Origin of the sequence: Rhizobium sp. Leaf321 (genome assembly GCF_001423215.1) — a bacterium.
GTDB classification, from domain to species: domain Bacteria; phylum Pseudomonadota; class Alphaproteobacteria; order Rhizobiales; family Rhizobiaceae; genus Neorhizobium; species Neorhizobium soli.
The window spans coordinates 620,686-678,356 of sequence record NZ_LMOF01000006.1 but is presented as its reverse complement, the minus strand read 5'-3'; the positions used below and the strand labels follow the sequence as shown (position 1 = coordinate 678,356).

Annotated in this window: 48 protein-coding genes, 1 tRNA gene and 3 pseudogenes (1 of these 52 running past the window's edge); 29 read left to right on the top strand and 23 right to left on the bottom strand. The window is 58.7% G+C overall.

The genetic code is table 11. The features are described 5' to 3' along the window. The 3 genes from hisG to hisS form a co-directional block, all read right to left on the bottom strand. Nucleotides 1-647 carry the 5' portion of an ATP phosphoribosyltransferase gene (gene hisG, locus ASF70_RS09590; protein ID WP_062579299.1) on the bottom strand. It extends 49 nt beyond the left edge of the window, so 647 of the gene's 696 nt are visible here — the first part of the coding sequence; its start codon is at nucleotides 645-647; the stop codon falls past the left edge of the window. After that, nucleotides 647-1,762 (bottom strand): ATP phosphoribosyltransferase regulatory subunit, encoded by a 1,116-nt coding sequence (locus ASF70_RS09585; RefSeq protein ID WP_062579297.1) that lies wholly within the window; start codon nucleotides 1,760-1,762, stop codon nucleotides 647-649. The genes hisG and ASF70_RS09585 overlap by 1 nt, the downstream gene beginning before the upstream one ends. Before the next feature lie 199 nt (nucleotides 1,763-1,961). Beyond that, complete coding sequence (gene hisS / locus ASF70_RS09580) at nucleotides 1,962-3,482, bottom strand: histidine--tRNA ligase (RefSeq protein WP_062579295.1); 1,521 nt, start codon at nucleotides 3,480-3,482, stop codon at nucleotides 1,962-1,964. A 147-nt stretch (nucleotides 3,483-3,629) separates the two neighbouring features. Here hisS and ASF70_RS24600 point away from each other — a divergent pair, with 147 nt between their 5' ends. Genes ASF70_RS24600 through ASF70_RS09555 form a run of 5 tightly spaced genes read left to right on the top strand, consistent with a single transcriptional unit; the run spans nucleotide 3,630 to nucleotide 6,048 of the window. Continuing rightward, a complete protein-coding gene (locus ASF70_RS24600) occupies nucleotides 3,630-3,860 on the top strand; it encodes a DUF6290 family protein (RefSeq protein WP_062579291.1) in 231 nt (76 codons plus the stop codon). Further along, complete coding sequence (locus tag ASF70_RS09570; RefSeq protein ID WP_062579289.1) at nucleotides 3,844-4,113, top strand: type II toxin-antitoxin system RelE/ParE family toxin; 270 nt, start codon at nucleotides 3,844-3,846, stop codon at nucleotides 4,111-4,113. The genes ASF70_RS24600 and ASF70_RS09570 overlap by 17 nt, the downstream gene beginning before the upstream one ends. 3 nt (nucleotides 4,114-4,116) lie before the next feature. Beyond that, a complete protein-coding gene (locus tag ASF70_RS09565; RefSeq protein ID WP_062579287.1) occupies nucleotides 4,117-4,869 on the top strand; it encodes a hypothetical protein in 753 nt (250 codons plus the stop codon). A gap of 36 nt (nucleotides 4,870-4,905) precedes the next feature. Then, nucleotides 4,906-5,283, top strand: a complete 378-nt coding sequence (locus ASF70_RS09560; RefSeq protein WP_174195687.1) for a DUF305 domain-containing protein — start codon at nucleotides 4,906-4,908, stop codon at nucleotides 5,281-5,283. Nucleotides 5,284-5,343: 60 nt separating this feature from the next. Beyond that, entirely contained in the window at nucleotides 5,344-6,048 is a 705-nt protein-coding gene (locus tag ASF70_RS09555; protein WP_062453728.1) for an HAD family hydrolase, read from the top strand. Here the strand turns inward: ASF70_RS09555 and ASF70_RS09550 are convergent. Next, nucleotides 6,035-6,658, bottom strand: coding sequence for a DNA-3-methyladenine glycosylase I (locus tag ASF70_RS09550; RefSeq protein WP_244473999.1), 624 nt, complete (start codon nucleotides 6,656-6,658; stop codon nucleotides 6,035-6,037). The genes ASF70_RS09555 and ASF70_RS09550 overlap by 14 nt on opposite strands. A 206-nt stretch (nucleotides 6,659-6,864) precedes the next feature. Here ASF70_RS09550 and ASF70_RS09545 point away from each other — a divergent pair, with 206 nt between their 5' ends. Both ASF70_RS09545 and ASF70_RS09540 read left to right on the top strand, forming a co-directional pair. Further along, complete coding sequence (locus ASF70_RS09545) at nucleotides 6,865-7,659, top strand: L,D-transpeptidase (RefSeq protein ID WP_062579285.1); 795 nt, start codon at nucleotides 6,865-6,867, stop codon at nucleotides 7,657-7,659. Nucleotides 7,660-7,808: 149 nt separating this feature from the next. Beyond that, the gene (locus tag ASF70_RS09540; RefSeq protein WP_244473998.1) at nucleotides 7,809-8,510 is read left to right on the top strand and encodes a L,D-transpeptidase; all 702 of its coding nucleotides are present in this window, start codon (nucleotides 7,809-7,811) and stop codon (nucleotides 8,508-8,510) included. A 205-nt stretch (nucleotides 8,511-8,715) separates the two neighbouring features. Here ASF70_RS09540 and glcF read toward each other — a convergent pair whose 3' ends face one another. From glcF to ASF70_RS09525, 3 genes are all read right to left on the bottom strand, one after another. Continuing rightward, entirely contained in the window at nucleotides 8,716-10,032 is a 1,317-nt protein-coding gene (gene glcF / locus ASF70_RS09535) for a glycolate oxidase subunit GlcF (protein WP_062579280.1), read from the bottom strand. 79 nt (nucleotides 10,033-10,111) lie between these two features. Further along, nucleotides 10,112-11,308, bottom strand: coding sequence for an FAD-binding protein (locus ASF70_RS09530; protein ID WP_062579278.1), 1,197 nt, complete (start codon nucleotides 11,306-11,308; stop codon nucleotides 10,112-10,114). 40 nt (nucleotides 11,309-11,348) lie between these two features. Continuing rightward, complete coding sequence (locus ASF70_RS09525; protein WP_062579275.1) at nucleotides 11,349-12,782, bottom strand: FAD-linked oxidase C-terminal domain-containing protein; 1,434 nt, start codon at nucleotides 12,780-12,782, stop codon at nucleotides 11,349-11,351. Between the two features lie 292 nt (nucleotides 12,783-13,074). Here ASF70_RS09525 and ASF70_RS09520 point away from each other — a divergent pair, with 292 nt between their 5' ends. The 5 genes from ASF70_RS09520 to ASF70_RS09500 all read left to right on the top strand — a co-directional run bounded on the left by ASF70_RS09520 (nucleotide 13,075) and on the right by ASF70_RS09500 (nucleotide 18,292). Further along, complete coding sequence (locus tag ASF70_RS09520; RefSeq protein ID WP_174195683.1) at nucleotides 13,075-13,581, top strand: NUDIX hydrolase; 507 nt, start codon at nucleotides 13,075-13,077, stop codon at nucleotides 13,579-13,581. A 41-nt stretch (nucleotides 13,582-13,622) separates the two neighbouring features. Continuing rightward, on the top strand, nucleotides 13,623-15,131 hold the full coding sequence (locus tag ASF70_RS09515) for an inorganic phosphate transporter (protein ID WP_062579273.1): 1,509 nt from the start codon (nucleotides 13,623-13,625) through the stop codon (nucleotides 15,129-15,131). Nucleotides 15,132-15,148: 17 nt separating this feature from the next. Then, nucleotides 15,149-15,886 carry a 16S rRNA (uracil(1498)-N(3))-methyltransferase gene (locus tag ASF70_RS09510; protein ID WP_062579271.1) on the top strand — a complete coding sequence of 246 codons (738 nt, stop codon included), beginning with the start codon at nucleotides 15,149-15,151 and terminating at the stop codon, nucleotides 15,884-15,886. A 152-nt stretch (nucleotides 15,887-16,038) separates the two neighbouring features. After that, a complete protein-coding gene (locus ASF70_RS09505; protein ID WP_062579269.1) occupies nucleotides 16,039-17,412 on the top strand; it encodes a glutamate--cysteine ligase in 1,374 nt (457 codons plus the stop codon). 88 nt (nucleotides 17,413-17,500) lie between these two features. Then, on the top strand, nucleotides 17,501-18,292 hold the full coding sequence (locus tag ASF70_RS09500; RefSeq protein ID WP_062579267.1) for a DUF937 domain-containing protein: 792 nt from the start codon (nucleotides 17,501-17,503) through the stop codon (nucleotides 18,290-18,292). 98 nt (nucleotides 18,293-18,390) lie between these two features. On the opposite strand, the gene ASF70_RS09495 is transcribed toward ASF70_RS09500, so the two are convergent. Further along, nucleotides 18,391-18,678: a DUF1127 domain-containing protein gene (locus ASF70_RS09495; RefSeq protein WP_062579265.1), complete on the bottom strand. Its 288-nt coding sequence runs from the start codon at nucleotides 18,676-18,678 to the stop codon at nucleotides 18,391-18,393. Nucleotides 18,679-18,890: 212 nt separating this feature from the next. On the opposite strand from ASF70_RS09495, the gene ASF70_RS09490 reads away from it, so the two are divergent. Then, a complete protein-coding gene (locus ASF70_RS09490) occupies nucleotides 18,891-19,838 on the top strand; it encodes a LysR substrate-binding domain-containing protein (RefSeq protein WP_062580164.1) in 948 nt (315 codons plus the stop codon). A gap of 24 nt (nucleotides 19,839-19,862) precedes the next feature. Here ASF70_RS09490 and ASF70_RS09485 read toward each other — a convergent pair whose 3' ends face one another. From ASF70_RS09485 to ASF70_RS09470, 4 genes are all read right to left on the bottom strand, one after another. Continuing rightward, nucleotides 19,863-20,282 carry an MAPEG family protein gene (locus ASF70_RS09485; protein ID WP_062579263.1) on the bottom strand — a complete coding sequence of 140 codons (420 nt, stop codon included), beginning with the start codon at nucleotides 20,280-20,282 and terminating at the stop codon, nucleotides 19,863-19,865. Between the two features lie 84 nt (nucleotides 20,283-20,366). Further along, nucleotides 20,367-20,738 carry a hypothetical protein gene (locus tag ASF70_RS09480; protein ID WP_062453741.1) on the bottom strand — a complete coding sequence of 124 codons (372 nt, stop codon included), beginning with the start codon at nucleotides 20,736-20,738 and terminating at the stop codon, nucleotides 20,367-20,369. Between the two features lie 133 nt (nucleotides 20,739-20,871). Next, nucleotides 20,872-22,356: an IMP dehydrogenase gene (guaB, locus tag ASF70_RS09475; protein ID WP_062579261.1), complete on the bottom strand. Its 1,485-nt coding sequence runs from the start codon at nucleotides 22,354-22,356 to the stop codon at nucleotides 20,872-20,874. A 187-nt stretch (nucleotides 22,357-22,543) separates the two neighbouring features. After that, complete coding sequence (locus ASF70_RS09470) at nucleotides 22,544-23,533, bottom strand: MBL fold metallo-hydrolase (RefSeq protein WP_062580161.1); 990 nt, start codon at nucleotides 23,531-23,533, stop codon at nucleotides 22,544-22,546. 238 nt (nucleotides 23,534-23,771) lie between these two features. Between ASF70_RS09470 and ASF70_RS09465 the strand changes: the two genes are divergently transcribed. Further along, nucleotides 23,772-25,193, top strand: a complete 1,422-nt coding sequence (locus tag ASF70_RS09465; RefSeq protein WP_062579259.1) for an MFS transporter — start codon at nucleotides 23,772-23,774, stop codon at nucleotides 25,191-25,193. A 2-nt stretch (nucleotides 25,194-25,195) separates the two neighbouring features. Here ASF70_RS09465 and ASF70_RS09460 read toward each other — a convergent pair whose 3' ends face one another. Both ASF70_RS09460 and ASF70_RS09455 read right to left on the bottom strand, forming a co-directional pair. Further along, complete coding sequence (locus tag ASF70_RS09460; protein WP_062579257.1) at nucleotides 25,196-25,999, bottom strand: RlmE family RNA methyltransferase; 804 nt, start codon at nucleotides 25,997-25,999, stop codon at nucleotides 25,196-25,198. Next, on the bottom strand, nucleotides 25,996-27,696 hold the full coding sequence (locus tag ASF70_RS09455; RefSeq protein WP_082471842.1) for a Ppx/GppA phosphatase family protein: 1,701 nt from the start codon (nucleotides 27,694-27,696) through the stop codon (nucleotides 25,996-25,998). Before ASF70_RS09455 ends, ASF70_RS09460 begins: the two co-directional genes overlap by 4 nt. A 223-nt stretch (nucleotides 27,697-27,919) precedes the next feature. Between ASF70_RS09455 and ASF70_RS09450 the strand changes: the two genes are divergently transcribed. Beyond that, nucleotides 27,920-27,993: transfer RNA gene (locus ASF70_RS09450), tRNA-Gln, on the top strand. Nucleotides 27,994-28,205: 212 nt separating this feature from the next. Here the strand turns inward: ASF70_RS09450 and ASF70_RS09445 are convergent. Genes ASF70_RS09445 through ASF70_RS09435 form a run of 3 tightly spaced genes read right to left on the bottom strand, consistent with a single transcriptional unit; the run spans nucleotide 28,206 to nucleotide 30,762 of the window. Further along, complete coding sequence (locus ASF70_RS09445; protein ID WP_062579255.1) at nucleotides 28,206-29,957, bottom strand: recombinase family protein; 1,752 nt, start codon at nucleotides 29,955-29,957, stop codon at nucleotides 28,206-28,208. After that, nucleotides 29,954-30,424, bottom strand: coding sequence for a DUF2924 domain-containing protein (locus tag ASF70_RS09440; protein ID WP_062579253.1), 471 nt, complete (start codon nucleotides 30,422-30,424; stop codon nucleotides 29,954-29,956). The genes ASF70_RS09445 and ASF70_RS09440 overlap by 4 nt, the downstream gene beginning before the upstream one ends. After that, complete coding sequence (locus ASF70_RS09435; protein ID WP_062579251.1) at nucleotides 30,421-30,762, bottom strand: DUF3489 domain-containing protein; 342 nt, start codon at nucleotides 30,760-30,762, stop codon at nucleotides 30,421-30,423. The genes ASF70_RS09440 and ASF70_RS09435 overlap by 4 nt, the downstream gene beginning before the upstream one ends. 288 nt (nucleotides 30,763-31,050) lie before the next feature. Here ASF70_RS09435 and ASF70_RS09430 point away from each other — a divergent pair, with 288 nt between their 5' ends. From ASF70_RS09430 to ASF70_RS09420, 3 genes are all read left to right on the top strand, one after another. After that, nucleotides 31,051-31,401 carry an NUDIX domain-containing protein gene (locus ASF70_RS09430; RefSeq protein WP_062579249.1) on the top strand — a complete coding sequence of 117 codons (351 nt, stop codon included), beginning with the start codon at nucleotides 31,051-31,053 and terminating at the stop codon, nucleotides 31,399-31,401. Nucleotides 31,402-31,826: 425 nt separating this feature from the next. Next, nucleotides 31,827-33,845, top strand: coding sequence for an AAA family ATPase (locus ASF70_RS09425; RefSeq protein WP_062579247.1), 2,019 nt, complete (start codon nucleotides 31,827-31,829; stop codon nucleotides 33,843-33,845). After that, nucleotides 33,842-34,909: a hypothetical protein gene (locus tag ASF70_RS09420; protein ID WP_062579245.1), complete on the top strand. Its 1,068-nt coding sequence runs from the start codon at nucleotides 33,842-33,844 to the stop codon at nucleotides 34,907-34,909. The genes ASF70_RS09425 and ASF70_RS09420 overlap by 4 nt, the downstream gene beginning before the upstream one ends. Before the next feature lie 183 nt (nucleotides 34,910-35,092). On the opposite strand, the pseudogene ligD reads toward ASF70_RS09420, so the two are convergent. Continuing rightward, nucleotides 35,093-36,175 (bottom strand): annotated as a pseudogene (gene ligD / locus ASF70_RS09415) (non-homologous end-joining DNA ligase). Between the two features lie 141 nt (nucleotides 36,176-36,316). Here ligD and ASF70_RS09410 point away from each other — a divergent pair. The 8 genes from ASF70_RS09410 to ASF70_RS23940 all read left to right on the top strand — a co-directional run bounded on the left by ASF70_RS09410 (nucleotide 36,317) and on the right by ASF70_RS23940 (nucleotide 47,886). Beyond that, nucleotides 36,317-36,523, top strand: a complete 207-nt coding sequence (locus ASF70_RS09410) for a hypothetical protein (protein ID WP_062579243.1) — start codon at nucleotides 36,317-36,319, stop codon at nucleotides 36,521-36,523. Nucleotides 36,524-36,870: 347 nt separating this feature from the next. After that, a complete protein-coding gene (locus ASF70_RS09400; RefSeq protein WP_062579239.1) occupies nucleotides 36,871-37,524 on the top strand; it encodes an SOS response-associated peptidase in 654 nt (217 codons plus the stop codon). Between the two features lie 1,227 nt (nucleotides 37,525-38,751). Beyond that, nucleotides 38,752-41,514 (top strand): hypothetical protein, encoded by a 2,763-nt coding sequence (locus tag ASF70_RS09390; protein ID WP_062579235.1) that lies wholly within the window; start codon nucleotides 38,752-38,754, stop codon nucleotides 41,512-41,514. A gap of 11 nt (nucleotides 41,515-41,525) precedes the next feature. Beyond that, nucleotides 41,526-41,966, top strand: a complete 441-nt coding sequence (locus tag ASF70_RS09385; protein WP_156461804.1) for a hypothetical protein — start codon at nucleotides 41,526-41,528, stop codon at nucleotides 41,964-41,966. Next, complete coding sequence (locus ASF70_RS09380; protein ID WP_062579231.1) at nucleotides 41,966-43,330, top strand: hypothetical protein; 1,365 nt, start codon at nucleotides 41,966-41,968, stop codon at nucleotides 43,328-43,330. The genes ASF70_RS09385 and ASF70_RS09380 overlap by 1 nt, the downstream gene beginning before the upstream one ends. A 231-nt stretch (nucleotides 43,331-43,561) precedes the next feature. Beyond that, complete coding sequence (locus ASF70_RS09375) at nucleotides 43,562-46,069, top strand: sensor histidine kinase (protein WP_162237965.1); 2,508 nt, start codon at nucleotides 43,562-43,564, stop codon at nucleotides 46,067-46,069. A gap of 11 nt (nucleotides 46,070-46,080) precedes the next feature. After that, nucleotides 46,081-47,172 (top strand): hypothetical protein, encoded by a 1,092-nt coding sequence (locus ASF70_RS09370; protein ID WP_062579227.1) that lies wholly within the window; start codon nucleotides 46,081-46,083, stop codon nucleotides 47,170-47,172. An 18-nt stretch (nucleotides 47,173-47,190) separates the two neighbouring features. Next, nucleotides 47,191-47,886: a hypothetical protein gene (locus ASF70_RS23940; protein WP_156461803.1), complete on the top strand. Its 696-nt coding sequence runs from the start codon at nucleotides 47,191-47,193 to the stop codon at nucleotides 47,884-47,886. Here the strand turns inward: ASF70_RS23940 and ASF70_RS09365 are convergent. The 4 genes and pseudogenes from ASF70_RS09365 to ASF70_RS09345 form a co-directional block, all read right to left on the bottom strand. Continuing rightward, nucleotides 47,834-49,648: an N-6 DNA methylase gene (locus ASF70_RS09365; RefSeq protein ID WP_162237964.1), complete on the bottom strand. Its 1,815-nt coding sequence runs from the start codon at nucleotides 49,646-49,648 to the stop codon at nucleotides 47,834-47,836. The genes ASF70_RS23940 and ASF70_RS09365 overlap by 53 nt on opposite strands. 94 nt (nucleotides 49,649-49,742) lie before the next feature. After that, a pseudogene (locus ASF70_RS23585) lies at nucleotides 49,743-50,350 on the bottom strand (helix-turn-helix domain-containing protein). A 754-nt stretch (nucleotides 50,351-51,104) separates the two neighbouring features. Continuing rightward, nucleotides 51,105-51,995, bottom strand: coding sequence for a DUF5681 domain-containing protein (locus ASF70_RS09350; protein ID WP_062579220.1), 891 nt, complete (start codon nucleotides 51,993-51,995; stop codon nucleotides 51,105-51,107). Continuing rightward, nucleotides 51,995-53,371 (bottom strand): DNA methyltransferase, encoded by a 1,377-nt coding sequence (locus tag ASF70_RS09345; RefSeq protein WP_062579218.1) that lies wholly within the window; start codon nucleotides 53,369-53,371, stop codon nucleotides 51,995-51,997. Before ASF70_RS09345 ends, ASF70_RS09350 begins: the two co-directional genes overlap by 1 nt. A 1,636-nt stretch (nucleotides 53,372-55,007) precedes the next feature. On the opposite strand from ASF70_RS09345, the gene ASF70_RS09330 reads away from it, so the two are divergent. From ASF70_RS09330 to ASF70_RS09320, 3 genes and pseudogenes are all read left to right on the top strand, one after another. Then, complete coding sequence (locus ASF70_RS09330; protein WP_062579212.1) at nucleotides 55,008-55,535, top strand: Imm52 family immunity protein; 528 nt, start codon at nucleotides 55,008-55,010, stop codon at nucleotides 55,533-55,535. 19 nt (nucleotides 55,536-55,554) lie between these two features. Further along, nucleotides 55,555-56,091: pseudogene (locus ASF70_RS09325) on the top strand (integrase core domain-containing protein); the annotation flags it as partial. A 66-nt stretch (nucleotides 56,092-56,157) separates the two neighbouring features. Continuing rightward, nucleotides 56,158-56,514, top strand: a complete 357-nt coding sequence (locus ASF70_RS09320) for a hypothetical protein (RefSeq protein WP_062579210.1) — start codon at nucleotides 56,158-56,160, stop codon at nucleotides 56,512-56,514. Between the two features lie 760 nt (nucleotides 56,515-57,274). Here ASF70_RS09320 and ASF70_RS09305 read toward each other — a convergent pair. After that, nucleotides 57,275-57,544 carry a hypothetical protein gene (locus ASF70_RS09305; protein WP_062579203.1) on the bottom strand — a complete coding sequence of 90 codons (270 nt, stop codon included), beginning with the start codon at nucleotides 57,542-57,544 and terminating at the stop codon, nucleotides 57,275-57,277. Between the last annotated feature and the right edge of the window lie 127 nt (nucleotides 57,545-57,671).

The following is a 57,671-nucleotide window of genomic DNA, read 5'->3' as shown; positions in this document are numbered from 1 at the left end:
CTCTCATGCGCGGATTTGCGCGCTCTCACCAAGCAGGCCTGCGACTTCAGGATGACGCCATCCGACAGGATCTTCAGGTGGTTGGCGCGCAGTGTCGAGCCGGTCGAGGTGATATCGACGATGATATCGGCCTGGCCTGCCGCCGGTGCGCCTTCCGTGGCGCCGAGGCTTTCGACGATGCGGTAAAGCTGAATGCCGTGCTGCGACGAGAAATGCTGCTGGGTGAGCCGCCAGTATTTCGTGGCGATCTGCAACCGCCGACCGTGACGCGCGCGAAAATCGGCGGCGACATCGCCGAGATCGGCCATGGTATCGACGTCGAGCCAGATTTCCGGAACGGCGACGACCACATCCGCATGGCCGAAACCGAGGCGGGCGACGATCTCGACCTGCCGGTCCGCATCGACCAGTCCCTCGCGCACGAGATCCTCGCCGGTGACGCCGAAATCGACGGCGCCGGCGCCCAGTTCACGGGCGATCTCGGAGGCCGAGAGAAAGGCGATCTCGATATCCTCATGGCCTTCGACGCGACCGCGATAGGAGCGGTCATTGCCGACGGCGACGATGGGAAGGCCGGCGCGCTCGAAGATCGCCGAGGCGTCGTCCTTCATGCGGCCCTTGGAGGGCAAAGCGATGGTAATGGTCATCAGCGCGCCCTCGCCTGTTCGATCCGGTCGAGCCACAGCGAAAAGCCGACGGCCGGAATATCGTCGACGGCGCCGAGCAGCGTCAGCAGCCGATCGAAGCGACCGCCGCCGACCAGAACCGCATCCGACCCCTTTTGCGTGACCTCGAAAACGAGGCCAGTGTAATAATCGAGCGGACGACCGAAGGCGGCACGGTATGTGATGCGCGACGGGTCCATGCCGAGATCCTGAAGCGCTGCAACGCGGGCTTCGAATTCGCCAAGCGCATGGCCGAAGGACAGGCCTGCGGCATCGGCAAAACCGGCAAGAGCGGCGGCTGCCTCCGAAAGTGGCAGTTCCAGCGACAGGAACTCGCTTAAGAGAAGAAGTGCTGCGCCATCCAGCCGGGTTTCGGCGAGCGCCAGCTTTTCCGTCAACCGTGCGGCAATCTCGCGCGGCGAGCGGCTGGCATTGGTGGAATAGCCGGTGTCTTGCATGGTCCGGTCAATATGGTCGATCAGCGCCGCCTCGTCCTTGCGCAGGAGATCGGCAAGTTCTAGCGACAGGCCGGCGACCGGCTGCGGGGTCGCAAGCGTCAGCAGCAGTTGTTTCAGAAGCGCGGTATTGCCAAACGCCTGGATCAGCCGCTTCTGCCAGCCGAGCGGCAGGCCGAGCGAGCGCACGACCGCTTCGAACACGGTCTGATCGCCGAGCGTGATCGTGAGAGCGCGACCGGGAAGCAGGCTTGCGATGATTTCGACCGCATCGGTGACGGCCCGGGCATCGGCGCTTGCGACGTTCTTTTCGCCGAGATCCTCGATGCCGGCCTGATAGAACTCGTTGTCGCCGTCACGCCGCTGGCGAAACACTTCGCCGAGATAGCAATAGCGCCGCGGCGTGCCGGTGGCGGTCTCGATATGGCGCAGGCAGACGGGAATGGTGAATTCCGGCCGCAGACACAGGCTTTCGCCGCGCTCGCTTTCGGTGAGGAAGATGCGGCGGCGAAGATCCTCGCCGGCCATGTCGAGAAAGGGTGCTGCCGGCTGGATCACCGGCGTATCGATGCGGGCCGCACCGCGACCGGCAAATTCATCGAGCAGGCGGCCGGAGAATTCGGGCATGTTGATCAGCGGCATGGGACGGCTCCTGCGGTAGGGGAGAAAGTCCCCCTCTGGGCTGCCGCCCATCTCCCCCACGGGGGGGGAGAAGACCCGCGGCAATCGCCGATCTCACCAGCGAGGCGCAGCAGGAGATCCGACGCTGGCGTCACGCACCAACGCGCTCCCTCCCCCTTGTGGGGAGGGTTGGGGAGGGGAAAAGCCACCGGCACAGACATCATTCGCCCTTCGCCCGCCTGCGATCTTCGGCCTGGGCTGCCAGGATTTCCTGCACCTTGGCGACGAGATCGGCTTCTGCGACCGTATCCTGCGCGACGCGGGCTTCGCGCCATTCGGCATTGTCGGTGATCTCGCCGGAGAGGCGCTTGCCCTCGAACAGGTCCTTCAGCTGCACGACACCCTCGGCGCGCTCGTCGCCGCCCTGGATGATGGCGATCGGGCAGCCTCTGCGGTCGGCATATTTCAGCTGGTTGCCGAATTTCTTCCAGTTGCCCTGGTACATTTCAGCGCGAATGCCGGCTTGGCGGAGATCCTGCGTGAATTTCTGGTAGCGTCCCATGCTCTCGACATCACCATCCATGACGGTGACGAGGACGGGTGCGACCACCTCATCCTGGCCGAGCTTGCCAAGGTTCTTCAGCGCCGTCAGCAGCCGCGAGACGCCGATGGAGAAACCGGTGGCCGGCACCGGCTGGCCCATGAAGCGCGACACGAGACCATCGTAACGACCACCGCCGCCCACGGACCCGAACACGACCTTTTCGCCTTTATCATTTGTGACGTCGAAGGTGAGTTCGGCTTCGAAGACCGGGCCGGTGTAGTATTCGAGGCCGCGGACGACGGAGGGGTCGATCTTGATACGATCGGGGCCGTAACCGGCACCTGTTGCCAGCGCGCCGATGATGTTCAGTTCCTCAACGCCCTCGCTGCCCCTGGCTGTTCCAGCAACCAGTTCGCCGAGTTCAGCCGCGCTTTCCGCGTAATCCTTGATGCCAACGAAGAAGAGAACCTTTTCGATCTGTTCCTCGCCAAGTCCCGCACCCTTGGTGAAGTCGCCACTCTCATCCTTGCGGCCGGCACCCAGCAACAGAGCAACGCCCTCAGGGCCGAACTTGTCGAGCTTATCGATGGCGCGCAGCACGTTCAGCCGCTGGCCGGCCTTGTCGTCGCCACCGAGGCCGATCGCCTCCATGACGCCATCCAGAACCTTGCGGTTGTTTACCCGGATCACGTAATCGCCGCGCTTGATGCCCAGCGCTTCCATCGTGTCGGCCATCATCATGCACATTTCGGCATCGGCCTGGACGCCGGGTGCGCCGACCGTATCGGCGTCGAACTGCATGAACTGGCGGAAGCGGCCGGGGCCTGGCTTTTCATTGCGGAAGACGTAGCCGGCGCGGTAGGTGCGGAAAGGCAGCTGGATCTCGTTGAAGTTTTCCGCGACGTGGCGGGCGAGCGGCGCGGTCAGATCGTAGCGCAGCGACATCCACTGTTCGTCGTCGTCCTGCAGCGAGAAGACGCCCTCGTTGGGGCGGTCGCTGTCGGGCAGGAACTTGCCGAGCGCATCGGTATATTCGAACAGCGGCGTCTCGAGCGGATCGAAACCGTAGCGCTCGTAGACTTCGCGGATTTTTCCGACCATTTCGTTGGTGGCGTGGATATCGGCGCTCGAACGATCGACAAAGCCGCGCGGCAGGCGGGCCTTCAGTTTCTGGGGCTTCTTTTGTTTGTCGCTCATGATCGATATTCCATTGCCTTCGGGCCTTCGGGAAAGGCCGGATTAGTGTGCGGTTTCTTAGAGGATGACAGCCGGAGCGGCAAGGGCGGCCGCTGGCGAACAGGCCAGAGCGGTGGTATATATTGCGCCACCACAAGGGTTACGGCCATGAACAAGCGCGTCACGATCGAAATGCCGGATGAAATGCTGAAGCTTGTCGAAGACTACGCCGCAGAGGCCGGCTCCGCGCCGGACGTCTATATGCGAGATGTCATCGAGCAGCATCTCGAGAATATGTACGATATCGCGGCCGGGGAAGCGGCCATGGAACGTCTCCAAGCCGGTGAGAAAACCTACACCTGGGACGAGATGGAGCGCGAGCTTGGCCTGGAAAATTGACTTTCAGGCAACCGCAATCAAACAGCTCAGCAAGATGGGCTCTACAGAGTCCTCCCGCATACGGGAATTTCTCCACACGCGGGTCAAGCCGCTGGATAACCCACGCAAGCTTGGCGAAGCCCTGCAGGGGTCAAGGTTCAAGCACCTTTGGCGATACAAGGTCGGTGACTACCGCATCATCTGTGATATTCAGGACCAGAAACTCGTCGTGCTCGTGATGGAAGTCGGCCATCGCCGGAAAGTCTATCGCTAAGCCATGATCCTCGAAGCGCTTCACTACACCGCGACCTTGCCGGTCACGCCAGCTGAATTCCGGCCGTTTATCCGGTCCTCGGTCAATCTATGGTCGCGGGCCAATCGATGCGCCGATGCCTGGGCGCCGCATGAGGAAAATTGCAAGGCTTTCATTCGTGAAACGATTGTCGGGATGAAGCAGCGGCGGACCGTCGTCGTGCTTGGCTCGGGGCTGTTGCGCGACGTGCCGATCGAGGATCTGGCGAAGGCGTTCGATACGGTCGTGCTGGTCGATCTGGTGCATCTCGCCTCCGTGCGGCTGCGGATGCTTGCGGGCAGATACCGGAATGTGCGGCTGATTTCGCGCAATCTCTCGGGTCTCGACGCGGCACTTGCGGGCGACGTGCCGGAGCCTTTGGCGTTTCTGCGGCAGGTGCCGTATCTCGATCTGGTCGTGTCGGCCAATATCCTGTCTCAGATCGGCGTCGGCGCACGGCGGCAGCTCGAGAAGACCGGGCATGCGGAACCGGATGCCATCGTCGCCAAGCTCGTAAACGCGCATCTGGACGGCATCTCCGCCCTGCCCTGCCGGCAGATCCTTTTGACCGATACCGCCTACAGGATTGTCGATCGGCAGGGAGAGGTTCTGGAGACAACGGATCTTCTGGCCGGCCTTACGCCGCCGCAGGCGGTCCGAGCCTGGTGCTGGCCGGTCGCGCCCTATGGCGAACTTGGCCGTGAGTATCAGGCTGTCCATGATGTGATCGCGCGGTAGCTTGATTTGCGCGAAGCTGCGTTTTAGCTTTGGTGCATGATGACACGCACGCTCCCCATCGCCGCCGCCGTTCTTGCCCTTTCCTTCAGCCTGGCCGTTGCGCAGGACATGAAGGGGCATGACCATTCCTCGACAAAGCCGCAGGGACAGACGGACACAAGCCCGTCTACGAAGGCCTACAAGGATGCGGCTGCAAAAATGCACAGCGACATGTCGCTGAACTATTCCGGCGATGCAGATGTCGATTTCGCGCGCGGCATGATCGCTCACCACCAAGGCGCGATCGATATGGCCAAGGTCGAGCTGGAACACGGCAAGGACCCTGACCTGCGCAAGCTGGCTGAAGAGATCATCAAGGCGCAGGAAAAGGAAATTGCCGAGATGCAGGCATGGCTGAAGGCGAAGGGACAGTAAGCTTCGAAGCTTGTCCAACGTCGCATCCTTCCGTATCTTGACGGTCTGGAGGCTGGTGACATGCGCCCGATTACCGCAATCGGTTTTGATGCCGACGACACGCTCTGGCAGAACGAACAATACTACCGCCTGACGGAACGGCACTTCCAAAAGCTGCTTGGTGATTTTGGCGATGGCGCCGATATTTCCGCGCGACTGCTGGAGGCCGAGAAGCGCAATCTCGGATATTATGGTTTCGGCATAAAGGGCTTTACCCTGTCGATGATCGAAACCGCGATCGAAGTGACGGACGGCAACGTACCATCCCGCACCATCGGCGAAATCCTCGATATCGGCCGGGAGCTGCTGCGCCACCCGGTCGAGGCGCTGCCGCATGTGGAAGAAACGCTAAGATCGCTGAACGGCCATTATCTGCTGGTGCTGATTACCAAGGGCGACCTGTTCGACCAGGAACGCAAGCTGGCGCAATCGGGCCTCGGCGATTTCTTCGATGCGGTGGAGATCGTTTCGGACAAGACGGCCACCACCTATCGGCGCATTTTCCAAAAACTGGCCGACGGGCCGGAACGGGCGATGATGGTGGGCAACTCGCTGAAGTCAGATATCGTGCCGGCCATCGCCGCGGGATCCTGGGGCGTTTACGTGCCGCATGCCCTGACCTGGGTCCTGGAACATGTGGACGCGCCGACCGAAGCGCCGCGTTTCCGCAAGATCGAGAACCTTGGCGAGTTGCAGCGGGTCCTTACCGAAGTCATGGCCGTTTGAAATTCAGCCGTGCCTGCGCGACCTCCGGCTGGCAGAAACAGCCCTCGAAATGATCGTTGACGAGGCCCATGGCCTGCATGAAGGCATAGACGGTTGTCGGGCCAACGAAGGTCCAGCCGCGCTTCTTGAGCACCTTGGACAGTGTGACGGAGACTGGCGTCGTGGGGTTGGCGCACAGCGTGGCGAGATCCATGATCGCGGGTCGGTCTTCCTCGCGAGGTTCGAAACTCCAGAAGAATTTGGCGAGGGTGCCAAACTCATCGCGCATCTCGACGGCGCGCTTGGCATTGTTGATGGTGGACACGATCTTGCCGCGATGGCGGATGATGCCCGCATCGAGCACCAGTCGTTCGACATCGTCTGGACCGAACTGCGCCACGGTGTCGAAATCGAAGCCTGCGAAGGCTGCGCGGAAATTCTCGCGCTTGCGCAGGATCGTCAGCCACGAGAGACCGGACTGGAAGCCTTCGAGGCAGATCTTTTCGAACAGCCTGATATCGTCGGCCATCGGCCGGCCCCATTCCTCGTCATGATAGCGGCGGTAGTCTTCGAGACCGCCGTGCCAGAAGCAGCGGCCCTTCCCATCTTCGCTCGTGATGATGCCGGCCACTTGCTTCTCCCAAACCATGACAATCCAATCCTTAACGTCAGTCTGACAGGTCTTCAGCTTGCGGCAACCATGTTTACACACGGGCCGGTAACCCTGCCTAAAGCTTTATGCGAATTCCAGCGCCGAACACCCCACCCGTTTACCAAACGCTTTGACGTGCCATTCACCATGGCCGCCAGATCCGTAAACGAGTGGACGTGGAACCGATGACGACGAAGACCCTGCTTCTGGCCCTAGGCCTGACGACCGCGCTTTGCAACACAGCTTTGGCAAACGACCGCTACGGCGACCGCCCGCCGGTCATCGTCAGCCCGGATCTTGCCGCCCCGTGGGTGATGCAGCTTGCCGGACCGAATGGACGATCGGCAGCAACCGTGCGCCAATATCGCCAGCCGCAGAACGACCGGCAGCAGACCGCACAGCCGCGGGTGATATACCGCGAGCAGGCCCAGCCGCGGCCGGTGCGCCGTGGCATATTCGATCGCGGTCAGCCGAGAGCGCAACAGGTCGCCATGAGGCCCAACGCGCCGGTCCGCAGCCGCATCGATCCGCAGTTCCTGCCGCAGATGGTGGCCTATGACACCAAGGAAAAGCCGGGCACGCTCGTCATCGATACGAACAGCCGCTTCCTCTATCTCGTGATGGCGGACGGCCAGGCCCGGCGCTACGGCGTCGGCGTCGGCAAGCCGGGCTTCGAATGGGCCGGCGAACACAAGGTGACCCGCAAGGCCGAATGGCCGAGCTGGATCCCGCCGCAGGAAATGATCAGCCGCGAGGCCGCCAAGGGCCACTACCTTCCCGCCCGCATGGATGGCGGACCGGAAAACCCGCTCGGCGCCCGCGCCATGTATCTCGGCTCGACGCTCTACCGTATCCACGGCACGAATGCGCCCTGGACGATCGGCAGCGCCGTCTCCTCCGGCTGTATCCGCATGCGCAACGAGGACGTGACAGACCTCTACGGTCGTGTTGATGTCGGCACCAAAGTCATCGTGATGTAAGCGCCATCGCGGCTGCTGTGGCCATATGGCCACGGTGGCTTCGGCGATCGTTGAGCGCCCGTGTATATTCACCTCGTCTCATCTTGCCGCGGGCGATGGGTCGGGACATGTTTTCCTGCAGTTCAAGACGAAAATACCAGGGGGTAAGGATGAAATCGGGTAAAATGCTGTTTGCCGTGGCCGGCATGATGGTTTCGATTCTGGCAGTGGATGCTTCGACCCACGCAGCCTCAGCGCAGAGCTCCAGTTCGGCGCGGCCGCAGACGACCGCCAGCGACGTGGCGCCTTCGGTGCGCAACCGCACGGTGCCGGAGAAATTCCAGCGCCGGAAGGTTCGGTTCGCCACCAATGAAGCGCCGGGCACGATCATCGTCGATACGAACAACAAGTTTCTCTACTACGTCGAGGGCAACAACCGCGCTACCCGCTACGGGATCGGCGTCGGTCGCGAAGGCTTCGGCTGGTCGGGCGTGGTTTCGATCGGCCGCAAGTCGGAATGGCCGACCTGGACGCCCCCTGCCGAAATGCGCGCCCGTGAGGCCCGCCGCGGCATCAAGCTGCCCGTCGTCATGCAGGGCGGCCCGGAAAACCCGCTCGGCGCCCGCGCCATGTACCTCTACAAGGGCGGCCGTGATACGATCTTTCGCATCCACGGCACCAACCAGCCCTGGACGATCGGCCTCAACCTCTCGTCCGGCTGCATCCGCATGATGAACAAGGATGTCGAGCATCTTTACGCGCGCGCTGCTGTCGGCTCCAAGGTGGTCGTCATCGGCCCCGGCAGCAAGCCGGGCGACGTCGCCTTCGAAGACCGCGGCCTCGACATTTTCCGCACCATCTTCGGCGGCTGATTGTTAGGCATCTCTTCTCGCATTCCTGTGCGCGTCACAGGAATGCGGTCGGTCTAGGTTAACGGACCGAAGAGACTCTTCCGCATCGCGGACGCGACGCTGCTCACTCCCTGTGACAAGCACAGGGATGAGGGTGGAGAGTGGGCGGTGCCGGCGGCAATCAGACGACGATGTCGCCTTTTAGGGTAAGATCGGCCGGCCTCGCCTAGACGAGTGCCTTTGCCTTTCTCGCGAGCTTTGCCGGTTCGGGCCCGCCATAGGCCCAGTCCAGCAGCTCCACCGTATGGACGATCGGGATGGCTGTTCCAGACGCGATCTGGGTGATGCAGCCGATATTGCCTGTGGCGATCACATCCGGCTTGGTCGCCTCGATATTCCTGACCTTGCGGGCTTTCAGCTGGCCTGAAATCTCCGGCTGCAGAATATTGTAGGTGCCGGCAGACCCGCAGCAGAGATGGCCTTCGGCGGGATCGCGGACGGTAAAGCCCGCTGCCTTCAGAAGCTGCTTCGGGGCTGCGACGATCTTCTGGCCGTGCTGCATTGAACAGGCGGAATGATAGGTGACGGTGAGCTTTTTCGGCTCCAGCTTGGCAAGATCAAGCGTGAACAGGTATTCGGTGATGTCCTTTGCGAGCGCCGAGACTGTTGCTGCCTTCTCCGCATAGGCCGGGTCCAGCCGCAGCATGTGGCCGTAATCCTTGATCGTGGTGCCGCAGCCGGAGGTGGTGATGATGATCGCATCGAGACCGCCCTTCTCGATTTCGCGGGTCCAGACATCGACATTACCGCGGGCGAAATCCAGCGCCTGTTCCTCGCGCCCCATGTGATGCACAAGAGCGCCGCAGCAGCCTTCGCCTTGCGGGCTGACGACCTCGACGCCGAGGCGCGACAGCAGCCGGTGTGTCGCGGCATTGATGCCGGGATCGAGCACCGGCTGGGCGCAACCCGACAGGATCGCCACCCGCCCGGGGCGTTGCGCTTGGGGCATTTGCGATATCGCGGGGGCTGATCCGGCCGGTGGGGCGGCTCTCGGCGCAAGTTCCAGCATGGCTGCGAGGGGCCGTAGCGGCTTGATGCGCTTCAACAGCGGGCCGAAGGGCCGGCCGAGCCTTGCCAGCGACAATGCCGTCCTGAACCGTGCCGGATAGGGAAGAACCGCGGCCAGCAGGCTGCGGATCAGCCGGTCGGCAAGCGGCCGGCGGTAGGTGTTTTCAATATGGATGCGGGCGTGATCGACCAGATGCATGTAGTCGACGCCGGAGGGACAGGTGGTGACGCAGGAGAGGCAGGACAGACAGCGATCGATATGGGTGACGACCTGCTCATCGGCTGCCCGATCGTTTTCCAGCATGTCCTTGATGAGATAGATGCGGCCGCGCGGGCTGTCGAGCTCATCGCCCAGCGTCACATAGGTGGGACAGGTGGCGGTGCAAAAGCCGCAATGAACGCAGCGGCGCAGGATCTTTTCGGACTCCGCCACATGCGGGTCGAGCAGTTGTTCGGGGGTGAAGGAGGTCTGCATCAGTGCGCTTCTTCCCTGTCAACTTGGCCCCGCCTGCCGCAGGCGGCGCAGGACCTCGATACCGATGATGGTCTCATGATCACCACCCCATCTTGCCCGGCGAGAAGATCCCGGCCGGGTCGAGTTTCTGTTTGACCCGGGCCGAGAGTGCGGCCACGGCATCCGGCACCGGCTCGAATGACGGGGTCGCGGCTCTTGCGGATTTCGAGGCGCGGATGAGCGTGGCATGGCCTCCGCCGAGTGCGCGAATATAGCCGCGCAGGAAGTCGGCTTCGGGATCTGCCTCCATCTGCATCCAGACCAGTCCGCCCTGCCAGTCGTAATAGGCATCGACGCCCGCCTCCATGCGAAGAGCGGCGACAAGCTGGCAGCCGGCCATCGGCGCCATCGAGACGCGCCAGAGGGGCCGACCGGCACCGTTAGCATAGGGATGAACGTCGCGGATCTCGCGCCAGAGCGACAGGCTGTCTTCCATGCCGAGTCGGATGACGGGACCAAAGGCCTGCATCACGGCGACCAGCTTTTCGGCACGCACCGCGACGGATGCGGCGAGACCTTCGAGACGCAGGACGGTTGCTTCGTTTTCCGGCAAGGCGCCATCGATAAACCGGGCTCGCACGGTCTGGGGCAGATGGGCGGCACCGGACACCTCCACCGGCAGCGCCATGGCGGCCGCCATCGCCTTGGCGGCGGTCTCGTCGTCGAGGCCGGAGATGACGATGGTTTCCACCGTCTGCGGCACCGGAAGGACGCGAAACGTCACTTCCGTCAGAAAACCCAGCGTGCCGTGCGAACCGGCCAGAAGCTTGACCAGATCGAGGCCGGTGACGTTCTTCATCACCCGCCCGCCGGCGCGCAGCAATTCGCCGCTGCCGTTGACGAACCGGATGCCGAGAAGACTGTCCCTCGCCGCCCCTGCCACGAAGCGTCGCGGACCCGACGCGTTGGCGGCAAACACGCCGCCGATCGTGGGCTCTCCTGACGTGCCCATGATGCCGCGGTGATCCATCGGCTCGAACGCCATCATCTGGCGGTTTGCGGCAAGGGCCGCTTCCACCTCGGCGACGGGTGTGCCGGCCTTGACGGTCATCACCATTTCGGCCGGGTCGTAATCGACGATGCCGGTGAGGCCGCGCGACGACAGGGGCTCTGCGCCCTCGGTGGCATTGCCGAAGCCGGAGCGGGTGTTGCCGCCGCAGAGCGCGAACTTACGGCCATCGGCCACGGCGCTGCGGATGACATAGGCGGCATCGGTTTCGGAATGGGGTATCAGCAAAGGAAACCCACTTCAGGAATGGTGTTGGTGGGCATGAAATTCACCTGCGCCCCTCGAGCGGAAACACCTTGGACGGGTTCAGTATCCATTGCTCGTCGAAGGCTGAGCGGATTGCCATCTGCTGGTCGAGTTCGGCTTGCGTGAACTGATGCCGCATCAGGTCGCGCTTCTCGATGCCGACACCATGCTCGCCGGTGAGACAGCCGCCGGCATCGACGCAGAGCTTCAGGATCTCGTTGCCGGCTTCCTCCGCCTTCATCGCTTCTTCGGGATCGTTGGCATTGAACAGGATCAGCGGATGCATGTTGCCGTCGCCCGCGTGAAAGACGTTCGCCACGCGCAGGTCGAAGCGTTCGACGATTTCGGCGGTCTTTTCCAGCACGTAGGAGAGTTTGCCGAGCGGCACCGTGCCGTCCATGCAGATATAGTCGGCGATGCGGCCGGTGGCGCCGAAGGCCGATTTGCGGCCTTTCCAGATCAGCGCCGCCTCGGTGGCAGACTGGCATTCGCGCACGGTCTTCACCTGATGCCTTCGGGCGATTTCGACGATGTCTTTGAGCGTTGCGTCCATCTCGGCTTCCGATCCCTCCACCTCGACGATCAGGAGCGCTGCGACATCGAGCGGATAGCCGGCCTTGGCGAACGCTTCGCAGATCTCGATCGCCGGCTTGTCCATGAACTCGATCGCCACCGGAATGATGCCGGAGCCGATGATATCGGCGACGCAGGCCCCTGCCTCTTCCGAGCTATCGAACCCGAACAGGACCGGCCGCGCGCCCTCCGGTTTGGCAATCAGGCGCACCGTCGCCTCGGTGACGATGCCGAGCTGGCCTTCCGAGCCGCAGACGAGGCCGAGAAGATCGTAACCTGCGGCATCCAGATGCTTGCCGCCAAGCTCGATCACCGTGCCATCGACAAGCACCATCCGGACGCCGAGCAGGTTGTTGGTGGTGACGCCGTATTTCAGGCAGTGGGCGCCGCCGGAATTCATGCCGATATTGCCGCCGATCGTGCAGGCGAGCTGCGAACTCGGGTCCGGCGCATAGAAAAACCCATCGATGCCGACCGTCTCCGAAATGCTGAGATTGGTGACGCCGGCCTGCACGGTGGCGGTGCGATTGCTGTAGTCCACTTCCAGCACCCGCGACATCTTGGAAAGGCCCAGAACGACCGCATCCTCCTGCGGAATGGCCCCACCCGAAAGCGAGGTTCCCGCCCCCCTTGCAACGACCGGAATGGCGTGGCGATGGCAGTATTTCATCACAGCCGCAACCTGCGCCGTGGTGCGTGGAAGGACGACGGCAAGCGGGACGCGCCGATAGGAGATGAAGGCGTCGGTCTCGAACGGTGCGAGTTCGCGTTCTTCGTGGATGAGACAGTCCGCCGGTACGAGACGGGCAAGATCGGTCACGATGTTATCCCGCCGCGACAGGACGGACGCGCGTGGCGGCAGGAATGCGATTGCCTCGGCCATGGCCTCCTCCTCAGAACGCGTGGCTTTCTCTATCTCGTTACAGCGTATGCCATGACGGTGTCGCACATCAACTCGAATGCGGGTTGCTCACGCATAAACCACAGATCCGCTCTCGACATTATCAGCGTACAAAGCGCGGTCCGCGCAAAATAGACGTTGACGCAACAGTAGCCGGCTTCAGAATGGAGAATGCGCCTTTAGAGATGATTCTCCTAAAATAATCCTCTTTTGCTCGTTAAGCCCGGCGCAAGCATTATATTAGCAACATACATTTTTTGGAGGCGTTTCGAAATTGGGCTTGATGGACCGACTGACCGGCAATCTTCGTTTGATGCTGCAGCGCCCTGCGCGACAGCAGTATGCCGCGTTGTGCTATCGCCTGACGAAGAAGCGGACGCAGCTGGAAGTTCTGGTCGCCACAAGCCGCGATACGGGGCGTTGGGTCATTCCCAAGGGATGGCCGATGAAGGACAAGAAGGCGCATCAGGTAGCCGAACGCGAGGCTTACGAGGAAGTGGGCGTCAAGGGTAAGGTCGAGAAGGACGCGCTTGGCTTTTTCCACTACCGCAAGACCCTCGACAGCGGCCTGAAAGTGCTGGTGCGCGTGCAGGTTCACGCACTGGAAGTTGCCGATTGCCTGAAGAATTTTCCGGAAAAAGGATCCCGGAAGCTGGAATGGGTCTCCTGCGAGGAAGCGGCCAACCGCGTCAACGAGCCGGAACTGAAAATTCTCTTCCTGCGGTTTGCCGAAAAAATGGATCCGCTTCGTTCAACGGTGCCGATCAAGGCCGCAGGCTGACAGTCCGCTCGACCAACCAAAATCGTATACTGGAATAAATGATGGGCCAAACGCGGCCGCGTCTGGCCAAGCCGACGCTCGACAAGGATCTCGAAAAGCTCTCCTCGGTGGAAGACGCCGCGCGCCAGACGTCGCGCGGGCTTGCAGCACCCGGTGCAGCGCTGCTGTTCATCGTGCTGGTGGCAATCTTTGCCGCTTCCTATGTGACCGGACATCCGGGTGCTGTGGTGGTGATCGCGGCCTCCGCGCTTGCGGCCTACATGGCGATGAATATCGGCGCCAACGACGTTACCAACAATATCGGCGCGGCGGTCGGCGCGCGCGCGATGACGATGGCGTTCGGCCTGGCGCTGGCGGCAGTGTTCGAAATCGCCGGCGCGGTGATTGCCGGCGGCAGCGTTGCCGGTACGATCGCCAACAACATCATGCGTGCCGGCGTAATCACCGATCCGAACGTGATGATCTGGGCGATGATGGCGGCACTGCTTTCCGCAGCCGTGCTGATCAACGTCGCGACATGGCTCGGCGCGCCGATCTCCACCACCCATTCTATCGTCGGCAGCGTGATGGGTGCAGGCATCGCGGCGGCCGGTTTTTCGGCCATCAACTGGGCGACCGTCGGCGGTATTACCGCAAGCTGGGTCCTGTCGCCGCTGCTTGGCGCCACGATTGCTGCCGGCCTGCTGTTCCTGATCAAGGAAACGATCATCTACCGCGAGGACAAGATCGCTTCTGCCCGGACATGGGTGCCGATCCTGATCGGCCTGATGGCGGGCGCCTTTGCGGGCTACCTCTCGCTTGTCGGTCTTGGGCAGTTGATAACGGTGTCAAAACTGACCGCGACCGCCATCACGCTGATCACGGGTCTTGCCGTCTGGCGACTGGTCATCCCTGTCATCGCCAGACAGTCGCGCGGACTGGAGAACCGCAACCAGTCGCTGCGCAAGCTGTTTCGCATTCCGCTGGTGTTTGCCGCGGCGCTGATGTCGTTCGCGCATGGGGCGAATGACGTGTCGAACGCGATTGGTCCGCTGGCAGCGATCGTCGCGGCAGCGCAACGCGGCGGCGTGTCCGCACCTGTCGGCATACCGCTGTGGGAGCTGGTGATCGGCGGGCTTGGTATCTCGCTCGGCCTTTTGCTGTACGGACCGAAACTGGTGCGGCTGGTGGGTGCCGAAATCACCAAGCTCAATCCGATGCGCGCCTATTGCGTCTCGTCTTCGACGGCGCTGACGGTGATCGTCGCGTCCTGGGTCGGTCTGCCGGTATCTTCCACGCATATTGCTGTTGGCGCCGTGTTCGGCGTCGGGTTTTTCCGCGAATGGTACACGCGCCATTCACGCCGCCGTTACGAGTATATGCGGGTCAGGGCCGGCAAGGATCCGGATGTCGGTCAGGAGCACGAGCACGACGAGAACGAGGTGAAACGCCGTTTTCTGGTGCGCCGCTCGCATTTCCTGTCGATCATCGCCGCCTGGATGATTACGCTGCCGGCATCGGCTGCGCTTGCAGCGCTGGTCGCGACGGTTATCTTCGCGCTGTTCGTCTGAGGTTTGAGAGTTTTCCCATGCGTGCCAATTTCCGGATACAGCGCCTGTTCATCGACGCACCTCTTGCGAAGGCCGAGCACCAGGAGGTGGGAGCGGAGCATTTCAACTATCTCGCCAACGTTTTGCGCCTGACTGAAGGTGCCGAGATCCTGGCGTTCAATGGACGCGACGGCGAATGGCTGGCGAAACTCATCTTTCCGAGCCGCAAGAAGATCGCACTCGAGCCGGTCGAGCAGGTGCGCCCGCAGCCGCTAGCACCGGACCTGCATTACCTGTTTGCGCCGCTGAAGGTGGGGCGGCTGGACTATCTGGTGCAAAAGGCGGTCGAAATGGGCGCCGGCACGCTTCAACCCGTCATGACGCAGCATGTACAGGGCAAGATCACCAGCATGGATCGGCTACAGGCGAACGTGATCGAAGCTGCCGAACAGTGCGGCATATTGTCAGTCCCGCAGGTCCTTTCGCCAAAGAAACTTGCCGATGTCCTCGACCACTGGCCGTCCGACCGGCGTATCATTTTCTGCGACGAGGGCGATGAGGGACAGAACCCGCTGACGATCCTCGCAAAGATCGAGGAGACCAAGCTGGCGCTGCTGGTCGGCCCGGAAGGCGGGTTTTCCGAAGAAGAACGGGCACGTCTGCGGTCGCTGCCATTCGTCAGTGCCATTCCGCTCGGACCGCGTATCCTGAGGGCCGATACCGCAGCGGTTGCAGCACTTGCCGTGGTCCAGGCTTCGATCGGCGACTGGCGTTAAACATGCTCCCAACCGGCGCGACAGATTTGACACACAGCTGCCTGTTTTTCTAAACCAGCGTTGAAAGAAATTCACTTGCACCGCAGATCATTCCGGTCCACTCAGCCGGACGTTCGCTCTCTAAATACGGCACTCCGAACAAGGTAGTTTTCATGGCCCGCGACACCACCGACCAGACCCCGCTTTCTTCGGTGGCCGAGCTTTCCAGCTACATGGCCGAGGGACCGCGACCGAAGGAAAAATTCCGGATCGGGACCGAGCACGAAAAGTTCGTCTTCTTCAAAGCCGACCATTCGCCCGTGCCCTATGCCGGCGACGCCAGCATTTCCGCGCTGCTGCATGGCATGCAGGAACGGCTGGGCTGGGAGCCGATCACCGATGGCGGCAATATCATCGGGCTTGGCGAACAATCCGGCATGGGTGCGATCTCGATCGAGCCCGGCGGCCAGTTCGAGCTTTCCGGCGCGCCTCTGGAAACGCTGCATGAAGTGGCGAAAGAGGCCGAGGAGCATATCGCCCTCGTCAAGGAGATAGCCGAGCCGATGGGCATCGGCTTCCTCGGCATCGGCGGCAGCCCCAAATGGACGCGCGAAGAAACGCCGCGCATGCCGAAATCCCGTTACGACATCATGACCCGCTTCATGCCGAAGGTCGGCAGCAAGGGTCTGGACATGATGTACCGCACCTGCACGATCCAGGTGAACCTCGACTTCTCGTCCGAGGAAGACATGGCCGCGAAGATGCGGGTGTCGATGAAGCTGCAGTCGATCGCAACAGCGCTGTTTGCGGCATCGCCGTTTACCGAGGGAAAGCCGAACGGCCTTTCCTCCTGGCGCGGCGACATCTGGCGCGACACCGACAACAGCCGCTCCGGCGTGCTTCCCTTCGTGTTCAACTCCGATTTCGGCTATGCCGATTACGCAGAGTGGGCGCTCGACGTGCCGATGTATTTCATCGTGCGCAACGGCAAGTATCACGACTGTACCAACATCACCTTCCGGCAGTTCATGGACGGCGCGCTGAAGGGCAGCGTCGACGACTGGCAGCCAACGATGGGCGACTGGATCAACCATCTTTCCACGCTGTTCCCGGATGTGCGGCTGAAGAAGTTCCTGGAAATGCGCGGTGCCGACGGCGGTCCGCTCGATCGCATCGCTGCCCTGCCCGCCTTCTGGGTGGGCCTGCTCTATGACGACACGGCGCTTGCGGATGCGCAGGAACTGACGAAGGACTGGACGTTCGAAGATGTCGTGCAGATGCGCGATACCGTTCCATCAAAGGGTCTTTCAGCCGAGATCCGTGGCGTGTCGGTTCTCGACATTGCCCGCGAGAGCGTGCTGATCTCCAAGGCCGGCCTCAAGGCCCGCGCGCGCAAGAATGCCGAGGGTGACGACGAGACGATCTATCTTCGGCCGCTCGAGGAAATCCTGGTCAAGAAGGCAACGCTTGCCGATGAGATGCTGGCGCTGTTCAACGGCCGCTGGGAAGGCTCGGTCGAGCCGGCGTTCAAGGACTACGCTTACTGAGCAGGAGCATTCGCTGCTCCATAATCCGCTTTCAGGCTTTGCCTTTCCGGCTATAGTGGGTGTGTCACCCATGCCGGAAAGGATGCCCATGCTGCCATTGTTCGAGATGATGATGAAGGCCGGAGGGGGCCAGGGCGGCGGCGCATCCATGGAGGCCTTCGCCAAGCAGTTCAATCTTGCCCAGGAACAGGTTTCTGAAGCAATGGCGGCGTTGATGCCCGCCTTTTCCTCCGGCTTCAAGCGCAAGGCTGCAAACCCTTACGACCTCTCGGAGCTGATGAGCACCGTGTTTTCCGGCGCCTATGGCAAATATTTCGAGGATATGGGCAAGGCTTTCACGCCGCAGGGCACAGCCGACGGCAATGCCGTTCTGGAGAAGGTGTTCGGCTCAAAAGAGGTGTCCCGTGCAGTCGCCGCGCAGGTGGAGCAGTTTACCGGCATCGGCCAGGACATCATCGAGAAGATGATGCCTGGCATGGCCAATACGCTGATGGGCGGCTTCTTCAAACAGTTTACCGGGCAGATGGGCGCGCCTTTCGCGACCCAGTTTCCGGCCGGCGGCGATACGTTCGGCCCGGCGCTGGAGACGATGCAGAAGCAGTGGATGACCGCGATGGGTTTTGACAAGGCGGCACCGAATCCGGACGCGACGAGCAATCCCTTGGACAATCCCTTTGCACAGGCGATGCGGGCGATGTGGGGCCTGGAAAAGCCAGAGCAGCCGCAGCCTTCCGCCACCGCTCCGGGCGCTGCCCAAACCTATGCGGATCTCGTCAACCGGATGTTCGACAGCGGCGTCGAGGCGAATAAAGGCTACCAGAAGAGCCTGGAGACGATGTTCGACGGTTACTTCGGCACTGGAAAAGCGGCCAAGCCCTGAACGAAAAAGTCACTTGAACGAAAAAGCCCGGCGCGGATAAACCGGCCGGGCAAAGGCAGGGCTATTGGCAATCGCCCTGCGGGGAAACTTGAGGCTCGCTAGAGCCGCTTGAAGCGGTTGCGCGCATGCTCGCGGGCGGCACGCGTCAGAAGCCGCGACGGGTCATCCAGAACGCCCGAACGATCGAGCGCCTTCACCACATCGTGGCGGGTAATGCCGATATCTTCGAGCTGGTAATCATCGAGGTCGTGAAGGGAATTGGCCTCGAAGCGATTTCGAAGAGCGCGCCATACGGATTTCGTTCGAAGCATGATCTGCGCTGCAAAGCGGGTCTTCGCTGCTGCAGGGTAAAGCTTCAGTTCGGTTCCGTAGTTGGTCGTGCTCATCGGATCATCCTTTCGTAAGGCACGGAGAGGCTCACCCCTTCCACAACGGCTTTGCGGAAAGGTTGCCCTTTGTGAAGGCATCCGGGAGGAGGCCTTCGCTGGTTCTGATTTTGCATCGTGTTTATGCGGGAAAATCTATTGATCAGTCCAACGAATGTTTCTAATGATATGCATCAATCGCTCTTATGAATGACGTTCATCTGGAGGCCTGCATGTCCGCACCGCTCGACATCGATCAGCTACACACGTTCATCGCCATCATCGACACCGGCAGTTTCACCAAGGCGGCCGATCGGGTGTTCAAGACCCAGTCGGCGGTGTCCATGCAGATGCGCCGGCTGGAAGAACGGATCGGCAAGCAGCTGTTTGCCAAGGACGGGCGCGGCAACCGGGTGACGGCCGAGGGCGAAAAGCTGATGAATTACGCAAGGCGCATCATCAGACTCAATAACGAGGCGATCGCCGCCTTCGACGACAACCGCCTGGAAGGTTCGATCCGGATCGGCACGCCGGACGATTACGCGGACCGCTACATGCCCGAGATCATCGGACGGTTTGCGAAGACGCATCCCAATGTGGAGCTCTACATCGTCTGCGAACCCTCGGTCAGCCTTGCCGAGAAGATGGCGCGCGGAGAGCTGGATATCGCGCTCGTCACGCACAACCCGCGGCAGCGGATCTCCGACGTGGTTCGCACCGAGCCTTTGTGCTGGGTGGGTTCGGCCAACCACACGCTGAAGGACGACGCGCCGGTGCCGCTTGCGGTCGGTCGGCGTGACTGCCTCTGGCGGCAGCTTTCCTGTTCGGCACTTGATGCGTCGGGGCGCGAATATCAGGTTCTGTTTACCAGCTGGTCTTCGACCGTGGTTGCGGCGGCCGTGCTTGCCGGGATGGCTGTCTCCGTGCTGCCGGAATCGGCGCTCAGGCCCGGCATGAAGGTTCTGACGGCTGCCGACGGTTTTCCGCCGCTGCCACCCGTCCAGATCGGCCTGATGAAGCGGCCGGGCGTCTCACCGTCGCTGATGAACGCCATTACCGACCACATCACCGCCTGCCTCGACAATATCTCACCGGCCGTGGTGCCTGACGATCTCGATGCCGACACCAAGGCGTTTCCGCGCATGGTGCGGTCGCGCGGTTCGGTGATGCCCGGCTGGTGATGCAGAGGAAAAGCACCCCTCCCCTCAGTTGAGGGCAAGCCACACGGCCTGCCAGACCCAGAGCGCGCCCAGCGTGAAAAAGCCGAGCATAAACAGCGGCCGGCGGTAGCGCAGGCGGTTGCTGGTCACATGCACATAGGCATGGGCAAAGCGGGAGGCGACGAAGAGCCAGGAGAGCGCCACCGTGCCCCAGTTGTCTGCGGTTGACGCATAAAGCACCAGGCAGACGATGTGAAACAGCACCGGCAGTTCGAACTGGTTCTTGATGTTGTTGTGAACCAGCAGGCTTTCTGCCGGTTCCTGCAGGTTCTCGCGAAACTGCGCTACCTCGACGCGGCCCGACCTTACGGCGGCAACGCGTTTCTTCGACAGCATCCAGTAGAGACAGAAGACGAGCGCGACATGCGCGATCATCGGCCAGAGCGTTGCATTGGTGGAAAGCATTGATCCTCCTGTCGTCATAAGAATGCATAGACGAAGCAAAGGCCGCCGACAACGGGCCGACGGCCTTCGTGAGACAGACTTGGATTATCGGGGCGTCAGGGTTTCGGTGCCGGATCCGTCCTGGCCGGAAATTGTCCAGGCACCTTCCAGCACGCCATCATCGCGCACCTCATAGACGACGAGGCCGACTTCGCCATCCAGCACGTAGCCTGCGGCAAAAGCGTTCTCATAGAGCATGCAGATGCCGTTCGACGTGGCCTTCTTGCCCGAACCCGTCTTCCAGACGATGGCACAGGTCGTCTCGCTGGTCAGCTTGATGGTGGCGGTGCCGTCATAGGCGGATCCGTCGAGATTGGTGCCCTCAACTGTGTACGCGCCGGCCTTGACGGTCTGCGCCTGGGCAGGCGCAATGAAAGCGGCGCCCAGAAGCACCGCAGCAAGAACTGTTCTCTTCACGAAAGTCTCCCCTTAAGTCGATCTCTATCGACGACGAGAAGATATCAAAATTTGTGCTGGCGGATACTGGGGGCACGAAATAAAAAGGGCCGGGCTACTATGCCCAGCCCTGTTGTTTTGGACGTCGCTACATTCAGGCGCCGGAGCCCGGATAGTTCGGGCTTTCGCGGGTGATCGTCACGTCATGCGGATGGCTTTCGCGCAGGCCAGCACCGGAGATGCGAACGAAGGTCGCCTTCTCCTGGAAGTCCTTGATGTCCTTGCCGCCGACATAGCCCATGGCAGCTTTCAGGCCGCCTGCGAGCTGATGGATGACGCCGGAAACCGGACCCTTGTAGGGCACCTGGCCTTCGATGCCTTCCGGCACCAGCTTCAGGGTGTCGCGGACTTCAGCCTGGAAGTAACGGTCGGCGGAACCGCGGGCCATGGCACCGACGGAACCCATGCCGCGATAGGCTTTGAACGAGCGGCCCTGGTAGAGATAGACTTCGCCCGGGCTTTCATCGGTGCCGGCGAGCAGCGAGCCGATCATCACGGCAGACGCGCCGGATGCGATCGCCTTGGCGACGTCGCCGGAGAACTTGATGCCGCCATCGGCAATGACCGGAATGTCCTGCGCCTGTGCTGCTTCGACCGCCGACATGATGGCGGCAAGCTGGGGCACGCCGACGCCCGCAACGATACGGGTGGTGCAGATCGAGCCCGGGCCGATACCGACCTTGACGGCGTCTGCGCCCGCATCGATCAGCGCCTTGGTGCCGCTTGCGGTGGCAACGTTGCCGGCCATGACGCGGACATGGTTGGACAGTTTCTTGACGCGGGTGACGGCTTCGAGAACGCGGGCCGAATGGCCATGCGCGGTATCCACGACCAGAAGATCGACGCCCGCTTCGATCAGCCGCTCGGCACGCTCGAAACCATCTTCACCGACGCCGATCGCGGCAGCGGCGCGCAGGCGGCCCTGCATGTCCTTGGAGGCGTTCGGGTTGAGCTGCGACTTTTCGATGTCCTTGACGGTGATCAGACCAACGCAGCGGCCTTCGCCATCGATAACCAGCAGCTTTTCGATGCGGTTGGTATGCAGCAGGCGCTTGGCCTCCTGCTGATCGACGTTTTCCTTGACGGTGATGAGACCCTGATGGGTCATCAGCTCGTGGATCTTCTGGGCCGGATCCGAGGCAAAGCGCACATCGCGGTTGGTCAGGATGCCGACCAGACGGCCCGAGGCTTCGACAACAGGAATGCCGGAAATGTGAAACGTCTTCATCAGGGCCAGCGCATCGGCGAGCGTCGCGTCGGGGCCGATCGTGACCGGATTGACGACCATGCCGCTTTCGAACTTCTTGACCTGGCGGACCTGTTCAGCCTGCTCGACCGGGGTCAGGTTCTTGTGGATGACGCCAAGACCACCGGCCTGCGCCATCGCGATGGCGAGACGGCTTTCGGTGACGGTGTCCATGGCCGACGAGATGATCGGAATGTTCAGCTCGAAATCAGTGGCAATGCGCGTGGCGACGCTGGTCTGGCCCGGCAGGACTTCGGAATGCCCCGGCTGCAGCAGGACGTCATCGAATGTGAGGGCGTCGAGACCGGTCGGCGTTTCTATAATACGAGCCATTGCCAATTCCTTCGATCTTAAAAATGCGGGACCGCTCAGGACCGTGAATACGTCCCGACGTTCCGGCAACAATTGCTTGGAAGTTGGCGAGGGCTGGTAACACGATAATGACAGGAAGGGAACATTTAAAACCCGGAGGCAGGCCCTCCGGGTTTGCATAGCTGTGAATTTCCCGCGTCAATATTCGTCAGATATCGAACTGGTAGCTCTTCGGCACGAAGCGGTAGCCGGTTTCCTGCTTTTCGGCGTAGCCGACGGCGGGGAACGGCATGTGGTAGCCGAGGAAGGCGACCTTGTCGGTGGCGATCATGTCGAACACGCGCTTGCGGGTTGCGGCCGCCTTTGCCTTGTCCATGTCGAACTTGACCTCCCAGTCCGGGCGCTGCAGCGACAGGACGAAGTGGTTGGCGGTATCGGCCGTGAGGATCAGGCGCTTGCCCTGCGATTCCACGTTGAAGATCATCATGCCGGGCGTATGGCCGGGCGCGAGCATGCCGGTGATGCCGGGTGCGACGTCGTCGCCCTCTCCGATGAAGGTCATCTTGTCTGCCAGAGGCTTCACATTGGCGAGCACGGACTTCTGATTGCCTTCAGCGGGCGTTCCGGCGCGGGCGCCGTCGACCCAGAAATCATATTCCGTCTGACCGGTGATATAGGTCGCCTTGGGGAAGGCCGGCTTGCCGTCTTCCATCAGGCCGCCGATATGGTCGCCGTGGAGATGGGTCAGGACCACTTTCGTGACATCGCCCGGCATATAGCCGGCAGACGCCATGCCTTCGACCAGACGGCCGGCACCCATGGCATGACCCGACTGGCCGAAGCCCGTATCGAACAGGATGACGTCGCTGCCGGTATCAATGAGCGTTGGGGAAAAGCCGTTGACGAACTGATCGGTCGGCAGAAAGTTGTCTGCGAGAAGCGCGCTGACGGTCTCGGCCGACTGGTTGGTTCCAAACGTCTCGTTCGGAGTGCCAGAGGCGCGGGAGCCATCCTTCACCACGAGAACATCGAAGCTACCGAGCTTGAATTTGTGAATGTCGGGAGGGGTTACGCGATCGATTGCCAATTTCTTCTCCTGTGCCAGCGCTTTGCTGCTCATCAGCGCCTGGCCACTCCATATAGCCGGCGCCGCGAGGACGGCCAGTCCGGCACTTCCCAGCAGCGTGCGGCGTTCCATGCCCTTTGGTTCGTCCTTGAACGTCATGATCTCATCCCTCCGTTTGAAAGCTTTCGGGGGTGCACCGAAAATGCCCAAGCCCCGCACACGAATAGATAACAGGCGACAGGCAAAGGGAAACAAGCCTCACGCAGACGTGACACGGTCTCCCGGAAATTGACATTGTGCAATTGGCTTCATGCCGGAACAGGTCTAGAGCGGGGACGTTGAAGTGCGTCGCGTATCGCAGGCCCTCCCCATGAACCGCATCATTCCGCTTATTCTGGCCGTCGCTCTGTTCATGGAGCAGATGGATTCGACCGTCATCGCCACCGCACTTCCCACCATCGCCGCCGATCTCGGCGTCAGTCCGATCACGCTGAAACTGGCGCTGACATCCTACATGGTGGCGCTTGCCATGTTCATTCCGCTAAGTGGCTGGATGTCCGACAAATTCGGGGCAAAGAAGATTTTTCGCCTGGCGATCTGCGTCTTCATCGTCGGTTCGATCCTCTGCGCAATCTCGGATTCACTGCTGCAGTTCGTGATGTCGCGCTTCATGCAGGGCATGGGCGGGGCAATGATGACGCCGGTCGGCCGTCTGGTGCTACTGCGAACGACGAAGCGCAGCGAACTTGTTTCCGCCATGGCGCTTCTGACGATCCCGGCGCTGGTCGGGCCTTTGACCGGGCCGCCGATCGGCGGTTTCATCACCACCTATTTTTCCTGGCACTGGATCTTCATCATCAACGTGCCGATCGGCATCGCCGGCGTGATCCTGACCGGCATCTACCTGCCGCACGTGCCGCCGGTGGAGACGCCTCGAATGGACTGGTTCGGCTTTCTGCTGACCTCGGTCGCGGCCTCCGGTGTCGTCTTCGGCCTGTCGGTGATCGGCCTGCCGGCGCTGCCGCCGGTCGTCGGCATCACGGCTACGTTTGCCGGCTTTGCCGCCTGCATTCTCTATTATTTCCATGCCAAGCGGCATCCGTTTCCGGTGCTGAACCTCACGATCTTCAACGACCGGGCTTTCCGTGCCTCCACCACCGGCGGCACGATGTTTCGCATCGCGACCGGGGCGATCCCCTTCCTGATGCCGCTGATGCTGCAGCTGGGTTTCGGCCTCAATCCGTTTCAGTCCGGCCTCATCACCTTCGCCGGTGCGATCGGTGCGCTGACGGTTAAGTTCCTTGCAAGGCGGGTGTTTGCGATGACAGGCTTTCGAACCGCGCTGATCTTTGCCGGCATCCTTGGCGCAGCATCGACGGCGGTCAACGGGTTCTTCACGCCGGACACACCCCATATCGTGATCATCGGCGCGCTGCTCGCGGCAGGATTATTCCGCTCCCTGTTTTTCACAGGTGCCAATGCGCTCGGCTATTCGGAGATTACGGACCAGCAGGCGAGCCAGGCGACGTCCATGGCCTCATTCCTGCAACAGGTGAGCCTGGCACTCGGCGTCGCGTTTGCAGCCTTCATTCTGGAGATGTCGTCGACATTTTCCGGCAGCCAGCTGGCGCTCGCGGATTTCCATCTCGCGTTCTTTATCGTCGCCGCTGTTTCGGTGTTTGCGGTGATCCCGATCCTCAAGCTCGACCCGATGACCGGCGCCGACGTATCGGGACACCGGCGCGGAGTGCGCGTCGGACAGGTAGAGCCGACACCGGGAGCCGGCGAGTAAACTCAGTCCCGGCCGAAACCCTCGTCGCCCGCCTGTTCCCGCGGATCATCCTGTGCTTCGTCCGCTGCATCATCGCCGGGATGGTCGCCGGCCGCTTCGTTGGCGAGCCTGTGGGCCTGGCCTTTGAAGTGTTTTGCAAGCAGGAACATTTCCACCGATTCCTGGCGCGACGAGCCGGGCTTGATGTGGATGACCTGCTTGAAATTCTTCTTCAGCATATCGAGAAGATCCTTCTCGGTGCCGCCCTGGAAGGTCTTCGCCAGGAAATGTCCGCCCTCGCCCAGAACCGAGACGGCAAAATGCGCGGCGACTTCACACAGATGCATGGTGCGCAGATGGTCTGTACGGTGGTGACCGGTGGTCGGTGCCGCCATATCGGACAGGACGACATCCGGCGTGCCGCCGATCGCTTCCATCAGCTGGCGCGGAGCATCGTCATCCAGAAAGTCGAGCTGCAGGATCTTGACGCCGGCAAGCGGCGCCATTTCAAGAAAATCGATCGCCGCGACGCGCATATCGTCATCGCTGGATTCGGTGACCTTGGCGGCGATCTGCGACCAGCTGCCGGGGGCTGCACCCAGATCGATGATGCGGCGCGCGCCCTTGAGCAACTGGTGCTTCTCGTCGATCTCCAGAAGCTTGAACGCCGCCCGAGCGCGATAACCCTCGAGTTTGGCGCGCTGGACATAGGGATCGTTGATATGGCGCTCCAGCCAGCGGCGTGAAGACGCCTTCAGCTTGCCCTTCTTGACCTTCTGGCCAAGCTTGCGACCGGTGCGGTTGCCGCCAACGGATGGTTTCGTCATTGCTTGCGTCCCGTTTCCTGCGTCTGCCCGTGGCCTGAATTATTCGTCTGATGGTGGCCCTGGCCTGAACCGCTGCCTGACCCCTGGCCGAACCTTCGTCCCCTGCCGCGGCGCCAGACACCGTCATCAGCCATCATATCCGTCAAAAGACCTTCGCGCAGCCCGCGATCGGCAACCCGCATGCGCTGGCTCGGCCAGCGGCGGCGGATCGCTTCGAGGATGGCGCAGCCGGCAAGAACCAGATCGGCCCTGTCAGGACCGATGCAGGCATTGGCGGCGCGGCCGGCGAAATCCCATGACAGGAGCTTTGCCTGCATGGCGGAAACCTCGGAATCCGACAGCCAGAGACCATCGACCTTGCGGCGATCGTAGCGTGGCAGATCGAGATGGACGCCGGCAAGCGTGGTGACCGTGCCGGATGTGCCGATCAGATGAAAGTCCTCGGCACCCTGCTGGTGCGGGGAACCGATCGGCGGGCAATCGAACTTCGACAGCATGCCCTCGACCTCATCGACCATGCCGGCAAAGACGGCCGGCGTGACATCACGGCCGCCATGGCGTTCCGACAGCGTCACGACGCCGACCGGCAGCGAGGTCCAGTGGGTAATGTGGTTGGCGAGCCGCGACGAGCGGCTGTCGCCGATGCGGATGACCGCGATTTCAGACGAACCGCCGCCGATATCAAACAGCACGACGGAGCGGGCCTCGCGACCGACCAGCGACGAGCAGCCGGACACGGCAAGCCGCGCCTCGGTTTCGCGATCGATGATTTCGAGCTCGAGCCCGGTTTCCTCAGTGACCCGCGCCAGAAATGCCTCGCCGTTTTCGGCAGCGCGGCAGGCTTCGGTGGCAATCAGCCGCATGCGGCGGATCGGCCGGTGCGCAAGTTTCGACGCGCACACGCGCAAGGCATCGACGGCGCGATCCATCGCTTCCGTCGACAGGCGACCGCTTGCAGCCAGCCCCTCGCCCAGACGGACAATGCGCGAAAACGCGTCGATGACCCGGAACTGGCCCGGCCGCGTCGGCTGGGCGATCAGGAGACGGCAATTGTTGGTGCCGAGATCAAGGGCTGCATAGAGTTCGTCGCGGAAGCCTGCGAACTTGTCGGCGCCGGGAGAACCATGGCTTTCATGCCCGAGCGCCGCATAACCGGCATGGCCTGCGGCCGAAACCGTCTTGGCGGTGACCAGCGGTCCCTGCTTGGCCTGCGTCAGCGGCCGACCCTGCGGGCCCCGACCGGCACGCTTCTTCTTGCGGCTCTGATTGCGATCCTGCTGCGGGCCCTGCTGGCGCGGCTGCTTTCCGGCCGGCTTCGCGTCACCGCGCAAGCCTTCGCCCGCCGGCGCATCGGCGCCAGATAGGCGATCGCCACCATCCACGGATGGGTTTGGCGCATGTGCAGAATTCTCCGTGACCGCGGGGCGCGAACGGGAGCGACGGCGCTTGCGCTTGCGCGGATGCGGTGAGCCCGGCTCTGGCCGCCCGCCGTCGGACGTGCCACCATCCGGTTTCATGCCGTGCGGGCGTCCGGGCTGGCCGGCCTTTTCAGCCGGGTTTGCGTGCGCCATCGACGCCGCGTCACGGTCTTTGCCGTTTCGCTTCGCCTTGCGGCGCCGGGAGTTCTTGACATCCCTGCGCAGTTCCGCCGACGCCCCGCCTTCCGGCGGCTTTCCGCCGCTATCGGGGTTCATCACTTTATAAGTCCATCTCGCCGCGCAACACTTTGAAGCATGCAGCTGGCGTCTGATCGTTTCGTTGACCTGAAGATAACAGCCTCAGGCGCATTCGCCAACGGCTTTTTAGGGCGCGGCAAACACGACCAAAAATGATGTGGTTTTTTTTCACAAAGGGTATTTGCAAGCGCCAAGTGTTTGGTTATAAGCGCCGCACACCGATGAGCCACAAGGCTAATCCTGCTGGGGAATAGTTCAACGGTAGAACGACGGACTCTGACTCCGTTAATCTTGGTTCGAATCCAGGTTCCCCAGCCAATCTCCCTTCTCTCCATTCCGGGTTAGTACCTTACGCCCGATAGCGCCGTGACTTCAGCGACTTGGACGCCTGCCGGGATCCCAGAGACGGCCTCTAGCACGTATCTGGCGCTATCTTGAGGCCTCAGTCTCTGAGAGGCTTTTCCAGACTGACAGGTTGAGAAGACCGCATCTGCTCCTGATCACACGTGGAATTTGGAAGTGATCTGCGCTTAGAGAGCGCCGACGATTTGGCGCTGAGCGTGCCAGTCGGATGGCATCGGATTTCCAGAGAGCCATTTCGTGGTGAGGCCCATTGGCTGATCGCCTGTCACAACGGAATGAACGATCGCCGGTGCCAGGAAGGCGAGATCGATGATCTGCATCACCCGACGCGTCGAGAGGCCTTCAGACTTGGCGATGTCTTCGAAGCTCTGCCCCTGTTTGATCGCATCGTAGAATTGCTGGGCCTTGGCAATGTTGCGGGTCAGAACCTCGTCACGGGATGTAGTGGCAGAGGCGCCGATGATCAGTTTGGTCTCGACGCCGCGTTTGCGATGCTGGAAGCTGGTGCTGAAGGCAAGAATCGAAGGGTTGATAGAGTCCAGCGAAACCGAGATCAGCTCTGCAACGCACTGATCAATGAGCACCAGATCGATCTGCCCCTGCATGATGGTCGCTTGATCCAGGCACTTCAGGATCAGGGTGAGATGCTTGTCGGTCTCGGCGGCCAGCGCTTCCAGCCGATGGTGGACTTGGGCGATCTCTGTAACCGACTTGGTGAGCAATAGGTCGATCGGCAGTCGCTCGTTGAGATGCCGCACGATGGCGTGGGCGATCTGGCTTTCCAGCATTTTCGCCGGAAGCCTCCAGCCTCGATCCATCGTGGTCTTGTCCACCTGCTTCTTGCTGATCACCCGGTTGGAGACATAGTAGCTAAGGCGGACACCATTCTTCTTCGTATGGCTCGGCGTGAAGTAGTCACCGATGTTGTCATAGATCTTTCCAGCCAATGGCGCGAACTTGGCAATGTTGCTGACGCCACGCTGGCGCGAGGCAAACTCTGTCAGCTTTTCTTGGACCAGATCCCAGACTACAGGCTCGATGATCGCCGGGTGATTGCCATCATGGATCTGCGCCCGATGGCGGATGCGTCCGGCATAAACTGGGTTGGTCAGGATGTAGTAGATATTGGTCACCCCGAACGGCGCCGGCCCGATGACGCTGGCTGGGATGGCGTCAATGTTAGAACCGCGTTTTCTACTACGGAGCGATTCGACGCTGGGCTTTCCAGCGCCGTCTTGGCGAGCGTGCTTGTACTTCTTGGCCCCCGGCCGGGCGCGACCTTTGGTGCGCAGGCCCAGATCGTACGCGGCTACTCTGACTTCGTAGATCGATCCCAACTCGAGATAGAGCTGGTAGATCTTTCTGACTGTCTCGGTGTCTTCCTCGACGATCTTAAGAGACCTACCATCCGCCTCATAGCCGAGAGGCACCCGGCCTCCCATCCACAGCCCCTTTCGCTTAGAGGCGGCAATCTTGTCGCGAATACGTTCGGCCGTCACTTCCCGCTCGAACTGTGCGAAGGAGAGCAGAACGTTCAAGGTCAGCCGCCCCATGCTTGTGGCTGTGTTGAACGACTGCGTCACCGAGACGAAGGAGGCATTCGCCTTATCAAGACGTTCGACCAGTTTGGCGAAGTCTGCCAGCGACCGCGTCAACCGATCGATCTTGTAGACGACGATCTGATCGACCAGACCTGCTTCGATATCCTTCATCAGCCGCTTTAGTGCCGCCCGCTCCAGGGTGCCGCCAGAGATGCCGCCGTCATCATAGTACGCGGGAATGAGCACCCAGCCCTCATGCTTCTGACTGGCGATATAGGATGCGCAGGCCTCCCGCTGCGCATCGAGTGAGTTAAACTCCTGACCTAAGCCTTCTTCCGAGGATTTGCGGGTGTAGATGGCGCAGCGGACAGACTTCATGTCCGAGCCAATCCGAAGAAGCGAGGGCCGGACCAGGGCGTCCCGGTGATTTGGCGAGCAATGGCGCTCAGCGAACCAAAATGCTTGCCATCCATCTGGAAGCCGTCCGCCGTGACCTCAACCTGATAGATCCTTCCGTTCCACTCCCGGACCAGATGGGCTCCCGGTCGCAGAGTTGCAGGAGAAGGCACCGCTGTGGCACCGGCCTTTGGTTTCCCACCTCGCTCGGTCTCCTTCAAATGCGCTTTGAGGACGTTGCGAACGGCCTTTGAATGGCCTCCGAAGGCGGCTACTTGCGCCTCATAGGCAAACACCTTGCGCATGAATTCGACCGAGACGTAGCGCGGTGGATCGTGATCAAATTGTTTTCGCCAGCGTTTGAGGCAGGCCTCGCGGTCAAGAGCTTCGAACGACGCCACACTTGGCGCCACACCAGGCGACGTCTGGATTCTTGCGGCTATGTTCATGCTGCGTCTCCCTCAGGCAAGGTGACGGCCGCCTGCTCGACGGGCTCGGTCGGCACGGCAGGCTCCGTCGGCTTCACAACTTGGTAGACCGCCTCCCCCGTCTTCGGCACCTTGGTGGCAAGGATCTGATGCCCCTGCTTACGCAGTCCCGACAGCGCAGCCCTGACCGTATGCGTCTGCCACCCAAGGCGCTCGCTTAGCACCGAGATCCTTGTGCCGCCCGGCTTTGTGACCAGAGCGAGCAGTTGGTCTTTCTTAGGTTTGTGAGCTTTAGGCCGAGGACTTGCGGACAGTGCGGTCACTGTTTGGGGAAGGCTTTCACTTGTTGCCGATGCCATTCTCGTCTCCACTCTGTTCAGGTCGGGGATATCCCGCCTTGCACTGAGTGAAGCCCGAGGTTAGATCGGGCTCAGGTGTCTGCCAATCGGAGGCTTCGCCTGAGACGGAGTACTGCTTCCTTTGCGCGGCAAGTCCAGCGGGAAAAGCGGCGAGACCCGCTCGATGAAGTAAGCGCAGAGACTCTCTTTTGCGGCGTATTCGGCGAACCAGTTTCTACTTCGGCGAGACGCAGACCCTCTCTGAGAATCGGTCAAGGTGAACGTCGGATTTGGGGCCGGAAGCGGTCATTGGCTCGCTACTTTACCTTGGTCTTCATGGGCACATTGCGATCAAATATCAATGTGAAGGCCCTTGGTCTTCATTGGCGAGACGGTCGCCTCCTTGCATCCGAGGTTTATGATAGCCAGGGGCATGTCGCTGGCGTGCGTCCCCTTGGCGGCACTGTAGAGTTTGGTGAAACGTCTGAAATGACTTTAAAACGAGAGTTCATCGAAGAGCTTGGTATGAAAGTAGAGCCTTTGTCGGGACCGTTGATCATTGAAAACATTTACACTTTCGAAGGCGAGGAAGGCCACGAGATAATATTCGTGTTCGAAATACATTTTGTTCCGACGAGTACCTGCGTCATGAAACGATGACTTTCCACGAGAGTGACGGAACATCTGGCATTGCACGGTGGTATGACCCGGAGGACCTTGATCAGCCCGGCGGCGTGAGCCTTTATCCCAGAGGGTTAAAAGCGCTGATAACAAAAAGGCCATGAACGATGACCGCATTGAAGGCGCAATGCGGAGATTATTTCCGCTACGGGGCCGGAAGAGGAATGTCCGATATTGGGGTGCCGCAAGGCGTAAGAAACATTCGCGCATTAGGTACAGTTGTCCGAGTTTGGCCCAAACCGGACGCCGGCCTCATCTCGAGCTGCACACTCCAGGCACTAATGGACGGTAGCGACTGGCGCTACTTATTAGGTACCCTCAGGCCTGCGCCGAGCAGGCCGCAAAACACTTGCAACCCGACCATCATTGTGTGAGCAGGGTAGTTCAATTTATTGGGGGTGGGAATGAACGAAAGCGGGTTTCGCGAGTGGCTGGAGGCGAACTACCGCCCCAATACCGTCAACACAAAACTCTTCGAAGCCCGGAAACTGGCCGCAGCCTACGGTGACTTGGATAATGCGTTCGACGCGGATCGCCTTGAGGCGGTTATGAGGACGCTGACGTACTCGTCGAAGGACAGCGCACAAGGCAAACCAGACCCCTCCAAGCTGCAGCTTAGCTCTCCGAACATCTATCGCGATTTGAGCAACTTTAGGACCACGATAAGCTACTACCGCAACTATCGCGACGGCACCCCGCGCCGCCCAAAGCTCACAACGCTCACCCGTGAAGCCGTTGAGAAAGCAATGGACGAATACGACGCGCTAGGTTTCGAAGAATTCATGTCGGCGTACAATTTCGGCACGTCGTTGTCCCATTGGGCTATAAGTGGGAATAGACGTTATCCGTCGAAAGCCATCGTCGGAGTAGCGCACCAATACCTGTCCAGCGGAGCCCCACTCGACAACGAGCAATTTCGCGGTTCAGACGCTAGGCGGGAACTGCAACGCCTTGGATATTTAGTCGAAGCCACATCGAATGAAGCGATGACACCAAATCGCCGATTTTGGATCGAGAAGACGATCGTTAGCGAACGGCGAGATCGGGAAAGTGGTGAGCACGGACTGGGCCGAGCTTTATGGTCACCACAACGTTCCAAGAGCGGTGGCGACATCTACGCCTCCATGCGTGAAGTGCAGCCCGGCGATGTCGTGTTCCACCTGACCGACAACACCGCTATCACGGGATTGTCGATAGTCGATGCCGCTGTAGATGACACGTTTAGAGGAATTGGAGGCACTGCATGGGAGGGTGACGCTTACAGAATCGCCCTGAAAGACTTCGAGGAGCTCGCCCCCCCGCTCGAAAGGAACGCTTTCCTCGCAACGGAGCCTTTTGCGACGGAGCTGTCTGAGTTGGTTCGTGCTGGTGCGAGCCGACTGTTCTACAATAGAAAGCTAGAACTCAATCAGGGCGCATACCTAACGGAGGCCACGCCGACACTGCTTTCGATCCTCAATCGGGCATATGACGCCTTCTCAGGCAAGCAGTTGCCTTACTTCGAAATCGAGACCGGCAATGGCGCGAATGGCGAGGCCGCGCCATTCGCCAACGAATACTCGCTGGACGACGCGCTTGAGGAGCTCTTCATCGACAGGTCAGAGGCCGAGGAGATCATGCTGGTCTGGCAAGCGAAGCAGAACGTCGTACTTCAGGGACCGCCCGGCGTCGGGAAGTCCTTCGCCGCCCATCGACTGGCGTTCGCCATGCTGGGCGCGAAGGATCGGGATCGATTGGGCTTTGTGCAGTTCCACCAGTCCTACTCATACGAGGACTTCGTTGAGGGCTATCGCCCAACACCTGACGGCTTCGAGTTACGCCCCGGCAAGTTCGTTGAGTTCTGTCGTCGCGCAGAGGCAGACCCCGACCGCAACTACGTATTTGTGATTGATGAGATCAACCGCGGTAACCTCAGCAAGATCCTCGGCGAGCTGATGCTGCTTATCGAGGCCGACAAGCGTTTCCCGGATTGGGCGATTGCACTGGCCTCAGGCAAAGTTCCGTTCCATGTTCCGCGCAACGTATACCTGTTAGGACTGATGAATACGGCCGATCGATCGTTGGCCGTTGTTGACTATGCCCTCCGCCGACGCTTCGCCTTTATCAATCTAGTACCGAAGCTTTCTTCTCCCAAGCTGAGAGCACAGCTAACCGCGGCCGGCGTCTCCACATCAATCGCATCCATGCTTATCCAGAGAATCGAAGCGCTCAATACCGAAATCGTTGCCGATGCCACTACGCTAGGTCCGGGGTTCGAGATCGGCCATAGCTATTTTTGCTCCTCCCCATCTGACCGCGAGGACGCTTGGTCCTGGTATGAACGGATCATCCGAACGGAGATCCTGCATCTGCTACGCGAGTATTGGTTCGACGCTCCGACAAAGGTCGCTCAGTGGGAGAGCGAACTCTTAGCGCCACCGTGATCCAACCAATCGCACAGATCCCGATAGAGAACATCTACTACTTGTTCTGCTATGCCTGGGACCGATTTGAGGAGGCCCAGACTGCCGAGGTAGGCCGCAGCGCCAGCCCGGACCTGCCGTCGCTTCTCGCCAAGGTGCTGCTTCGCGGCACTCGAACCCTTCTTCGACGTGGATTAGATCGGGGATACCTGCCGCATGACGAAGACCTTGCCACCGTGCGGGGGCAGATCGATTTAGGTCAGACTATTCGATTGCGGTCGCGCCAGACCCGTCGGCTCCATTGCCACTTCGACGAACTGAGCCACGACGTTCTTCACAATCAGATACTGAAAGCATCCCTATTAAGGCTTGCGCGAGCGAGCGGCCTGGAACCATCAATTAGGCACGAGCTGACGCAAGCAGCGCAGCAGCTCTCGGACGTCTCGCACATTCGATTGGAAGCGGCGGTATTCTCGAGAGTTTACCTGCACAGGAACATCTCAGGGTATCGACTGCTAATGCGGGTAGCGGAGCTCGCGTTTCATTCGCTACTGCCCACGGAGGGCGGGACCGGCTTCAAGTTCTATGACGTCCTGCGCGACGAGCGGAAGATGGCGGTCATCTTTGAGGCATTCGTCCGCAACTTTTATCGACACAATCAGCGTACATTTGCTGTGGAGCCCCTCACCTTAAACTGGAACGCCGAGCAGCTATCGAATGTTGGTGACGGCCAACTGCCCACGATGCGCGTCGATGTCTTTCTGCGATCGGCTGAGCGGCGAATTATCGTCGACACCAAGTACTATGTGGACGCCCTGCAAAGCTATAGAGGGGGACAAACCTTTCATTCTGGGCATCTTTACCAGCTGTTTGCGTATCTCAGAAATGCTCAAGGGACTGGGGGCTCCGACCGGTACGATGGCATGCTGCTTTACCCGGAAGCCAGGACCCGTCCCGACGCGAGCTATCGCATTCACGGCCATTCAATCTGCATCGCGACTATCAACCTAGCTCAGCCGTGGGCACTCATCGAACGACGTTTGTTGGAGCTAATCGAGCCCCACACTGCTGTCGTGGGAGCTTGAACGATCGAGACCGCTTCTGGCGCAGAGGCGACGTGGCGCCGCCATAGAGCTATGTTCGCTCTCGGGCATGAACGATGACGACCTTTGCGACCGAAATGAGTGCGCATACCCGCCGGGGCAGTCGTTAGCTCCTAATCGAGGATGAAGGCAGGCGCGCGAACCTACCCGTCGTGTGGTGCGCCTCTATTTTTCTCCCTTAGGCGACTTCAGCATCATGTAGATATCGGCATTGTCCTGCCGCTCCCGCAGTCCCTTGTACGAGGCGTGCCGGAGCTTGCCATCACCTGTCCAGGCACGGTACTCGATCTCGGCGATGAGCGTCGGGCTGGTCAGCACCAGGTTCTTTCCCGGCACCTTGACCGGCGGCAGCCGCGTATTGAGCTTGTCGAGTGTCTCCGTAAGTGAGCGCTCCCCGTCGTGCTTGAACCCAGTTCCGACGTTGCCGACGTAGACAAAGCCGTCACAGTACCGGGCAGCGAGCAGCAGGCTCGCTATGGCACCTGGAACGGCTGTCGACGGCTCGTAACCAATGACAACGAAGGCATCGCTTTGGATGCACTTGCTCTTGATCCAGTCGCCGGTGCGGCCGGAACGATACGGCCGGTCGCGGTGCTTGGCGATGATACCCTCAAGCCCGTATTGGCAAGCGTGCCTCATCATGGCATCCGGATCTGCGTCGAATTCTTCCGACACCCGAATGGCGCCACCCTTACGCTTCAGAGCATCCTCTAACAGATGCCGGCGCACGCGATATTCCGTCCGCCTCAGGTCATGGCCGTCCAGGTAAAGGATGTCGAAGGTGTAGAGGATGGAGTTTCGAGACGGAAGTTTGCCAGCCGCCTTGCCTGTAGCGCCAAGCGAACGTTGCAGAAGGCCGAAGTCGGACCGACCTTGCTCGTCGAGAACCACCGCCTCACCATCTAGGATCATGGTGGCAGGACCAAGCTGACGTGCAGCATCGGCAATGGCTGGAAAGCGGTGTGTCCAGTCGTGCCAGCCGCAGGTGATGATGCGCACTTGGTTCGGCTCGATGTGCAGAGTGATCCTGTATCCGTCCCACTTGATCTCGTAAGATCACTCATCGCCGTGCGGCGGCTTGGCTTTGAGGAGAGCCAAGCATGGCTCTACACGCTCAGGCATCGGATCGAAAGGAAGCCGCGGCTGCTCCGGATCACGCTTGCGGACCGGACGGCTGCGCAGCGGCGGTGGTTCGTCCTTTAGAAGCGGTTTTGTAGTCGGCTTGCTGGCGGCTTGGCCATGCCGCATTGCATCAGACAAACCTTAAAAAGATTCGCCGTTGACTCCATCAAGCGTGAGAACATAATAAGAACACCTAGCCGAGATGACCGCGGCCACACCAGATCATGCAGCGAAACTTGAAGACGCGTTTCGGCGCGAAGGTAGCCTATGTCCCCAGATCCCATCTCCCATGAGACGCCTGATGACGCCGCTCTTGAGTTGGCCGAGATCCTCCAGGACCACGGCGGCGACGCCATTGCTGCCGTGAAGACACTGCTCGCCGATTGCCGGCATCTGCGCGACGAGATGCTGACGCTGGATATGTGCAGGAGCCAAGGCTACGCCCGCGGCTGGAAGCCGAAGTTCGTGCGCTGATCCCGTGCCGTCCGTCATCTACAAAGGAAAGGCGCATCCCTACCGCGAGAACCAGAGCCCGACGCTTGAGGACGCTGCGAGCAAAGGACAGTTCGTGAGGGTCAGATGCACGCTCTGCAAAATCACCAGGTATTTTCGGCCGATCGACATCGAGAGGCTCTTGCAGGAGAACCTGCATGTGCTCAACTTGCAGCGCAAGTTCAGTGCGACCGGTGCGGTAGCAGAGACCACATGGTCGTTGAGTTCAGGACGCTGGTAGCTGCCGAGATGGTCGGCCTGGTGTCCGCGAACTGGTCGACGTGAAGACCGTCCGCCGTCCGGTGTGACGCGACAGGAGGATGTGAGGCATGTGCAATCTCTACAACATCACGACCAATCACGAAGCCATTCGCGTGCTGACGAAGGCGCTGGACCGGCTGGGTAACCTACAGCCGTCGCTGGACGTCTATCCGGATCGGCCAGGTCCTGTGGTCCGCAATACGGCTGACGGTCGTGAGATGGCGATGCTCACATGGGGCATGCCAAGCCCACCGGCTTTCCTGCAGGGCAAGCCCGACAACGGCGTGACCAACATCCGCAACATTGCCTCGCCGCACTGGCGGCGCTGGCTGGGGCCGGACAACCGTTGCATTGTCCCTTGGACGACCTTCTGCGAATACGAAGACACCAAGCCGAAGAAGACCAAGCGATGGTTCGCAGTCGACGAGGGCCGGCCCCTCGCCTTCTTCGCCGGAATCTGGACGAGCTGGAACGGAGTGCGCGGTTCGATGAAGACGCCGCGCGACGGATGGCACGACCTCTATGCCTTCCTCACCTGCGAGCCGAACTCGATCGTTGGCCCGATCCACCCGAAAGCGATGCCGGTCATCCTAACAACCGAGGAAGAGATCGAGGTCTGGATGAATGCACCGTGGCACGAAGCCAGGGTCCTGCAGCGTCCGTTGCCAGACGAGAAGCTTATCCTTCTCCCGTACGAGGAAGCGCAAGGGGCGCTCCTGTGACATCGAGGGCTACAGCAGCCAGCCGGAAGCCAGCGTCCATGAGAATAACTATTGCGAAGACCCAAACTGTAAGCGCTGCGGCTGCTATGGTTTCGAGCAAGACAGGATGACAGAGAACTGGTTCTGCCGAGAGCATCAGCCAAAGACGTATCGCGGTCTGCCGAAACACGGGACAGAGCGATGTACCTCATTCCAAACTGGGCTTGGGTGGTTGTAATTGCCGCTCTGATCGCTTTGCAGCTGGCAACGATGGTGCTTCATTGGCTTTAGCGAATATGATGAAGCGATTTAAGGTCGGGCTCGCCATCGCGCTGATTAGTCAGCCCGTCTACGCTATCGACATCTGCTCGGGCGGCAACCGCGCGGCGCGCAAAGTGACGTGCGTCGTCGACGGCGATACGATCTGGCAAGACGGTGTGAAGATGAGACTGCTCGACATTGATACGCCAGAGACGTTCCAAGCACAGTGCGACTGGGAGCGAACTCTGGGGAACCAAGCGAAGCTTCGGCTGCAGGCACTTATGTCGCGCGGGTACCGAATCGCAGACAGCGGCGACAAGGATCGAACATCGGATCGCCGCGGGTTGGTGCGCGTTATACTTCCCGACGGTCGAGATGCTGGGCAGGAGCTGCTCCGAGAAGGCTTTGCTCAGCCTTGGCCGAACAAAGGTAACAGGTGGTGTGCAGGACGACAGGGGAGCCGTCGCTGACGTTGCCATGACGCTGCCAGTAGTTGCGAAGCAGATCACGCTCGCAACGTCGCAGTGCACAAGCCTTCGCCTTGATGGGATCCGAACCGATGCCCCGGTCATTTACATCGAGCTAACAGGCTGAAGTTGCTGGTCCGCAGAGGTATACCGCTCTTCAACGTAACGACGAAATAACGCCCACCACAGAATCCTGCGTCTGCTGACCGGCAAGAGGCACCATGATGACCGCTGAATATGGCAACCCTCGGAACTATCGTCGCTCCACAAATCCTTTTCGGGCTCGGTTTCGTGCCGGCTTCACTCTCGGCTCGGACGGCAATGCGTTGAGTTCGCTTTCGTCCATAATCGTTCCTCATATCCCGACCCGCTTCTTCCGACAGAGCGTCCTCGAATGCAATGCGTCCCGCCGCCCAACTACACCGGTGTGCGTTCTCCGACCTACTATCCTCAGTTGACTTTTACCATATTATCGGTCGAAGGTGTCGGAGGCGAAATCATACCAATTCCGAGCGAAAATTTGGTCAATACTATCGATCCACACCGTTTCAAGGCGGGTGTCAAGCAGCGGATTATAACTCAAGAATATATCATGAATAGCATGCCGCAGCTTTATGATCGCGCCACGAAGCGAGATTCATACACGCTGAGCGCAATGCTCCATTACTCAGGCGCCCGGGAAACTGATTTCTCGAACCTCGATAAGTTCCTGTTTTTTAAATATATAGATTTTTCGTTTTCATACCGAAAATACCAGGACAAACTGAATTTCCTCCGCGTCGTCGAGAACAGGTACAACCATGAACTCTACGAATGCATATCGTATGGTGGCACGTTCCTAGATGCGTCCTCGGAGAATAGGAACAAGCTCCAGATAGCGGACTACTCCCTCTTCTGCCGAGTACCGAACACGCCCTTGTCCTATCAGCTAGCCAAGAGCATGCGAGGTTGTTTTGCGAAATTCTTCGTGCGCAGAAAACTATCGTCAAAATCCCTGACGGCAGTCATCAATTCCTACGAGGCCATTCGCAATCACAATGACGAAGTCGACACCGTCGACGACATCTCGATATCACTGCTGCGGTCTTCGCTTCGTAGGTTCACACGCGAGCTGTGGCCCCTCACTGGCGCCTTCGTGCTGCATGCACTGAACCGCTTAAGCGACCCAGAAGACGATCTCGCGCCAGAGGCCTACGAACTGGTCGAGCGCGAAGCCTATGCGACTTTGCTTGACAAGGCGTTCTATGCACTGGTGCTGATCCGATATCTAAACGACTACAAGCCCGCGTCGGATTTCTACGACCTCAATCGAGACCGGGTTAACCGGCACATTAACAAGAAGCTTCTCAAGAAGATCCATCTCTACAAGTCCAGAAACTACATCGAGGCGCTCAACCTGTCATTTTCAAGAGGTGATCGCTTCTTGAAAATCTGCAATTCGATACTCAATATATATTGCATGGTCGCCATCCAATATCCACGGGCAGCGGTGTTCGACGAAATCGACCGCCTATATAGGCTGGATAAAATCGCGACGCATTTCCTCAACTGGGGCCTGATGGCGCAATACATCCAGCGCAATCGAGGTGGTCACGATCCCGGCTCGATTCTCATCTCCATACTATTGACGGACCCAGTAATCAGTCGCCGTTTTCCGATAAAAATCGGCTTGGCGTTTGGAAGCGGTAGAGCGAACTGGCAAATCTTCGAAATGGCAACCAATCTCGTCCAGCAAAGCAAGGCAAGGCAAGTCTCGTCTTTCCTGCGCCGCTTCATGTCCCTGCAAGGAAACTCCAGGGACACCGTATTCAGGTACCTTGCGGATAAGAGCATATCCGACCGGCTCCACTCAATCTTCAAAACAGAAACTTCATCCCTGCAGACCGGTTACGACAACAACAGCATGGACACCGAGAAAAAGGTCTCGGAGATGAGGATAGATATTCTCAAGTTCATCCGTGACATAAGCTTCAGCGACAGGGTCCATATCCAAAAATTGATCAGCGAGGAAAGTGCCTTGCTTCGATCTTTCAGGTTCAGGGAGATTTACGGTGGCGGCCGGATTTCCCTGCAGGACGTCGACTTGCTCTTCGAAATCGAGACAATCCTACTCAAGGAGTTCAATGTCAAGAGCTTGACCCAGGGCGACCAATTGGCGGGGATCGGATCCGATGCGTTTCGCGACCACTTTGCCAAGATCGTGGCTGACAGGGTCGTGGAGCATGCTGTCTTCAGTTCCGATTTTTCAATCGACTCTGTCCTGAGCAACAATCTCAGGCACGGCGTGATCGAACCTCGAATATTGAATGCCCTCGAGACGTCCGTAAGAACGGAGCTTGACGGCGAACTGGTGGCGAACTTGCGAGCGGCTATCGGAGCCAGTACGAAAAGGTTCATGGACGAATGGCTGACGGTGACACCCGCTGGTCCGACGGTAGTGCGTCTCCACGAACAGCTTGCCCGCCGTATCCTTGAGATTGTCTCGAACTATTCCGATGTGGACGAGATGACGTTGGCCGAGGCCGCGGTAGACGAAATTTCGAACTTGATCTCGGTGATTTCCAAAGACGCAACAAGATCTTTCGACGAGGGCTTTCACAGCGAAGTCCACACTATCACGAAGGAGTTTTTTCTTGAAAACAACGTCGCGATCGACTTGCGTGAGCGCATTGATACGGTCATTTCCGGGGCGTTCGCAGACGTGAGGAGTTGGCTGGCCGTATCGAGCCTCCAAGGTAAGATCGAAAGCTTTTCGGTGCTCGATCTCGCCCATTTCGAGATCGGCCTGCACCGACCGATGAAGCACACCGCATCTTCAGATGCCGTCTTGGTGGAAACTCGTTCCACGAGAGGGACATTTAGGTCCACCAACTATAACATCAAATTTCGCGGTGAGTATTTCGAACCGATCTTCACCATCATCCACAATTTAGTCTCGAACGCATACAAGCATTCTGGGCTTGCGTCGAAGACAAGCATGATGCTTAGGATCCGCATCGACGGCCACGACCTAGTTTTCCAGACGGAGAACAATTTCGATACGAAGAACGACGCAACTTCGGCACAAGACTTGGTCCGAAGCGCCATGACGGCGCTTTCGGACAAGGACGTCAAGAATACGTTCAAGGAGGGCCGGAGTGGTTTTAAGAAAATCAAGCGCCTTTGCCGCCGTGCTTTTGCCGACTGCCAGATTAACATTCCGTGGCCGAGCACGAAGGGAGACAAGGTGATCATTTCGGTTCGGCTCGTCGATGCGATCAGAAAATACGAGGTCATCGATTGAGAATACTGATCGTGGAAGACAATGAAGACAAAGCGACGCAGATTAAGGAGGTCTGTTTGGACCTCCTGCAGGCGAGGCCTGACCATGTGCGCGGCTTGCGGGGAGCGTACCCCGCACTCGCCTCGAGGGTTCCTTGGGACTTGATTATCTTGGACATGACGCTCCACGCAGCGGAAGGGCAGCTATCAGCCATCAGCAAGGAGAGCCTTGCTGGTATCGAGATCCTACAGGCCCTTAATGCTGGCGGTTTGGCCATACCCGTCCTGGTCGCAACGCAGCATGACGTCTTTCGCCAGGAAAACATATCTTTCAAGGACATTCCGAGCCTCGACGAGGCGTTGTCCGACGCCTTCCCGGGAATTTACTTCGGAATCGTGCGCGTTCGGCTTGGCGATGACGAGTGGAAGCTCGACATGCGCCGGAAAATCAAAAACATCTTCGCGGGATTTTGATGAAGAGCAAGTTAGACATTCTGTACGTCGAGGACAGCGATCCGAAATACGACCGCGTCGTCGACTTGATCTTCGGAGGCCGCGATGGGGTCGAAGTCAATTCACTGGATCGCGCCACTGATTATACGAACGCAGTCGCCATCCTGTCCAAGGGAAAGCACTACGACCTGGTTCTATTGGACATCAAAATCCCGATTCGTTTTGGGGGAACCGCAAAAAGCGACCTGGCATCCGACCTGGTGAACTTCATCACGGGCGGCGAAGCCTCCAACCCAAGCTACATCATTGGGCTCACAGAGTTCCCCGATGCGCTGGAAAGCGAAGGAGGATTTCCCTTGGAGTATTTTGCGATTGAACGCTACAGTTCGACCGAAACAGCATGGGCAAGTCGTCTCAAACGACATATCGCATATATAACTCGCTCCAAGATGGCAGGCGTAAATGCTCATCTTAGTGGCTTCGACTACGATGTACTTATTGTCGTCGCGCGGGCTGACAATGAATACGTCCCAATCCTCGAGGCAATGCAGTTCGAGGAAGGAACACTGGTTGAAGAAAATCGATTCTTGCCAGCGAAAGCTTCGACCGGAACCTGGATCACGCACCGGTCCTTCACCTACAAGACGGCAATCGTGTGCATTCAACGGGCTGGGCTGGCAAGCGCAGCAGCAGTGTGCGGGTCGGCCATCGCTTATTTCAGGCCTAGAATCGTGACGATGCTTGGGATGTGCTGTGGTCTAAATCGGCCGGGCGCGTCGGAGCGCCAGAACCTGGGTGACGTCCTTATAATGTCCGAAACGCATTGCTGGGATGAAGGGCGCTACAGCGAACTGATTGACGACGGTGAAACCTTGGCCGCGCCCGAAGCCGACAAGGACGACGTCACGTTCTTTGAAGCACGTCCCGCCTCTGGCCTCATATCCCCAAAATTGCGACGGATCGCGGATGCAATAACTGAAGGCGACCGGATAAAACTGACAGAACGGCTCGCAGCCGTTTATGCGCGGCACGAGAGTGCCAATATAATTCTCAAGGCTGGCAAAAAGGTGCCCGACTTCCCCAAGGTGCGCGTTGGCCCCAACGTCTCTGGCTCGAGCGTCGTCGCCGCAAAGGCGCAAACAGCCGAGATTATGAAGCGATACTCCCCGGTCTTTGGCTTGGAGATGGAAGCTCATGCCATATATTGGGCGACCTACATGAGCATTGGCGAGCGGCCCGAAGCAATCTGCATCAAGGGCATCGCCGATTTCGGCGACGGTAGCAAGAGCAAGGAATACCAGAAGATCGCAAGTCTTGGATCACTCCTAGTGTTCGAACAAATCCTAGACACTTATCGGATTAATAACGGTGGAGTGCTCAGCTAGACTTCTGAACCCTATGGTTTTTCTCCCCGCCCTTCGCGTGGCAGGTACTGAATCGGCTCCTCAAGGGGTTTTACAAGACCAGCTCATATAAAGCTGCGGCTGTAGCTTTCTGGCGAAAGTGTGGCGAGGTAACTTACTCCATTGCTTCTTCAACGCGGGCGTTTCCCGGTGTACGAGGAGATTGGCAACCCGCCTCTAAATTGTACGCAGAACGCTTTGATGGGACCGAGTATGGCATCACAAGAGATCATCGGAACAGCCGTGTACGCTGGCGGAAGGTGGTACATTCGCCTCTTGGATGGGGGGGGCACACTCGTTCCCCTTGAGGCAAACGATGCATTGCTTGCGGATCTTGATAACGATCAGCTCTATCAGGTTGCCGGTACACTCGTGCGACGGGGCGACAATCAGATTATTTCCTGCCACGCGGATAGCGTGCGTCCGTTAGGTAACGCGTCGTCATCCGCCAAAGCTCCTGATCAACACGCGGCTCTTCGAAAGGTGATTGCCGACGAATTGAAAAAACCGGAACCTGACTGGCGGATAATTGAGGCCGCTGGTCGCGGAATGGTTGATCAGGATCCAGACAGTGTGCGGTTCTCGGTCGATGCGGCGCACATCCAGCGTCTGGGTGAGCAGCTCGTCGGTAAGCAGGAAACCGCGCTGTCTGAATTGATCAAAAACGCTTATGATGCGGACGCCACCAGTGTGACGCTGACCTTTGCGGATCACGCCCGAAAGGGCGGCAGCCTAACCCTCACAGACGACGGCACAGGAATGACTGAAGAGACAATCCGGTCGTCATGGATGAGGATCTCGACAAATGCGAAGGAAGCCGAGCCGACATCGCCAGTTTATAGGCGCGTGCGGGCTGGTCGGAAAGGCATCGGGCGTTTTTCCGTCCAGCGACTCGGAAAGCAGCTGACGTTCGTCACCAAACCTGCAGGTAGCACCATCGGCTACCGCGTGGTGTTCGACTGGGATACTAACTTCACGTCTGGAAGGGCCCTTCACGACGTATTCAATTCCATTGAGCGCTTTGAAAAGCAGCCACAGGAGCACGGAACCGAGCTGCACATTTCGGAACTACGTGACGCCTGGAGCATGGCGGACATCGAGAGGGTTTGGCGCGCCGTCGTTCTCCTGCAGCCGCCGTTCCCCGTGAGCCACAAGCAGCTCTCCGCTCTTCACAAGGAGGTTGAGGTCAGTGGCGATCCCGGTTTCAAAGTTACGATCAACGGCGTGTCCCAAGCGCGACAAACCGAGCTTTTCTCAATCGAGAAGTCGTTTCTCTCGCAATCCCTTGCGACAGTTACGGCATCGGTCGACGAAAATGGCCATGCGTTCGTGAAATTGAAGTCGGTCAAACTGGATCTTGATGAGACTATCAGATCTGATCGCATCTACCTTCTCACAGGACCGGTTGAACTCGACGCGCGGTACTTCATCTACGACAACCAGAACTTGTCTGGAATGTCGGCCGGTACCGCCGCGAAGATGGGTCGTGAGTTCGGCGGTGTCCGTATCTACCGGAATGGCTTCAGGGTTCAGCCTTACGGGGAGCCCACTGATGATTGGCTAGGGCTCGCCGCGGATACGGCGCGGCGCGCGCTTCTCGTTCCCGGCTCCAATATCAATTTCTTTGGTCAGGTCACCATACCGCCATCCGAAGAGACGCTTTTCGAAGAAACGAGTAGCCGAGAAGGTCTGTTGGAGAACGAGGCTTTTATCGAGTTGCGAACCTTCGCGCGTTGGGCGCTGGAGGCCGCCGCCCTGCGGATTGCCTCGACCCGTAAACGCAAGACCCGCGCCGGGGAAAGGAATTTTACGTCCCTCGTCCGGAAGCCTTCGGAGTTGTTCAAGGAGTATTTCGACAGACACGGCGCTGGGGAGGCCCCGCCCCCACAGGACGATCCTGGCGACGGACTTTCCAGCCTCCAGCAGGCCGTCATCGATTTCGAAAAAATGGTCGAGGAGGAAAGGGCGGCTTCGATAGAATATAACGAGATGCTCCGAATTCTCGCCTCGCTGGGCCTTTCGATCAGCGTGTTTGGTCACGAGGTCAAAGGCTCGCAAGGAGCTATGCTGGCGAACATCATGATGCTGGGTGAGCTACTTAGTGAGGTCGAAGAGCCCTCTTTGAAAGAAGCCCTTCAAGATCAGCATGGAGAGCTTGAAAAAGCAGCTAGCCGCGTTTTCGACATCGGCGGTTATATCGCTGGCCTAATGTCCAAGACCGAAAGTAGGGAGCTTCAGGAGCTCTCGGTGAAGGGCATCGTCGATCGGTTCGTTGATCAGTTTAGTGATTACATGAAGAAGCAGGGTGTGGACTTCCAGATCGATGTGCATCCGACTTCGCTTCGCACTGGACCGATGCACGCCACGGAATTCGAGTCGGTTTTGTTGAACTTCCTGACCAATTCAATCAAGGCGATGAAGGCCGCGAACGTTCATCCGAGAAAGGTAAGAATTTCTGGTCGGTTGATCGAAAAACATGCCGTTATCGCTTTCGAGGACAACGGCATTGGTATCCCGGACGATATTCGGGACCGTGTTTTCGACCCTTTCTTCACCACGACTGTCGGGGCCGACGACGATGGAGTCGCGGGGCCGGGGACGGGCCTTGGGCTGAAGATAGTCTCGGACATAGCCGAAAGTTATGGCGGCAATGCGGTCGTCTCCAATCCGACCAATGGGTACAATTGCCGAATTGAGTTTAGCGTCCGGGCAGCGAAATAAGGATCTGAAGCATGCGCAAGGGAATTTTCGTCGACGACGAGGATAAGGTTTTCGCTCGTTTGATGAGCACTAAGGGCGAGCTTCAGTTTGATTATCGCGACGTTTTCCCACTTCCCGAGCAAGCGCTTTATATACGCGAGCAAGCCCCCATCATCGTGGCGCTTGATTATCGCCTGGATGAGGATGTGAAGAACGTAGCGGCGGGCCATACCTACAAGGGCAGCGGGCTGGCGCAATTGCTTCGGGACGAGGCCATTGCAAATCCTCTAAGGGATTTCAGCCTGGTGCTTGTTTCCAACGAGATGAAACTGAAAAGTCTTTATGTGCCCGATAAGACGGCGCATGACCTCTTCGACATGGTCTACTCCAAAGAAGAGGTAAGGACGGACCGGGTAAGGGTAAAGCAAGAATTGCTCGCACTTGCCCAAGCGTACGAAGCGTTGCGTCAAATGGACGCCCGCTACCCATTGAGGGATGTATTGCACGCGAACGACGGCGACGAGGAATGGCTGATTAGTCAGGAGCTGCGGCTTGGCTTCGAGCAGGCTAAGGCGCCGCATCTCGTTGTACGCGTCGTTCTTCGAAACCTGATTGAGCGTCCGGGACTTCTGATTGACGACAATGGTGTCTGCGCACGCTTTGGAATCGATTTGAGCGACTTCGGTGTACTCAGACCATGGCTCTCCAAGGCGGGGCTCGCCTACCGAGGCATCTTGGCTGATGGCTGGTCGCGGTGGTGGACACACAGGATAGAGCGCTTCGCCGAGGATATATTTGGCGCTCACTTCTCTGAGCTTACCTCCGGGGTCAGGGCAGCCATGCTCTCTGAAAAAATGGCAACTTCTGTTAAAGCCAGTAAATCACCATGGAATGGCAAAGAATCGGAACGTCCAACCTTTGCTTGCTCTTCGTGCGGCCGCCCAACTGAAATGCGCCATTCCTTAGCGGCATTTGATCCGAACCGTCCACGATATGCGATGAAGAGGCGGATCTGCTGGGATTGCATCCAGACCGGCAAGTACAGCTCCGGCAATTCACCCCTACTCGTCGATGAAACGGATGAGGATCTCGTTGAGAACATCATCAAAGCCGCCCGCGACTAGTGAATAGGAAGACACGGAATGAAATTCGTCACGGCTGAAGAGGCCGGCAAGGCTTTAGCTGTTATTGGGACTAAGCTTGAAGAGGCCGGAATACTGACACCAGAAGGCCGAGGGGCCCTTCAAAAAGAGTCAACTCGAATAAAGGGCGGGAAACGTTCGCATTCCTGGCGAGCGAATATTAAGCGTGGTCAACCCATCTCTTTCGCCCGCGGAGCAAAAGATAAAAATGGAAACGATTTGCAGATCAACTTGATCTGCGATTTGACGGTCGCGCAGGTAGACGACGACCATCCACCATTCACGTCGCTCGACATCGCGGTGGAAATGCATGACCTAGCCGGCAAGCCGGTTGGTCGCTGGCATGTCGATCGCGCCAATGAGCTTCAAGGCGGTCCCCTCTACCATCTTCAATTCGGTGGTCACGTTCCTGGCTATCGGGATGAAGACTTTGTCGTGAAAGAGCCCCGATGGTCCCATCCACCGATGGAGCTGGCGCTTTTCTGTGAAGTCATTTCGGCAAACTTCTATGAGCCTAAATGGAGGAAGCACCTAAGGGACGACCCGTCGTGGTGCAATTCGATTCAGCTATTTCAGCGCCTCTGCTTCAGCGCCTATGCGCAAATGCTGCAGAACTGCTTGAACGTAAGTCGCTCGACAGCACTTACTCAAATGTGGGGTGATCAGTGGAAGCCGACTGAGAGGAAGAAGAATTAGATCGATTAGGTGTGCGCCGCCTGCGCATGTTGTCAAGAACGATGCCTAAAGCCTCGCTTTCACTGTTGAGCTTTGGGATATCGCACGCTTCAGCGATGAACCTATCAGCCGCACTACGGGCCGCGTCATTTTTTCCCTCCCGTAGGAGAAGATCTATTTTCTCAAAGACGACCCTCGTGTGCTCTTCGCCAGTAGCTGGCATCAACAGCCTTATCTTTTCCGCATCACGCGGTTCGTGTTTGAGGACGCCAGAACCGTAACGGCGACCCATGAGTTCAGCTGAAATCTGCGAGAATGACGTCAGAAAACTGATGGCGGCGACCATCCTTTTCGTTTCCGATATGTCAGAGCTGAAAAAAACTCTATGGACCGTGTTTGTGCAGGTGCAGCCCAGGGTGTTGATCACAAGGCGCGGCCCGGTATGATGCATGACTGGGAAGAACGCGTCCGGTATGTTTCCGTCGCAGGTCTGCGACCATAAAGTCCGTTTTTTGAACGTGCTAACACTTGATTTTCGCTTTTCGTCGAACGTTGCAAGATATTCGGAGATCGGTACTGAAGTTGCGGCTAATTTTGACGTCACGAGGAAGATTTTACCTTTCTCGTCTGCGTAGGCGTCGAGGTCTCCTTCACGAAGCGCGGCACCACGCGCAGCGCGAAATTTGGAAAGCACGAGGTCGCAGTCGTCCTCGGTCAAACCGGCCTGAGTTAGCTGCGCGCGGTTGAGAACGAAAAAATCGTTAGCTCCTGTCACGATGCCTATCCTGACCCGAGCTATCTCCCCAAAATGCATGCAATCCGCGTGTCGTTCTAGGAACTCGTACGTCAAAAGCGACTTCTCGGTCATGCTTAGCTTTGCTGGAGATGCGCCGCTGATATCACCTGACCAAGTCTGGGACTGCCAGCGGTCCATAATGGCAGCGAGTTCGACCAGTGATTTGACTTCTCCGACTTCGATCGCACCCTGACGATCAGTTGCGCGATGGCGTTCCGCCAGCAAAACGACAGTCTCTTCGTCGGTACCCTCGTCCAGGAAGAGGCGATCCCTCACGATTATCGCGACTGTTCTGTCAAATCGTCGAGATAAGTAGTCCTTGATGGGACGCGCGTAGTCGGCCTGGAGAAAAGCTCCGGGCAGCACCCAGGCCATTCGGCCTCCGATGCTGAGCATATCGATAGCCTGACAAAGGAAGTACGCCCAAAGGCTGCTTCGGCCACCCACGCCGGGCACCAGCCAGTCCCGACCCGATAGATCTCGCACTCGCTCTCGCCCGATTCTGTGATGCGGAATATAGGGCGGGTTCGCCAGAACCACCGAGAACTTTTCCGGCCAATTCTCGATCCCGGCACAGTCCATGAAGTCGCTGAACACAAAGCCGGAGACGTCCTCGTCTTTAGAAAAAACCGTTTCGAGGTAGGTGAAGGCCTGAGTATCGATGTCACAACCGTACATTTGTGACGCAGGCCGGTTAGCACCGCGTAGTTCGAGCACGTCCCTGGCTGCCGTCACAAACCCGCATCCTCCGAAGCTCGGCTCGAGCACAACATCTTCGGCTGAGCGAATCGCCCAGTTAGCCAGTAGTCTGCTGAGACGGTCAGGGGTGTAGTAAGCGCCTAGTTTGCGCCGTTCGCCGACGTCCCGGACAGTCGGAAGCTTCGTAGATTCCTCAAGGCGAGTTGTTTCAACATGCAAGTTCATAGTTTTCCTGTCTAGCAATACTGCGGCCAATTTCAACACTTCTCCGCCGCCGTCGACGAGCATGTCCCCAGTCGCGTGCATAGTGCGCTCGCCCGATAATCAGTGTGAGTTGAAGGTAAATCATGTACAAGCATTTTTTGGGGTGAGCATGAGTGTCCTATAGCACCCCCCACGCCCGAAACCCCTCCCCTTCATCTCGTGCAGGCCGAGCTCCAAAACGATCCGCCGCGCCGCCTGCGGCGTGACGTCTAGCGTCTTGGCCACCATCCCGGCCGACACGAGCGGACGCGCCATGACCAGCTCAACAAGCTCCGGCAATTTTGACGATGTCCGGCGCCCCTGGAGTTTCTGGTTCATCATCGTCTTCGCAAGCGTCAGGGACGCCTCGTCAATTCCGAGCGACGCGATCTCCGATGTCTGACGAAGGATGAGAATGCTTTCCGGCGACAGTGCCCAATCGGGCAACTGGCCAGAAATCCGCCTGCGGGTTCGCAAAACGTCGCGGGCGATGGTGAGTTCGTGGGTCGGGGAGCGGGTGTCGCGAAAGGCGTCGTGGAGGACGAGGTCTTCAAGATGGACGAGTTCGCCGTCGATCCAGAGGGACGCGTAGGCGTCGCCAAAATTTTGCCGCTCTAGGAAGCCGCTTCCAACCGTCGAACGGGCAATACGCTCGTCGAGACGGGTGAGCGCAATGCCGGCGTCAAAAGCGGGCCGCACCAGGGCCGTCATGCTGATTTCAGTGACATCGTAAGGCATTGCTTTCATGATAAACGATTTTCTAAAGTAATTCTATTGGGTTGATTCGGTTCCTCACACCATATGACTGCTAGCTGATGCAATCACCATCGATAAGTACATCTTATTGCAACTTTAATACTTTGGAATCTAAATATATTTACCGCCTTTCCAACTTATATGCGCCCACCATTCAGTCCCGCGGTATACGCCGATCGACCTCGATGGAGGTGGCAGAGTTTCGTCTATCGGTCCTCCGACCTTACGTAGACTCGTGAGGCTGTGAATCCCGCAGATGTGTAACCGCGCCCGCGATCGCATTTCGCGCAGCCGGGTCAATCATCTTGCATCCCCAGCCGGCCACCATTTTCGTCGCTCGGTCGAAACCGAATTGGTAGCCCCGAACGTAGTCGGACTGGCTGGTCGAGACGGCGACCATCTGCTCCCGGACCTCCTCATCCAACGCTGCGATTCCGATTGCCCTTATTTGCCTAAGCGGCACCGATAGGCCGTCTGCTGCGGCCAATACCGCAGACCGGCTGGAACAGCCTCCAAGAACGGTCTGCGCATGCAGCACTACGGCACGCTGGACGTCTCTCAGTGCTCGGCGATAGCCTCTAAGAAATGGGGGCATTTGTGACATGATAGACCTAGCAACGCAGCTTCCTCAAAGCATGTCCTAAACCATTGCGTCAGACTGCGTCGACATTGGGTCCTTCGACCGGCCATACGAGTAAAGTGAGTGGCCGATCGAGGAATAAGGGCGTAACATACGAGTGCCTGATCATCCGATCGGTTCAGAACCACTCATCCGCTGCAGTTTGATGGCAATCGCCTCCACAGACAGTTTGCAGCTTTTTACCTCGGGATAAAGGGTGATCATCGCAGGGAGGACCCGCTCCAATGTCGAGATCAAGGTTTCGACCGGGGGAAGCCGCCAACCTCTCGGCTTTGGCTTGCCAAGCGCTGCCCACTGCTGATGGCTACGTTTCAGCAGTTCTCGCTTCGTCACCCCCTTGTACTGCATCAAGTCCAATGCAATTTGCAGGTCCGTTTTTTGGAAACGCTTCGGCAGGGCGTTGTTCAAGACCTGTGCGACCAAGAGTGCAGAGGCATCTGCAGGATGGTTCGATAGCTCCTGGCCAATCCCAGGTGTTAAAGGTCCGAGCCGCTTCTCCAATGCCGCCTGCAGAATCGCAGCATCTCGCCTGTCGCAGTCCCTTTTCACCCTGCGCAGTTCCATCTCATCGATTGGACCGATCAAGGTGTAACCTAGCCCCTCCTCGACGACGATGTCGTCGGGATGCGGAAGCACGGTATCGAGATCCTGGTCGCACTTACGAGCCGCGTCCAGAAGATGCTGCTGATGGGTCTTGAACTGATGTCCGAAGGCCACATCCTCGTCGGCCTTCTTTTGTCTAAGCCGCTGCGCCATGTTGATTTGGTAGATGGCATTGCTAATCGAATGCTGCCCGCCATTGGCGGCCATTTGCATCATTTTGCGGGTGACGACTTCGTCCATGCGGACTGTGTCTGAGCGACCATTCGAAGAGATAGTGATTTCGCGCGCAGCTTCCTTTAACAAGGCCTCCTGCATGGGGGTGAGCTTGTCCCAATCACCTGCGCCTTCGTGACGACCACCGCGCTGGCGGGATTTATTCCGCTTGATAGCCATTATGCCGGTCCCTTCATTGCGTTGGACTTCTTCCGGCCTGCCGCATCGGCGTTTCTGCCAACATCGAGGCTGTCGCCTGACCGCTCGCCACTGATCTGCGAGAAGGTCGATCCACAGCCCTGTAGGCGGGCAGGTTCCCCGGTCACCCGTTCGTACCGGCGGATGATCGTGTCGCAGTAGAGAGGATCGAGTTCGAGCAGCCTGGCAACGCGACCACATTGATCGGCCGCGATCAAAGTCGATCCAGAGCCGCCAAAGATGTCGAGCACGCTATCGCCACGGTTTGTGCAGTCGCGGATCGCGTCCGCCACCAGCGCCACGGGTTTGACGGTGGGGTGCATAGCGAGCTCTTCGTTGCGTGCGGCTCCAAGAGAGCTGATGCCAGGGTAGTCCCATACATTGGTGCGGTAGCGTCCCGTATCGCCAAGCCCAAAATTGTTGATGTGCGGCGCGTTACCTTTCTTGAAGACAAAGACCAGCTCGTGCTTGGACCGGTAAAATGACCCCATTCCGCCATTGGTCTTGTTCCAGACGCACAGGTTTTTGAATTCATCGAAGACAGCGCGACCGGCCTGCAGCAGTTCGCCCATATGCCGCCAGTCCATGCACACGAAAGCGATGGCACCATCCTTCAGCTGGCTTGCCGACACGCTAAGCGTGTCGCGAAGAAAGGCAATGAACGCTTCCTCGTCCATCTCGCCCGATGCGACCGCGAACTCTCGGTGCTTGACCTGACCAAGACCGCTGACATGGCCAGCGATCCGAACGTTGTAGGGTGGATCGGTGAAGAGCAGTCCCACGGGGGTACCTTGGCAAAGCCTGGACACGTCTTCGCTCGATCGTGCATCGCCGCAGAGGAGCCGATGCGGTCCAAGCTGCCAAAGGTCCCCTGCCCGATTGACAGGTGGTCCAGGTGCCAGTGGCTCGACCGTGTCCAGCGGGTCGTCCTTGGCAGATGCAGGTTTCTGCTCTCCCTCGATCGTAAAGTCGATCTCCGTGGTGGAAAAGCCGAGCAGTCCGAGATCGAAGTCGAGGTCGATAAGCCCCTGCATTTCGATGGCCAGGACATCGCGATCCCAGCCGGCGTTCTCGGCGAGCTTGTTGTCGGCAAGAATGTAGGCGCGCACTTCGTCGCGCGAGAGATGCGAGAGCTTTCGGACGGGGACCTCGGACATGCCCAAAAGTTTGGCTGCTTGAACACGGCCGTGGCCTGCGATGATGGTGTCGTCCTCAGCGATGAGCACTGGATTGCAAAAGCCGAAGCGTTTGATGCTTTCGGCAATCTGGTTGATCTGCTTCTTCGAATGCGTACGTGCATTGTTGGCGTAGGGAACAAGCCTGTCGATCGGGTACGACAGTTCGTTTGGCGGATGCATATGCATTCTCCATGAGGGTTGGACTGGGTATCTGTGAATGTCGGTGCGGCGCCGCTGAAGAGAGGTTAACCGCCCACACCTACCCGCCGCAACCGGCCTGAATGAGAAAGCAAAACTGTTCCTGGTCGTTACGATGCCGTAACGAACGTCTTCAACTGACCTTCGAGATGTCTTTGAAACGACGTTGAAGGCTTTGAACCGGGTCAGAAATGGGGTTCTTTTCGAAGAGGCTTCGAAGACCCAGATTTGTAGAATATTTTTCTATAATCAAACTGCTATCAGCTTAAAACAACGAACCCCGTTACAGTCGAGCTGTCGAATCGGGTCGGTCCCTCCCAATCGAAGAACTCGGTCTTCAATAATTATACGTGAGGTGTGATGGGCTCAGTACTATTTGAGGCTTATAGACAGGAGATGGTCGGGCTCCCCCTGTCATCAATTTGGCAGGGACACGGATCAGCGATCTTCCTCGAACTTGGCCAGCTTCACCCGCTACGACGAAGAGACGGGGCGGATGGCAGGTTGGTTGGCGATTTCACCGTCATGATGGAGTGGAGTTGGCGGATCGAGGATCGATCGTCAATTCTTGGTGGCAGCTGGAGTGATGAGGCTCAATGGACATCCCTCTTCGGCTCGCTGTTGGGCCGGACCGTGCAAGACGTCACCTTGTTCGGTCGCCTACCTGAGCTGTCTGTCACTCTGAGTGACGACAGATACGTGCTGTCCTTCATGACGGCCGATAGCCAGCCAGCTTGGAGCTTGTTCAAGCGTTCTGAAGCACCGGTACCATACATATCAGTTGCCGACGGAGAGGTCCTTGCGCAACTTTAGTTAAGTACTAGGGAGTGCGCCTTGGCCGAAGTCAACATAATGCGAGTACCTTCTTTGACTAGCATGACGTGACTACCAATCATCCTGGGTCGCGAGATGCCGAGTACGCTTGATGCAACAGTTGATATTGGAGGGGCCGTGATGCTATCGTAAGCTATCGTCACATATGCGGCACACGGTGCCTGCTTTCCTCATGGCAATTGATTTTAGTTTTCGAGCTGGTCCGCGTAGCGGCCTCAGCTTTAGTTTCATTCCTTGCGATCACGACTTGTTCAGTCAATCCGAATTCGACCTCTCAAATACGGGCGTATTCAGCATTCGAGAAGAGGCGTTCTTGTTAGTTGAAGGATTGATAGCCCGTTCCTTCCCTGACTGGTCGGCTACCTATCGGCACTGGGGTACGACGTGGATAGGACGAGCGACTTGGCTTGAAATCTTCGCTCGGTTCGACGAACTTCGGCGTGACGTCACGGGGAATATGCCTTGGAGGGCAATAGTCACCAAGTACGTCCTCTACGTCGAATTGATGCCCCGCAAAAACAAACTTCATCGAAAGGCTTTGCTTACGTTCCTTGACCGGCTTGAGAAACGGGTACGCTCATTGATCCGACTCCATTCTTACGTGCTGATAAGTGGCATTTAAACTCTTGCATGCTTGATTGACGTAACAAACCAACGTGGATCCCCTGAGGCAGCCTGTGAGTGCTTCAGGTCGGCGCAGACGTCGGCCGCCGATAAATACTCTAACACTCAATAAGCATTCTCTGAACGTTAATGGCCCGATGGCGTGAGCTGGAGAGGATCGATGATTGAAGTGAACATACAGCTGCACTGGGGTCCGAGGGCTGAGGAGCTTGATGCGCTCGTCCAGAAGTCAGTTGAGTACCTCGCTGTGGTGACAGGGCTCGGGCCCTCGTTCGACACTTGGGTCCAGCCTGGTAAATCCAGGAAGAGTACACTCGCAAGCCCGGTTATCGACCCTACCGATTCTGAGGAAATTCGAAAGCTCTTGTTGAAGGGGCGGAATTGGACAGATCTTGCGCCGAAGACCGTAATCCCAGAGCTCGGGTATCACTTCAGGCTTTGGAACCGAACTGCCGGGAACGTGGATTCAACGCTCTCGATACGGTGCGGGGCCTACTCCGAGTTCTTGTCTCGGGACGCGCAGAACCTGCTGAATTTCAGTGGCAGAGTAACTGCAGGCGGAAAGCTCCTGTTGAATGATGGTGCTATCGAGCAAGCTTTTCTTGGCTCGGTAGCGATATGGGCCCCACAGGGCGGACGGGCGTGGACACGCCGGGGCGACGCTGAATACACTATCGCCGCGATATAGAACGGCGAACTGGCACTTAATTACCGATCAACTCACCGACGGTCGCAGGTTCCGGGTGCTGACGGTCGTCGACGATTGCACCAGGGAATGCCTGGCACTCGTCGCCGATACATCACTTTCCGGTCTGCGGGTTGCCCGCGAGCTTGACCGGATCACAGAGGGGCGTGGCAAGCCAAAGATGATCGTCAGCGACAATGGCAGCGAGTTCACCAGCAATGCGATCCTGCAATGGACGGATCGGACCAGGGTGGAATGGCACTACATCGCGCCTGGCAAGCCGATCCAGAACGCCTTCATCGAAAGCTTCAATGGGCGGCTGCGAGACGAGTTCTTGAATGAAACTCTCTTCTCGTCACTGACCCAAGCTCGATCAGCGCTTTCAAACTGGCGCAGCGATTACAACGATCACCGACCGCATTCCGGCCTCGGCTGGATGACACCTGCCGAGTTCGCTCAGACTATCAACCCGCGACGTGATGCGGTGCTGCGCAGCCGAAATGGCTCCGCACCGCAACCCGCCGCTACCGCCCCGAATACAGCAACCCAAAACCGTTGAAGCGAAATCAAAACTGGATAAAACTTGGGGGCAAGGTCACTCCTCCTGCGGAACCGGAGTCATTAGATGAAGTTGTTTCTGGAGCTGCCTTACGATGCCTCTGGATATGGTGACTTCGGCGTCTCGTACATTGGCACCGAGGCTACGATCCACTTCCAATACCGAAGTGATGAAGCTGAACACGTTGGAGAGCTTCGGTTCGGCTGGTGCCTTTCGATCAACGTAAACGGGCAATTAGATAAGCAGATCTCGCTACCCTATGATCGCGTGATGGTACTCGAAGAGCAGATCGGTTTTGATAAGAAGTTCCTGCGGTTCATGGTGATGTTCAGTGGGAGCGACTTCCAGTTCGATGTCTGCGCGAAAGAGTGTCGCTTTAATCCTGACGCTAGTAAGTCCGATCTCATTCCTGAATTAGGATGATTGCAAAGATGGGGTTAGCCCCCTTTCAACGGCCGCTTCGGGCCGGAATGCGTCGCGAATTTCCATACTTAACTTTTAGGACGATCTAGTGAAAAGTGGATTCGGCGATTACGAACTTCTATTGCGGACACTAAGCGACGCCCTGATCGAAATTAGGGCGTGCGATAATCTACGTGAAGCGCAAACCCTGGCAGACGTATTCCACAACGTGCCCGCTGGGGTAGCATCTGGATTACCAGCGGACGAGATACGGAAAGGGCTGGACGATACCGCCCAGCGGCTTGGGTTTCAACGCTATATCGACTCACTCTTTGACGATGCTTTGCAAAACATGAGGCAGTGACGCTCGTGTAACGACGTCCGCTTCGGGCCGACAGGCGTCATCACGGCGACGCAGCCGTTGCGATACCTTAGTTGACTACGTAACTTGCCTCATTAGACGAAGGAATGGCTGTCATGGGATCATCTGACCAGGTCGAAGTAGTCACTATCCACGTTCGCCTTCTCGATGAGCTAATTCCTGTATGGCGGCCGGTCAAGGCCGAAGCACTGGGCAACGGGTGCTTCGTCATCCTAGCCCAGGAGGTTCCGGAATTTGAAGAGTGGGAGTTTACCCCAGGAGAAACAGTCACTGTTGAAGCTCATGTGGACAGGTCAGGTAACTACCTCAAAGCCATAACTCGCTCTTAGTGGCTGGAAGTCAGCTTTGGGCCGAAAGGCGACCTCGGCAACTTCGCGTTGAAATCGGATCTGCTGAACGTCAACGGAAGTAAGGGAGGTTGATCCCTTGTTCTGAACAGACCCGCTCATAGGTTTTCTGGATTGCCAATAGATCGTGGAGCAGCACTTCGATCTCGTCACCGAGTTCAGCCAAATCTTGCTTGGCAAGAAGCATCTGCATTTGAGCAACCCGCGTCGTCATGCTGTGCAGCGTATCGCCTTGAAAGACGACTCCCGGATAATGCCTGTCAGGCATTTGTACGACAGCGAAGTTGGACGGCAGTGTTAACATTGTCGCGTGAGAGGTCATAGTTGGTCCTTGATTTCTATAACAGTGCACCACAACCAAGCATGACCGCAATGGGCCGAAAGGCGTCTGCTGCTTTGCGCCACAAGCGGTCATTGAAGCGATCTGATCCTCAGGCTACTGAGGCAAG

Coding starts and splice junctions, on each gene's coding strand:
- ASF70_RS09585 (WP_062579297.1), bottom strand. CDS start 1,762: ATGCCGCTGATCAACATGCCCGAATTCTCCGGCCGCCTGCTCGATGAA.
- hisS (WP_062579295.1), bottom strand. CDS start 3,482: ATGAGCGACAAACAAAAGAAGCCCCAGAAACTGAAGGCCCGCCTGCCG.
- ASF70_RS24600 (WP_062579291.1), top strand. CDS start 3,630: ATGAACAAGCGCGTCACGATCGAAATGCCGGATGAAATGCTGAAGCTT.
- ASF70_RS09565 (WP_062579287.1), top strand. CDS start 4,117: ATGATCCTCGAAGCGCTTCACTACACCGCGACCTTGCCGGTCACGCCA.
- ASF70_RS09560 (WP_174195687.1), top strand. CDS start 4,906: ATGATGACACGCACGCTCCCCATCGCCGCCGCCGTTCTTGCCCTTTCC.
- ASF70_RS09555 (WP_062453728.1), top strand. CDS start 5,344: ATGCGCCCGATTACCGCAATCGGTTTTGATGCCGACGACACGCTCTGG.
- ASF70_RS09545 (WP_062579285.1), top strand. CDS start 6,865: ATGACGACGAAGACCCTGCTTCTGGCCCTAGGCCTGACGACCGCGCTT.
- ASF70_RS09540 (WP_244473998.1), top strand. CDS start 7,809: ATGAAATCGGGTAAAATGCTGTTTGCCGTGGCCGGCATGATGGTTTCG.
- glcF (WP_062579280.1), bottom strand. CDS start 10,032: ATGCAGACCTCCTTCACCCCCGAACAACTGCTCGACCCGCATGTGGCG.
- ASF70_RS09525 (WP_062579275.1), bottom strand. CDS start 12,782: ATGGCCGAGGCAATCGCATTCCTGCCGCCACGCGCGTCCGTCCTGTCG.
- ASF70_RS09515 (WP_062579273.1), top strand. CDS start 13,623: ATGGGCCAAACGCGGCCGCGTCTGGCCAAGCCGACGCTCGACAAGGAT.
- ASF70_RS09510 (WP_062579271.1), top strand. CDS start 15,149: ATGCGTGCCAATTTCCGGATACAGCGCCTGTTCATCGACGCACCTCTT.
- ASF70_RS09505 (WP_062579269.1), top strand. CDS start 16,039: ATGGCCCGCGACACCACCGACCAGACCCCGCTTTCTTCGGTGGCCGAG.
- ASF70_RS09500 (WP_062579267.1), top strand. CDS start 17,501: ATGCTGCCATTGTTCGAGATGATGATGAAGGCCGGAGGGGGCCAGGGC.
- ASF70_RS09495 (WP_062579265.1), bottom strand. CDS start 18,678: ATGAGCACGACCAACTACGGAACCGAACTGAAGCTTTACCCTGCAGCA.
- ASF70_RS09490 (WP_062580164.1), top strand. CDS start 18,891: ATGTCCGCACCGCTCGACATCGATCAGCTACACACGTTCATCGCCATC.
- ASF70_RS09485 (WP_062579263.1), bottom strand. CDS start 20,282: ATGCTTTCCACCAATGCAACGCTCTGGCCGATGATCGCGCATGTCGCG.
- guaB (WP_062579261.1), bottom strand. CDS start 22,356: ATGGCTCGTATTATAGAAACGCCGACCGGTCTCGACGCCCTCACATTC.
- ASF70_RS09470 (WP_062580161.1), bottom strand. CDS start 23,533: ATGGAACGCCGCACGCTGCTGGGAAGTGCCGGACTGGCCGTCCTCGCG.
- ASF70_RS09465 (WP_062579259.1), top strand. CDS start 23,772: ATGAACCGCATCATTCCGCTTATTCTGGCCGTCGCTCTGTTCATGGAG.
- ASF70_RS09460 (WP_062579257.1), bottom strand. CDS start 25,999: ATGACGAAACCATCCGTTGGCGGCAACCGCACCGGTCGCAAGCTTGGC.
- ASF70_RS09445 (WP_062579255.1), bottom strand. CDS start 29,957: ATGAAGTCTGTCCGCTGCGCCATCTACACCCGCAAATCCTCGGAAGAA.
- ASF70_RS09440 (WP_062579253.1), bottom strand. CDS start 30,424: ATGAACATAGCCGCAAGAATCCAGACGTCGCCTGGTGTGGCGCCAAGT.
- ASF70_RS09435 (WP_062579251.1), bottom strand. CDS start 30,762: ATGGCATCGGCAACAAGTGAAAGCCTTCCCCAAACAGTGACCGCACTG.
- ASF70_RS09425 (WP_062579247.1), top strand. CDS start 31,827: ATGAACGAAAGCGGGTTTCGCGAGTGGCTGGAGGCGAACTACCGCCCC.
- ASF70_RS09410 (WP_062579243.1), top strand. CDS start 36,317: ATGTCCCCAGATCCCATCTCCCATGAGACGCCTGATGACGCCGCTCTT.
- ASF70_RS09400 (WP_062579239.1), top strand. CDS start 36,871: ATGTGCAATCTCTACAACATCACGACCAATCACGAAGCCATTCGCGTG.
- ASF70_RS09380 (WP_062579231.1), top strand. CDS start 41,966: ATGAAGAGCAAGTTAGACATTCTGTACGTCGAGGACAGCGATCCGAAA.
- ASF70_RS09375 (WP_162237965.1), top strand. CDS start 43,562: ATGGCATCACAAGAGATCATCGGAACAGCCGTGTACGCTGGCGGAAGG.
- ASF70_RS09370 (WP_062579227.1), top strand. CDS start 46,081: ATGCGCAAGGGAATTTTCGTCGACGACGAGGATAAGGTTTTCGCTCGT.
- ASF70_RS23940 (WP_156461803.1), top strand. CDS start 47,191: ATGAAATTCGTCACGGCTGAAGAGGCCGGCAAGGCTTTAGCTGTTATT.
- ASF70_RS09365 (WP_162237964.1), bottom strand. CDS start 49,648: ATGCTCGTCGACGGCGGCGGAGAAGTGTTGAAATTGGCCGCAGTATTG.
- ASF70_RS09350 (WP_062579220.1), bottom strand. CDS start 51,995: ATGGCTATCAAGCGGAATAAATCCCGCCAGCGCGGTGGTCGTCACGAA.
- ASF70_RS09345 (WP_062579218.1), bottom strand. CDS start 53,371: ATGCATCCGCCAAACGAACTGTCGTACCCGATCGACAGGCTTGTTCCC.
- ASF70_RS09330 (WP_062579212.1), top strand. CDS start 55,008: ATGATTGAAGTGAACATACAGCTGCACTGGGGTCCGAGGGCTGAGGAG.
- ASF70_RS09320 (WP_062579210.1), top strand. CDS start 56,158: ATGAAGTTGTTTCTGGAGCTGCCTTACGATGCCTCTGGATATGGTGAC.
- ASF70_RS09305 (WP_062579203.1), bottom strand. CDS start 57,544: ATGACCTCTCACGCGACAATGTTAACACTGCCGTCCAACTTCGCTGTC.